Raw genomic sequence first — 57,671 nt, 5'->3', positions numbered from 1 at the left:
CGCCAGCGCGCGGATGACGCGGTACGTGTCGACGCGCTGGTGCTGAACGACCTCGCAGGCAAGGGCTTCAATTCGGTATCGATGAAGCTGGCAGCCGGGGAAGTCGTCGGCGTGGCAGCGCTCGAAGGGCAGGGGCAACGCGAACTCTTCCGCACGCTGGCCGGACTGATAGCGCCATCGAGTGGACAAATCGTGCTGCAGGGCCGTTCAGTGCGCTTCAACAATCCCGCCCAAGCGCTCGCGACGCAACGCGGCATTGCGTTCGTCGCCGAGGACCGAAAGAGCGAAGGGATATTCCCGAATCTCTCCACTGCGGCGAACATCACCCTGCCGGTGCTGCGGCGACTCAGCCGATGGGGCACGATCTCGGCAAGGCGAGAAGCGGCGTCGATCCGCACCGTCGCACCGCAAGTCGAATTGGAGCCGCGCTATTTGCGTTTCAGGATAGGCAATCTGTCCGGCGGCAACCAGCAAAAAGCCCTGATCGCGCGGGCGCTGCTGACCGGCGCTAGGACCTTGCTGCTTTTCGATCCCACCCGCGGCGTGGACGTTGGCACCAAGGAGATCATCTACCAGGCGATAGAAGATTTCGCGTCGAACGGCGGATCGGTCCTCGTCTACTCGACTGAGCTTGCCGAACTGATGCGGCTCGCGCACCGCTGCGTCGTCATGTATGGAGGCGCGGTCGCCGCGGACGTGTTGCGCGAGGACATGGACGAGCACCACCTCGTCGCGCTGATGACCGGAAACGCCGCGTAAAGCGATTCGATTTCCCATTATTTGAATGCCTGCGCGCAGATCGTACGGGGCGAGGCACGCTTGAGAGAACGCAATCCATGATAGAAGATTTGAGAGTTGCAGCGGTTCAGTTCGAACCGTCCATGTTCGCCAAAGATGCCAACCTGGACGCGTTGGCGGCGCTTGTGGAGGACGCCGCGCAAGGCGGCGCGCGCCTGATCACGGTGCCGGAAATGGCGACCACGGGGTACTGCTGGGTCGATCGCGAAGAAGTCGCGCCTTTTGTCGAAATAATTCCCGGACCCACGACGGACCGGTTCGCCGCGATAGCTAAGCAACACGACTGCCATGTGGTGATCGGCATGCCCGAGAGAGACGCCGGCACAGACCTGTTCTACAACAGCGCCGTGCTGATCGGGCCGGATGGCGTGGTGGGTGTCCATCGAAAGACTCATCCTTATATATCGGAGCCGCGATGGGCTGCGTCGGGCGATCACGGCCACCAGGTATTCGCCACGCCTCTTGGCCAAATCGCGTTGTTGATCTGCATGGACATTCACTTCGTGGAGACTGCACGGCTCGTCGCGCTGGACGGGGCGGAGATCATCTGCCATATCAGCAACTGGCTGGCCGAACGCACCCCGGCGCCTTACTGGATCAGCCGCGCGGCCGAGAATGGCTGTTTTCTGATCGAGAGCAACCGATGGGGACTCGAGCGCGGCGTGCAATTCAGCGGAGGGAGTTGCGTTATCGACCAGAACGGCAAGGTACTGGCATCGAGGGACGATGGCGACGGAATCGTGTTCGCCGAACTTGCTTCGTCTCCCATGACAGCGGACAGTCCGCGCGCGGCCTTCGCGCGACGCAGGCCCGATAAATATCTTCAGTTGATGACGAACCCGTTCACCTGGAATCCGCTCGAATTCTTCAAGTTGTACGGTATTTCGCCGCTATCTGCGGGACACAGCTCGAAAGTGATGGTGGCGCAGCTTCGGCGCGACGCAAGGACCTCAGTGAACCTCGACCGGATCGAGGCGGTGGTCACGAAGGCGATGGAGCATGACAGGCCTTCGCTTATTGTGTTCCCGGAATTATCGATGTCAGGATTCGAAGGCGGCGTACCTGTGACTGAGCCGGTGCCCGGCGCGGCCACGGATCGCCTGGTCAGGCTGGCGATGCGGTATGGCGTCTATCTGGTGGCGGGCATGGCTGAATCCGCCGGTGAAGCGCGCTTCAATTGCGCGGTTTTGGCGGGCCCAGAGGGCCTGATCGGGACGTACCGCAAAATTCATCTGCACGACGATGACCTGCCATGGGCGTCGATGGGAGACGCTTGGCGCACGTTCGACACCGCTGTTGGACGCATAGGAATATTGATCGGTTACGATGCATTATTTCCGGAGTCAGCGCGAGTGCTTGCACTGTCCGGTTGCGATGTCATCGCTTGTCCAAGCGCACTTGCAGGCAGGTTCACCGGAACACATCCAGGCTCGGCTATCCGCCAGAGCCATCCGATTCCTGTATCTGCTGATCCTTTTCACTGGCATCATTTTCGCGTGCGCGCGGGCGAGAACAACGTCTATCTCGCCTATGCAAACCGCTTCGATCCCGAAAGCGGGCGAATGGGGGAGTCGGGTGTGTTCGGCCCCGACACCTTCGCATTTCCGCGCCGCGAAGCGCTCGTTCATGACGACGAAGCCACCGCGACGCTTCTTGTCGATACCGGTAACCTCGACACAACTTATCCAACCAACGTAGTGCGCAACAAGGACTTGCTAAAGATGCGCCTGCCCCACCACTACGTGCCGTTGATCAAGCAATGATCCGGCGAGTCGTCCGGGTCGTATCGACCGGACACCGGCCATGAAGCGGAGGAGACCGAAATGTTGCAGGCATCGACCGAAGTGAGGTCGCCAGATTCCAGAGCGGCGGGGCGCGCAATCATCCCAGTCGGAATTTTGTACTCGCTGACGGGCACATACGGGGCGATCGGGCGCGAAATGCTCAACGGCGTGTTGATGGCCATTGAGCAAGCCAACGCGCACGAAGAAAGCGAGTTTTTCCTGGATCCAGTGATTCGCGACCCGGGCGGATCGCTCGACCAGTATTACGCGTTTTGCAGCGAGTTGCTGCATGGCGTGGGCGTGAGGCATGTGATCGGCTGCTACACGTCGGCATCGAGGAAACGTGTGTTGCCGTTGATCGAAGGTGCGAACGCGCTGCTTTGGCACTCGCCGCGTTACGAAGGTTTCGAAAGCAGCGACAACGTCATCTATCTGGGCGCGGCTCCCAATCAACACGTTATACCGTTAATCCGGCATGTCGTGAATCACTACGAATCGAAGATGTATAACGTCGGCTCGAACTACGTCTGGTCGTGGGAAATCAACCGGATTGCAAGAGAAGCCATGCACGACGTAGGCGGGCGGGTTGCGGGCGAGCGGCTCGTGCCGATAGGCGAGCGGGCCATCGAATCGATCATCGAGGACATTGTGGAGAAGCGTCCCGCGATCGTGCTCAACACGCTTGTGGGTGAGTCTGCTTACTGTTTTTATGACGCTTGGCAACGCGCGGAGCGGGCGCATCCGTTCCTTAGATCCGATAACGTCGCAAGACTGAGCCTGACCCTCTGCGAGCCCGAAGTCAAGCTGGTCGGCGCGAAAGCGGTCGAAGGTTATCTGGTCTCGTCAGTCTACTTTCAGTCAATTGACAGCCCCGAAAACATTCGGTTTCTACACGACTATCACGAACGCTTCGGGACCGAGAGCTCACCTTCTGTGGACACCGAGGCGGCTTATCTGATCGGCGCTTTTCTCAGCCGGTCGATCAACGCATGCGGGACTGACGAGACTATGGCCGTTCGCAACGCGGTTTATGCACAGACGGTCGCGGCACCCCAAGGCGAAGTTCGCATCGACGCGGACAACAATCACAGTTTCCTCACGCCACGCATCGCGCGCTGTGGCGCTGATGGACAGTTCGATATCTTTTGGCAATCTACGGAGCCGGTCAAGCCTGACCCGTACTTGGCCTGGGTGGATTTATCTGACCTGGCACCCCCCGCCCGCATCGCATCCACGCTGTATGACGGCGGGGAGATGTAATGTGAAGAAAACGACCCTGTCGCTGCGAGGCAAGCGAATCTGCGCACTTTATTGCGAGAGCAAAGATCAGGTCAACCTGGAGCAGCAACTTCGGCGCCAGGGGGCGGAGGTCGACTTCTTCAATTTCTTCCCAGAACCGCTCACTCTGATCGCTTTCGATTTCATCGTTTTCGATGGCGATCATGCGTCGCTGCAAAACCACGGCAAGGAGTTGCCCTGGCCGGACGTACCCCGGATCGCGATACTCGGGACCGAGACGCCGTCTCGGCTCCAGTGGATCATCGAGCAAGACGTTGCGGGCTATATGCGCAAGCCGATCCGTTATGACGGCGTGCTTTCCGCATGCGTGCTTGCCGAAAATTCCCACGTAGCCCGCCGATATCTTCAAACCCGCGTGGGTCAGTTGGAGGAGCGAGTGAAAGCACGACGCTTCGTCATCTCGGCGCAGTTGCAGCTGATGAAGGAACGGCAAATCAATGAGCAGGATGCTTACGCCGCACTGCGTACGCTGGCCATGAAGCGGCACATCAGTCTCGAGGAAATAAGTATAGATCTGCTTTCGCACGTTGATAAAAATGGATGCAATTCTGGAGCATCCCACGACCATGACAACATTTCGTTATCCACCCAGGCTGGTTCGGGTACGACAGCGAAACCGGGAACGTAAATGCGGGAGCTTAGCAAACGGACTTTGTCGGTCAGTGTTGGTGAATCTCATAATTAGAATCGCGGCCCAATGCCACGACCGGCGGCGTCCAGAGCGGGTTTTCAGGCTGCGAATAGCGAATTTGGATTACACAACGCAATACCCATATAAATGCTTTGCATTGGTAGAGAATAGATTTGACATAACTTTATTTATCAACGTCGAATATTATTTCTAATAACGCTATACTTTTGGTAATTGAATGCCGAAAAAGCAAGGAACTCGGCACGTAATTTGGCTTGATGCTACTTTCATGGAATTTTGCACAGATCGAAGCACTATGATAGTTACGGCTATCTACCCCTTCATTCGCGGATATTCGGCCAGTCGACCACAATTGGAGTGTAGATCACCCCATCAGCGAGCCCTACAGCGTGACCAGAGCGAAGACATAGACGGACACCTGAAAAACGCGGGACAATACATTCATGGACCAGCGACCTCTTACTCTCTCGCTTGAAGACGACTCACCTGGCTACGACATCAGCCCGGCGAGGGTTCCGCTCGCGACCTTGGCGAGCTTTGCCAGCGACGTGAGGGACTTTTTGAAGGGAAGTGGTCGTGACGCGGATGCCGACGCAGCCGAGGTGGCGGTTGTCCACGGCTCGCTCGCGGTTCAGGCTCGGGATTTCTCATCGCCTAGCCTGGTCCACGATCTGAGATTATTAGAATCAGGTACCGACATCAGCGGAATCGATCCAAAGCGTCGCACCATCATCCAGAAATGGCAGGCTGCAGCCGATAGAAAAGCATCGATGCGCTTTAAGATCTCAACTCCGAGCGGGGCGGTCGTTGCCATTACGCATCAAACTCGGTTTAAGGCCGAGCAGGCGAGGACGATTGTCAACGTCGAGCGTTACATTCGCGGGGAGGTCGTGGACTTGGGCGGATCAACTCAGGCGAATGCCCATATCAAGCTACCCGACGGCAAAACACTCGTTGTTCAGACGGACCGAGCCCTGATCCGCGCCGAGACCGAGAATCATCTCTACAAAGAGGTTCACGTGCGCATCCGGGCCTCGATGGACCTGGCAACTGGAGAGCTGATCGATGCTCAGTTGGTTGAATTCGTGCATTACGAGCCGAAGTTCGACCAGCAACAGTTTGCGCGGTTGACCGCGAATGGGGAGCAGGCGTGGTCGGATGTCGACGATCCCGCCACATGGGTGCGGCACATTCGGGGGGAGACCGATTGAACTCGGTTTTGGTCGACACCAGTTTTCTGATCTGCCTGAGCGGCACCAGCCGTGCGCATCATGAGTTGGCCAAGGAATATTTCCAACGGTTTATCGGCGCCGGCGTCATGATGCATCTGTCCACGATCGTGATCAGTGAGTTTGAAGTGCGCCAACGCATCACAGATCTGGGATTGAACAACTTTATGATCTTGCCCTTCAACATCGATCATGCTGTGGTCACCGCGCGGATCTTCGATGCGATGTTTGCAGCACGCCAGGAGGGCGACGCTCGCGTGGCGATCAAGGATGACGCCAAGCTAATCGGCCAGTGCGTTGCAGCCGGGATATCCCATTTCATCACTGACGATGCTTCGTGCGCCGGACGGCTAAACTCGCTTCGTTCGAAGGGATCGACCGCAGGCCTTCCGCATCCGATAGACCTCCATGACGGTTTTTGGGAAGGCTGGTTTAATGAGGATAATCAGGGGCGTCTGCTTTAACGTTTTGGCTTATCTTATCTGCCTGACGTCTACAGCATTGACCAACATTGATAAGCGACGCTGCCAACAAGCAGTAGCGGGCAGGTGAGATGCTGCCGGCTCCCCCTGTAGGACTGGTGAACGAAAAGTCAGCGCAACGCTGACAACTGCAATTGGCATCCCACACACACCCGACTTTTGGAGGACGTAAGCCGTGGCAGGAGCGCTGCTCCGATGCCGCAATTACCGCCACGAAAAAACGCCCGTCTCAATGGAGGTAGAGCGTCATCAGCGATCAAGCGACCTCCGCCACGTGCCTATACAGAAACTCCGGTATCCGGCATACCTCCGCAGCGCCGGAGGTGAAAGCGGATGAGCCGGGGGTAAATGCCCGAGGGCGGAATTTTGAAGACATGGAGCAGGGGATATCGCGATCTAGGGCTTAGAAAGCAGGTCTTTTGCTTCATAGAAAAAACGAAAGGCAGTTACAAGTGCGCGGGTACAAAAGCGTCATTCCCTCGGTTACCATTGTCTCAAGTTGACAAGCCAATCCCTCTGTCTGCATTAGGGTAGTCGCTTCGCTGACTCACGGGAGCCAATAGCAAGTCGTCCGAAATGCTCTGAGCGTAATCAAGGTTTTCATGTCAGAACGAGAAGATGAAAAGGCGCGCTCCAGCGCGGATATTCGTGCGCGACAAGAAGGGGCGCACCGAAGTGAGACGGGCGACGCATACGAAACGTCGCTTGTAGGACGTACCGGTCCGTTAAACGAAGCAGCGCTTCTCGGACGCAAGACCCCTCCGTGGCCAGATTCAGCGGCAGCTAACAAAGGTCGAGACACGGCAAGCCCGGCAGAGGCGGTGCGGGCACTTGCTGGCCTTCTCCTTGGCTATGCGCTGCTTATTGCAGGAAACGGCTTGTTCCAAACGCTGATTCCCCTCCGCTTGATTCAGTCGGACTACTCGACACTCGTTGTCGGTCTGATTCAGTCGTGCTATTACGCGGGCTACATACTTGGTGCAGTGATCAATCGGCGACTGATTGATCGCATCGGTCAGCACCGAACGTTCGTGGCCTTTTCGGCAGCGGCGGCAATTCTCGCGCTCGCATTCGGCGCCGCACACTCGCCATGGACACTGGCACTCATTCGCTTGCTCACGGGCGTGGCGTTCATGGGGCTTTACACCTCGATCGAGAGTTGGTTGAACGGTACCGTCGACAATAACAAGCGCGGACAAGTATTCGGCCTTTATGCGGCGCTCGGTTACCTCGCGATAGGAAGCGGGCAGTTCTTGCTGAACATCGGCGTAGATTCAGCTACGCAGCAGTTTTCAATCGCCGCTGCTTTATTTGCTGCGGCAGTTATGCCGGTCACGCTCATGGAAGGCTGGCCGGTAAAGGTAAAAGACGCAAACCTCGATCGTGTTCCCGCGCGAGCGTGGCGCGAGAGTCTGCGCGACATGACAAGGGCAACGCCGCTTGCTGTGCCTGGGTGTATTTTGGCGGGCTTCATTTACAGCAGCTTTTATTCGATGATGCCGGTCTATCTCGAGCGATCGGGTTTCTCAACTCACGAACTTGCAACCTTCATGGGCGTGGCTCTCATCGGGGCGTTAGTGCCTCAGTTCCCAATGGGACGTCTGTCTGACCGAATAGACCGTCGGCGTCTTGTTTTCTGGACAGCGTCGGTCTCGGCTGCGTTAAGCATCGTGCTGATATGTCTAGATGTTCGGGTGGTTGTTTGGTGCGCGACGCTGACCTACGTTGCGGCGACTTTCACACAATATGGGCTCATCGTTTCCCATGTGCAGGATCGTACGGAATCACAAAATCGCGTCGCCGTGTCTGTAATGCTTTTGGTCTTGTTCTCGCTTGGAGGTATGACCGGTCCGACGCTGGCGTCGGCGACAATGATGCTTGTGGGTCCACGCGGACTTTTCATCTTCGACGCAGTTTCATGCATGCTTTTGGCTTTGAGCGCTAGGCATGCGCTCTTTCTCGCTGGACGGACCGCGGTTCCCCACGAAAGTTGATATGAGCCTGGCGCGAGCGCGAGCGCGATCAACATGCACCTAAGATCTAGAGCCCGGGCGAACGCTGTGTGAAGAATTGAGCGTGAATCGCCCTTCAGTTCGCGAGGTACTGCGTCACCTCAAGACGGGAGGGCTCGGCGAGATCGCGGCCGGTCATGGTCCGATTGTCGCTCGGCTCGTCGGACGCGGGTAGGGGCGATTTATGAGTTGTCCGGTCTACTTGTGGCCAACACGGTGTGCGCCTTAGCTGAAAGGGCTACGCCGAAAACGATCTGGAAGTTTCGGTGCAGTCGGCGAAAACTCGGGAAGGATGCGCCCTATTCGTTTGAGAGTTTGTCGTTTCGCCCACGAGCCGCGATTGGCCAGCCAACTCGCTTTCAAACCGACCGATGCCAATTGCGAGATTGCGTTTATCCTTCGCCCAGTCGCCGTTGTCGTCGGCGGTGATGGGTTAGATTTGATGTGCTGGTAAAAGGCAACACATACGATCATGACGAAGAGCAGATTTGCGCAATCCATCAAATCAACGAGCTTTCGACACGCGTTAGCACGGAGTCGAGCGCACTTGTCAACGCGCGCGCCCCGCCTTGCTCCCGAAATACCCTATACATCTGTTCATTGAGACCGCCTGGCGTAGTATGTCCAAATCTCAGCGATTCGAATGATGTGGATTGCGATGTCATCATCGTCTGGGACAAACCGAACGCGAGATCTTTGAGGTACGCCATGGCCTCCTCTCGCAGGAGGCCTCTTTCTACTAGCCAGTGTTGACATATTTCGAGCATCCCGAAATATGTTTCCATCAGCGCGCTTGCTACTGCCAAGCAATCGTAATGGGCGCTGTCATTGCACTCGATCACCGGACCGAGAGGGGCGAAAAGATTTGCGATTTGGTTGTTAGGCGGATAGATAGGGGTGACGCCTCGAAGATCGGCGACGAGTGGGAGCGGAATGGCTCGAGTGATCGTCACCGGGGTCTCGATCCAACGGTGGAGTGTTTCGTGCGTCAGCGTGCCCACAATGTTCACGATGTGATGATTGGCTCGAAACCTCAGTGCGGTGACAACTTCCTTGCTGATTTGTGGCCGGACCGCAAGGAAAACAGTATCGCAGCTGTCTACCACGTCCTGATTGTCTCGGCCGACGCGAACCAACGAAGAGGAACGGGCGAGACGTGAGGAAACCTCAGCGTTTCGGGGAGAAACAGTGATCTCCGAGATGTCGGAGCGTGTCTTCAAAAGTCCGGTAATAACAGCTTCCGAGATTGCGCCGGTGCCGACAAATCCTATCTTCATTATGGTGTCTCTCTAAACTGCCCTGGTTCCAAAAGGCTCCCAATTAGCAGTTGCCACAGGAGCGCCCAACAAGTTTTCGACTCATGGTAACGACCACGCCAGTTCAAACAGCAACTCCTCGATATTACGCAAGCTCGATTGGAAGTGGTAATAGCTCCTTACAGCGCAACTGATGACATCGGCCGGAAAACGGTGGCCGTAGGCGAGCGACTTAGCATTCTTTACCTTGCTATGTTAAGAGATCGGTCCACTAACTCGAGCATGCCGGGCATACGCCCAGCGATACAGAGTTGCCGTCCGCGTACACGGCCTGAATTCTGCCTGACGTGAACAGGATTTATTGCTAGCGAGCTACGGAGTTCCAAAGAAGCTAGGAGGTCAATCGTATGCTCGCTCTGCTGCCATGAGCGTTTGCGTAACAAGAGTCGCGATCGTCATCGGTCCAACTCCACCCGGTACAGGTGTCAGCGCCATGGTACGGGTTGTCAAACCAAACGGTTCGACGTCACCAATGCCGCCTGGATGGTAACCAGCGTCGATCACGACGGCACCGTCTTTGATCCAAGAAGATCGTACAAAATGCGGCTTGCCTACAGCGGCGACAACGATATCCGCACGCCGCACCTCCTGCTCAAGATTGCTGGTCCGGGAGTGGCACAGCGTAACCGTTGCATTCGCATTGGAAAGCATAAAAGCCATCGGCTTGCCCAAAATTGGACTGCGACCGATCACGACAGCGTGCTTGCCTTCGACATCGAGGTCGTAATGGTCGAGCAAGCGCATGATGCCCGCGGGCGTCGCTGATCCGAAAGCAGGCTCACCCAACGCCATGAGGCCGAATCCGAGGCTTGTAACACCATCTACATCCTTTTGTATCGCGATTCGATCGAAACATTGTCGTTCATCGATCTGAGTCGGTACGGGATGCTGGAGCAAGATCCCGTGCACGTCTTCGTCAGCGTTGAGGTTATCTATGCATGAGAGAAGCTCCTCGGTGGTCGTCTCTTTTGGCAGGACAATCGCTCGCGAGTCCATGCCGATTCTACGACAGGCATTGCCTTTCATTTTCACGTAAGTAGCTGATGCGGGGTCATCACCGACCAGGATTGTTGCGAGGATTGGTGTGCGACCGCCGTTTTTTTCCTTCAGCGTTTGCGTACGTTTCGCAAGTTCGTCGATTAGGCTTGCTGCTACTGCTTTTCCATCAAGGATGATGCTTTGCATCTCAACTCCAGGAAGAACAAAAGACGTTACTTAAAAACGACTGTTTTGTTGCCGTCGAGGAACACGCGGCTTTCGATGTGATATCTGACGGCCCGTGCGAGCGCGAGTTTTTCAGAGTCGCGCCCCGCAGCGACAAGCTGCTCGGGGCGGAACTTATGATCAACACGTTCCACCACCTGCTCGATAATTGGACCTTCGTCCAGGTCGCCTGTGACGTAGTGCGCTGTCGCTCCTATCAGCTTAACGCCACGTTCAAACGCCTGATGGTATGGCTTCGCGCCTTTAAAGCCCGGCAGAAAGGAGTGATGGATGTTGATTGCTCTGCCCGAAAGGTCCCGACACAGTTCATTCGAGAGCACCTGCATATAGCGAGCTAAGACCACCAGTTCGCTGTTGGTGTCGGCGACGATCTTCAACAGCTTTTCCTCTTGAGCGCGTTTGTTCTCTGGGTCGACTGGGAGAACGTGGAAGGGGATGTCGTGCCGCTCGACCAGAGGTCGCAAATGCTCATGGTTTGATACGACTGCCGTAACAATCATCGGCATCTCGCCCATGCGCTGGCGGTACAAAAGGTCCTCTAAGCAGTGATCAAACTTTGAGACCATGATCAAAACGCGAGCGCGTTCGTCCGTGGCTCTCATTTCCCACTGCATCCCGAACGCCGAGGCGGTTGCCTTGAATGCACTGCGCAGCTCGTCCAGCGTCGGCGCCGGGTCCGTGTCTGCTCGAAATACAACTCGCGAAAAGTATTTTCCGTGGTTTTCGTCGTCGAACTGCGCCATCTCGAGGATGTTGCAACCACGGTCTGCAAGGAAATTTCCAATGGCTGCAACGATGCCGCGCTTACCACGGCATGTGACTTTGAGAACGTACGAACGTGCAGTTTGCGGGGGCGCCGCATTATTCAATTGGGACATCGGGTTAGTCCTGAGAGGGAAACAAGATAAAGCGCGGGGGCTAGACGCCGCCGAGTTTTGCACAAAGGAAAAAATACAACGACTATTTTTTTGTTGCAAGAATAATTTTGCGATAATATATTTTATCCCACAAACCGGCAGGTGTGACCCCAGCGGTTTTTTGCGAGAGCCTCTCCATCCCAACATCGGGCTACATCGAGGTCAGGGTCTGACCGTGACGGGGCGTTCATTCCATCCAGCGAGCCGCCGGTTGGGTGATTCCAAAGAAACGCACCTCAAAAAGGTCTATTGAAATGACGAACAAGGTTCCTGCTCACGCAGACGTAGTGATTGTTGGCGGCGGCATCGTCGGATGCTCGATTGCCTACCACTTGACCAAGCTGGGCATCACCGACGTCACTCTTCTGGAGCGGAAGCAACTGACGTGTGGGACGACGTGGCATGCAGCAGGATTGATTGGACAACTGCGTAATAGTCGACAAATGACGGAGCTAGCGAAGTACACCTCTGAGCTTTTGTATGAGCTTGAGCGAGAAACGGGACAAGCCACCGGGTTCAAACAAAACGGTTCCATCGGCCTCGCGCTCAACGAAGGCCGCTTTGAAGAGCTAAAGCGCGGTGCCTCGATGGCGAAAAACTTTGGTCTCGAAGTCCAAGTGATTGGTCCATCAGATATCAAGGGGCTCTGGCCGATGCTTAATCTGGACGGTGTCGTTGGCGGAGTTTTTCTGCCCAAGGACGGACAAGCTAATCCAACCGACATCACGCAAGCATTTGCGAAGGGCGCACGGATGCGCGGCGCCAAGGTGCTCGAGAACCAGAAGGTGGAAAAGCTGCTCGTGGAGAACGGACGTGCTGTTGGCGTGCAAACGGCAGAGGGTGTCATCAAGGCAAACACCGTGGTGATCGCTGCGGGCATGTGGTCGCGAGAACTTGCCGCACAAGTCGGCGTGTCGTTGCCTTTGCACGCGGCAGAGCATTTCTACATCGTCACGGAGTCGGTCTCAGGGTTGCCCGGTAATCTGCCGGTGCTGCGTGTACCCGACGAGTGCGCTTACTACAAGGAAGACGCGGGCAAGATCCTTCTGGGCGCGTTCGAGCCGGTTGCGAAGCCGTGGGGCATGAAAGGCATCTCGGAAGATTTCTACTTCGACTCTCTTCCCGACGATTTTGACCACTTCGAACCGATCCTTATAGACGCCGCCAACCGTGTTCCGATCCTCGAGACCACAGGTATTAAGACGTTTTTCAACGGCCCGGAAAGTTTTACGCCCGACGATCGGTATCTCTTGGGAGAAACGGCGGAGGTGAAAGACTTGTTCGTGGCATGCGGCTTCAACTCGATCGGAATTCAGAGTTCGGGCGGTGCAGGCAAGGCGCTCGCTGAATGGATCCGCGACCGTCGTCCGCCGCTGGATCTGTCCGACGTCGATGTGCGAAGAATGCATCCGTTCCAAGGTACGAAGACCTATTTGCATGACCGCACTGTAGAAAGCCTTGGTCTCCTGTATGCGCCGCATTGGCCGTTCCGCCAGTTTGAAACGGCCCGCGGTGCGCGCCGGTCTCCGCTTCATGATCGGCTTGTTGCCGCCGGCGCAGTGATGGGTGAAGTGTCGGGGTGGGAGCGCGCGAATTGGTACGCGAAGCCTGGTCAGGAACCGGAGTACGAATACGCCTGGGGCCGTCAAAACTGGTTTGAGAACTCAGCCGAGGAATGCCGCGCAGTCCGGGACTCGGTCGGGCTGTTCGATCAGACCTCGTTCGCCAAATTTCTTGTGCAAGGACCCGACGCTGCTCGTGCACTCAATTGGGTCTCCGTTTCGGATGTTGACGTTCCTGTTGGGAAGATGGTGTACACGCAGTGGCTCAATGAGACAGGCGGTATCGAAGCAGATCTGACGATCACGCGAATCGGCCCAAGTTCCTATCTTGTTGTCACGGCCGGCGCAACACAGACGCGTGATTTCTCTTGGCTCGAACGCAATATCCCGAGTGATGCGAATTGCATCGCTACGGACATTTCCTCCAGCCTCGCCGTATTCGGCGTTATGGGACCGAACTCCCGAGCATTGCTCGAGAAGGTTTCGGGCACCGATCTCTCGAATGAAAGCTTCCCGTTCGCAACTTCGCGCGAGCTTGAGATCGGCTACGCGCGAGTTCGTGCAAGCCGCATCACCTTCGTCGGTGAACTTGGCTGGGAACTGTATGTGCCGGTCGAGTTTGCGCTGCATGTCTATGAACTTCTGACCAAAGAAGGAGAGCAGTTCGGATTGCGTCTTGCTGGTTACCACGCGATGAACAGTTGCCGGACGGAGAAGGGCTATCGGCATTGGGGCCACGACCTGACTATTGAGGACAACCCTCTCGAAGCCGGACTCGGATTTTGTGTAGCCTGGGAAAAAGCGGGTGGTTTCATTGGGCTGGAGGCATTGAAAGAGGCCAAAGCAGCTAGTCCGCTAACTCGCCGCATGGTGCAGTTCCAGCTCGAGGATCCCACCAAGCTGCTGTATCACGAGGAACCAATCTGGTGCGACGGCAAGATCGTCGGTTCGATTACTTCTGGTATGTACGGTCATCGTGTTGACGCATCGCTTGGCATGGGTTACGTCAACAATCCCGATGGCGTGACGTCCGACTGGCTTGCACAGAGCAAGTTCGAGATTGAAGTTGCTTGGGAAAAAGTGCCAGCGAAAGCAAGCCTAGCAGGCTTCTACGATTCGAAGAATGTACGCATCAAGAGCTGACCGATCGAATAACGCTTGTAACGCGATGTATATGGAGAAGGACTCACGATGAAAATTTTGGTTGCGGTAAAGCGGGTGGTCGATCCGAACGTGAACGTTCGGGTGAATTCTGACCATTCAGGTGTTGACATCGCGAATCTCAAGATGGCGATCAACCCTTTCGATGAAGTTGCTGTCGAACAAGCGGTTCGGCTGAAGGAATGCGGTCAGGCAACTGAGGTAGTCGTCGTTTCCATCGGATCCGACAAGGTCGTCGAAACGCTTCGCACGGCTCTCGCTATCGGAGCCGACAGAGCCGTTCATATTCTCACTGATGTCAGCGTTGAGCCGCTCGCCGTAGCAAAATTACTGCAAGCCGTCGTGCGCAAAGAAGAGCCAACGTTGGTGCTCCTCGGCAAGCAAGCCATCGATGACGACAGCAATCAGACGGGCCAAATGCTCGCCGGATTGCTGGAGTGGCCGCAGGCAACCTTCGTCTCAAGCCTCGTGATAGAGGGAGAGGAACTGCACATCACACGCGAAGTCGATGCCGGCACCCAGGAACTTGTGCTGCAGATGCCAGCAGTCGCTACTGTCGATCTGCGCCTGAACGATCCACGGCACGCTTCGCTTCCAAACATTATGAAGGCAAAGAAAAAGCTGCTTGATGCGATCTCCGCTGAGTCGCTCGGTGTCGACGTGACTCCACGACTTACTATCATCGAGGTGCGGCCGCCGATTCAGCGACAGGCCGGCAAAAAAGTGGCAACGGTTCAGGAATTGAAGGCGGCAATGCAAAACGCAATGGAGGCACGCTGAAATGGCAGCACTGGTTCTGGCAGATCACGAAAATGGTGTACTCGGCGCAGCTACGCGAAATGCGGTTACGGCTGCGCTTGAGATGGCCGGTGCTGTCGATGTTCTTATTTGCGGGGAGAATTGCCGCAAAGTTGCGGAAGAGGCAGCGCGTCTCGACGGCGTAACAAAGGTTCTGGTTGCTCAGGCAGGCTCGCTTGCGCATCAGATTCCAGAAAACGTAGCACCTCTCGTAGCGTCGCTCGCTGCCGATTACCGTCACGTCGTCGCGCCAGCTACGACGACTGGAAAAAACGTCATGCCACGAGTCGCAGCGATGCTCGACGTCGCTCAGGTATCTGAGATTTCAGCAGTTGTGTCTGGCGACACGTTCGAACGTCCCATCTATGCCGGAAACGCAATCGCGGTTGTTCGGTCGAGCGACCCGATCAAGGTCATTACCGTACGAACGTCTAAATTTGCTCCGGTCGTTGATGGTGGTGAAGTCGCGCCCATCTTCGATCTGCAATATTCGGGCAATTTCACTAGGACCAAGTTTGTTCGGAACAACGTGACGACCACTGATCGGCCGGAACTGACCACTGCGTCCGTGGTTATCTCCGGTGGTCGAGGGCTGGGTTCGAAAGAAGCATTTGCATCGCTCACGACGCTCGCGGATCAGGTGAACGCGGCCGTTGGTGCTTCGCGCGCAGCAGTTGATGCGGGCTATGCACCAAGCGATTGGCAGGTGGGGCAAACAGGCAAAGTAGTCGCCCCAGACCTTTACGTCGCGGTTGGGATCTCCGGTGCGATCCAACATCTCGCCGGGATGAAGGATTCGAAAACGATTGTTGCGATCAACAAAGATCCGGACGCCCCGATCTTCCAAGTTGCTGATGTCGGTTTCGTGGGAGATCTTTTCGAAGTGGTGCCTGAACTGACTTCGGGACTTGGTTCCAAGTAGTTACGCCTGTTGTTGGCACGCCCTCGGTTCGCTGGTTGATCGGACACCGGGGTCGCTGGCTAGTTGCCCTTCGACTATTAAAGGTAAGCCGATACGGAAAAAATTGGCGTGGCAACTTCTGCTTCTTTGCTGCTGGGACGTTTGTCATCGATCGTAATGGATTGCCATTACGATCGCCGGAAAATGCGGAAAGAATTTTCCAACATCGAAAAACACCTCTATTTTTTTTTGTGGTAAATTTTCGGAATGTTTTTTTCCTTAATCCGGGGCGGGGATGGAAATGGTTCAGCTCGCACGTGACAACGTCGACTTTAGCGCGACGGACGACATCGCGTTTGATAGAACGGCGCTCGGCGCCGAAATTCGTAAGTTGCGCAAGGCTCGATCGAAAACACTGGCCGAGATAGCGCTCGCGACGGGGCGATCGATTAGCTTCATCAGCCAACTGGAGCGGGGCAACGCGGAAATGTCAATCTCTGACTTGCGACGGGTCGCGCAGACACTGGGCGTACCGTTGGGATGGTTCTTTGTATCGGAAACGAAGCCGACTGCTGAGGTTGGGCGCGTTGTTCGAGCTGCAGGTAGGCGCCGCTTAGGCAGTGCCACCGATGGGCTAGTCGAGGAGTTGCTGTCGCCAAACATTGGCGGAGCCTTTGAGACGTTCCTCAGTACGTTCGCTGCAGGAGCGTCACTTCCTGAGGCTGCGCTACGCGATACCGAGGAAGAAGGGTACGTGGTGAAGGGGGAACTCAACATCTGGATCGGTGGTAACCACTTCGAAGTCTCGACAGGCGATAGCTTTCGAATCGCTCGCGAAGAATTTCGGTGGGCTAACCGCGGTCACGTCGATGCAATCGTCGTTTGGGTGATATCGCCGCCGACGTATTAAACCATTTGATTCCGTAACCATCACCTAGTTGCGCCGCCCTTTCATGCCAACCGTCGAATATCGATGGTTGTGTAGAGATCGATTTTATTTGGAGAAGGGATGAGCAAGATTGTTGTGATTGGCGCGACAGGAACGATCGGGCAGGCTGCAGCGGCGGCGTTGCGCGATCGTCACGAAGTGATCGAAGTTGGATCGACGCGTGGTTCGCTTAGAGTCGACTCCAATGACATTACAAGCGTACGCGGTCTGTTTGAGCAGATTGGGAAGGTGGATGGTGTCGTTGCTACAACCGGCAGAGTTCATTTTGGTGCCTTACAAGACACGTCCGCGGAGCAATTCGGGTTGGGTTTGCGTGACAAATTGATGGGGCAAGTGAATGTGGTCCTTGCAGGCTTGGTCTGGATGAATGATGGCGGCTCGTTCACCCTCACCAGTGGAATCAGTGCACACGAACCCGTTCGAGAGGGCACAAACGCATCATGCGTGAACCTTGCGCTCGAGGGATTCGTGATGGGTGCTTCGGTCGACTTGCCCCGCGGCATTCGCATCAATCTAGTCAGTCCCACTATTCTCGAGGAATCTGTTCCGGTGTTTGGGTCCTATTTCTGCGGGTTCGAACCGGTCAGCTCGAAAAGCGTTGGTCTCGCGTATTTGCGGAGTATTGAAGGACCAGAGACGGGCCGAGTGTACAAAGTCGGCTACTAACGTCCGTGCCGGTCGTGCGTGGCGTCCTCAGGTAATACGAGTCGCCGTCTGCCAATTTGCGAAGACGCACAGGACCATCTACTTTCGCCTCAGTTGCGAAGGCGCGTACCACGCTACAGGTTTTTCTTCAGGTCAACTCACATGTCTACGTAGTCGCCATTGATTAGATCAATCGGCGGCTTCGACACGCCTGTCGTCTCCACTTCCGACTGCCAAAACCTCTTTGCGTCGAACCGACAAAAATCAATCTTCGGTTATCTGCACATCCAAAAAATCCTGACAACATATTTACTTAGAAAAAAACATAGGGTTAATTTTTATTGCAGGTATTTTTTGACATTCATATAGTGACGCTACTGACTCGTACAAGGACTGATTTTCCGCTCATTGGATGACGTCAGACGAATGTGTGGATGAGATCTACGTCTTCACGACCGACAAAGTGGAGCAAGTGTGTAGTTGTACTAAGGTCTGCATGCTGCAGTACCGAGTGCTCTGCGGACGCGCTATACGGCCCTGGCTTTGAGGGATCGCTCAGTCTTAGGCGCACAGGCACGAGCTAGCAGACAAGACCAACAACGGTGAATTGGAGAAAGTCGATGAAAAAGAATTGTATTGCCGCGTCGGTTCTGTTGATGTTCGCGGTCCCTGCGCTGGCTCAGAGTTCTGTGACGTTGTACGGTTTGATCGATGAGGGTATCGATTACACGAACAACGCGAAGGGTCAAAAGGCCTACCAATTGGAGAGCGGATACCTAGCCGGTAGCAGATGGGGCATTAAGGGCACGGAGGATCTCGGCGGTGGGTACAAGGCCACCTTCCAGCTTGAAAACGGCTTCGACGTGAATACGGGCAGGCTTGGGCAGGGGGGGCTTGGCTTTGGACGCCAGGCTTATGTCGGGATTGTCAATGACAACTTCGGCAGCGTGACGCTCGGTCGCCAATATGACTCCCTGGTCGACTACTTTGCGCAGACCACGGCCACGGGCAACTGGGGCGGATATATCTTTGCGCACCCGTATGACAACGACAACGCAACAAACACGTTTCGCGTCAACAATACTGTGAAATACACCAGTCCAACGATCGCTGGGCTGAAGTTTGGGGGCACGTACAGCTTCAGTAACGACACCAACTTCGCGAACAACCGCCAGTACAGCATCGGCGCCCAATATACACTCGGCGGCCTTTTGGTGACTGCGGCCTACCTGCAAGCGAATAACCCATCTGCAACGGCAACTGGCGCAATCAATAATGGAGGTGATGAGAATTTCGTTGCTCAGCGGCTCCGTATCATTGCCGCTGGCGTGAACTACACGGTCGGTGCTGCAACCCTCGGATTGGCATACACCAATACCTATGTTGGTCAGCCGCTCAGCTCGGGCTACGTTGGCGCAATTACGCCAACTGTCGGTACGCTGACGTCACTGCGCTTCCAGAACTTCGAAGTGAACGGAAAGTACAACTTCACGCCGTCATTCTCGCTCGGCGCGATGTACACCTACACGCGCGCGAACTTTGACACAACGGCGTCGAAGTCACATCCGGTGTATCACCAAGGCGGTCTAATGCTTGATTACTTCCTGTCCAAGCGTACAGACGTTTATTTGCAGGCGGCGTACCAGCATGCAGGCGGCGACAAGAACGGCTCGGTGCTTGACTTCGCCTACGTGCCAGGTGCGGCGGATGTTTCATCGAGCAGCAATCAGGTGCTCGTGCGCGCCGCGATCATGCATAAGTTCTAACCCGTCGGCGAGCGGTCTTACCGGAGCCACTTGTTTGTGGCTCCTCTTATGCGCTGTGCAAGCTTCCACCGGTTCCGCGAATAGCTGTTTGGCTCCTTAACCAGCCTCGATGATTCGCTATGAACGCGTTCGCTGCGGCGGAAGGTGAGCAAAACGAGCCGGGTCGATCTGCAAGCATGCTGAAAGTTACCCAAATCTTTTGACTCATGCAAAAAAATACGTGAAATTTTTTATTGAAACAATTTTTTGGTAATTCTATAGTCGCTATACGTTGGCGTCGGGCAAGGAAGTCCGCACCGGCAAAAAACAGGTTGAGGTCACGCGGTGCCTCCCTAGCCTCAGTTTTCAGTGGCGCACCGACCGCCCAATAAAGCCAAAGGGCTTCAGGACGCTCGTCGGGGTAATCAAAAGCGTCATTCAGGAGATGAAAGTTGGTCGCGAAAGTCTTGCATACGCGCGTCGAGATTGCTCCGCCGCAAGCGGAGCCCACTGTATCGGGGTGGTATCTCGCGTCCGGCCCAGAACTGCCAGTCAATCAACTGCCTGGTGACGTTACATGCGACTGTCTGGTTATTGGAGCAGGCTGGATGGGGTTGCATGCTGCACGTCGTTACGCCGAGGTGCGCCCTAATTCGAAGGTCGTCCTGGTCGACGCTGGCCGTATCGGCAACAACGCATCTGGACGTTGCATGGGCTTTGCGATCGACCTCGCGCATAACCCACGCAAGCACGACTTCGTCGAAGACGAGAAGGGTAACCGCGACGAACTCTATGTGAACCGCGAAGGCAATGCTTATTTGCAGAAGGCGGTGGAAGAGCTGGGGGTCGACTGTGACTGGGATCCCCAAGGCAAATACCATGGCGCTGCGACCGACCATGGCGTTGTCGACCTTGTCGAGTTTTCCAAAGCGTTGGACAAGATGGGGCAGAAATACCGTTGGGTCGAACGCGACGAGATGCGTGAATTGACCGGCAGCGAGCATTACGTCAAGGCCTTGCACCACCCGGGCACTATCCTTCTTCAGCCGGCTAAATACCTCAAGAACGCGGCCCGAGCGCTTCCGAAGAACGTTTCGGTTTACGAGAACTTGGCGATTTCTGCAGCACAGTTCGGCGCTTCGCAACATGTCTTCGAGACGGCGAGTGGTGTTATCAAAGCCGCGAAGGTGATTATCTGCGCGTCTGGCTATCTGACGAACTTCGGCTTCTATCAGAACACGGCCATTCCGGTGTACACGTTCGCGAGCATGACGCGTCCGCTTACCGAGGCTGAGCTCAAGCGGATTGGCGGGCCGAAGGTTTTTGGTCTGATTCCCGCTGATAGTTTTGGTACAACGGTTCGCCGGACCACGGATAACCGGATCTTTCTGCGCAACGTCTATTCGTACGCAAATCACTTCAAGACGACGGTCGACGACGTCATGAAAGCGAGAATTCAGCAGCAAGTCGCATTCGATCGTCGTTGGCCGGACCTCTCGGCGATGGGGTTCGAGGCGAGTTGGGGAGGGTTACTCACGCTCGCGCAAAACGGCGGCATGGTCTGGGCCGAGCTTGCACAAAACGTATATGGCGCAGCCTTCTGCAACGGAACAGGTGTTTCTCGAGGTACTGCGTTTGGCAAGGCGATCGCGGAGCTCGCGGCAGGGCTGAACTCGAAATCGATCGACATCTTGAAGACCAAGACGCCTCCGTCGCGCGCGTACCCCAGGATCATCACCTCGTTAGGCGTTAACTATGTAACGGGGAAGCGTTTCAAGGAAGCAGGGATTGAAGTCTAAGCACGGAATTTTTTAGGAGAGTTCGAGAATGTCTAAGCTGGCTGGTATCAACCTGGCAATGCAGACCCCGTTTAACGAAGACGGTTCAATCGCCTTCAACATGTTTGAAGAGCTCGTCGATAAGTACATCGACGCAGGCGTTCATGGCCTGGTCTTCGGCGCGGGTACGGGGCAGCATCCCTATCTCACCGAGGCGGAGTGCAACCAGCTTTATGAGCTCGGCGCCAAGCGAGTCAACGGCCGGTGCAACGTAATTTGCCAAACGTCGGCACTGAATGTAGACGAAGTGATTCGTCGATCGCGCCACGCGGAATCAATCGGCGCGGACGCGATCATGGTTCTTCCGCCGTATTTAGAAGGGCCGACTGATGACGACGGCATGTTCGAGTTCTACAAGGAAATCGACGCATCGGTGAATGTTGACATTGTGGGCTATAACATCCCCCAAGCAACGGGTTTCTCTGTGTCTGTTTCGTTGCTGAAGAGGTTGGGTGAGCTCCCGCACTTCGCGTACATCAAGGACAGTGGTGGCGATATGACGACCCACCAGCAGTACATTCAGACTTCTGTCGACGTGCTCAATGGAGCCGACACGATCGCGCTCTATGCCTTCATGGCAGGGACGAAAGGGGCGATCTGGGGCGCAGCGAATTACATGCCTAAAGAGGCAGTAGCGCTTTACAACCACATTCAAGCAAAAAACTACGCCGAAGCATTTACGCTTTGGCAGAAGATGCTGCCCTCGCTACTGTTCGTCTGGACGAATCCCTACATCGCTTCGGTCTTACGTGCATCGCAACTGCGCGGATTCGGGACTGGTCGCGTACGAAGGCCTGTTCAAGGTTTGAGCAACGAAACTGACAAGGCGCTGCAGGAAGTCCTCGCTCCGCTGTTCGAGTAAGCAATAAGAATCACAAACACGCTTTCTATATGAGGAGTAAGCATCATGCGTAAGTTTTGGAGATTTGCATCGCTTGTCGTTGCACTGTGTTTCGCGTGCTCGGCTGGAGCCGCCGAAAAAACGGTCGTCAAGCTTGGTACCATGGGCTGGGAGGATCTCATGCCGATGTCGCTCATCACTAAACGAGTACTGGAGAAGGAAGGTTATCAAGTCCAGGTCACCAGCTTTTCAGAGTGGGGAATCGCGTACAGCGCTCTCGTCCGAGGGGATGTTGATATCCTGATTTCTCAAATCAACTATACGGCGTCGGACTACTGGACAAAAAATAAAGAACGGCTCGAAAAGATCTCAGTAGTTTCTCATGGCCTTCGCCAAGGCATTGTGGTCCCAGCCTACATGCCTATTGACTCGCTTGACCAACTCAACTCTATTAAAGATCAAGTAGGTGGAAAAATCGTTGGCATCGAACCGGGCTCGGGGTTGATGCGCGAGACGGCAGAGGCCATCAAGCAATACGGCCTCGAGTACACGCTTGTCGATGGGAGTACAGCAGCGATGGTCGCGCAATTGCAATCGTCGATTGAGCGTAAGCAACCGCTGGTCACTATGCTCTGGACCCCCTCGTGGATGGATCAGAAGTTCAAGGTCAAGTACCTGAACGACCCCAAGCACGTTTTTGCGCCTCCGCAGACCTACTACTTCATCGCGAAAAAAGGATTCTCGGTGGCTAACCCGCGAGTGAGAGAGATCTTGGCGAGCGAATACATCCCGATTGATGACATTACCAAGATCAATGGGGCGGTGAAAGACGGCAAGACGATGGAACAAGCAGCGGATGACTGGGTCAAGCAGAACTCCGTACTCGTGGATAAATGGACGACGCTGTCGAGCAAGTGACAGAAGGGGCTGGGCGACCGAGGTGATCGCCTCGTAAGCCTGGCCCTTCTCGTCTGCATCCTCTCACTGTCGGATGGAAGTATGAACATGATGAACGAGCTCCCCCACGTCAATCGGACCGCTGTTGTTGAATGTCGCGAGGTCTGGAAAGTATTTGGAAGTCCCAATGCCGCAGCTCTTGATGCTGCGAAAAGCGGGAAATACGACAAAGAAGCACTGTTGAAGAAATTCGGCTGTGTCGCGGCTGTCAGTAACGCATCTTTCTCCGTCGGCGAGGGAGAGACGTTCTGCATCATCGGTCTTTCAGGAAGCGGAAAATCAACGTTGATTCGCCACTTCAACCGATTGATCGAGCCAACGAGTGGTGAAGTCATCGTTCGCGGGAAAAATATCTGCAAGCTTGGTTACGCTGAGCTGAGAAAGCTACGCTCTAGCAGCATCGGCATGGTTTTTCAGCAGGTTGCGCTGTTGCCATACCGGACCGTGCTCCAGAACGTCATGCTTCCACTCGAAGTCCAAGGATTGTCGGCGGCAGATTGTCGCCAAAAAAGTCAAGCTGCACTCGACACTGTGGGGCTGGGCAGTTGGGAAGAGCGCTATCCGCGTGAGCTGTCGGGTGGCATGCAACAACGAGTTGGCATTGCCAGGGCACTCGCAGCAAACCCTGATCTTCTTCTCATGGACGAGCCCTTTAGTGCGCTCGACCCTCTGACTCGCAAGCAGTTGCAGATCGAATTCAAACAGCTATCTACGAAGCTGAATAAAACAACCATCTTTATCACGCACGACATCGAAGAGGCGATCCGCATTGGCGACCGCATCGCGATCATGCACGAAGGAAAAATCGTACAGATCGGCACGCCGGAAGAGATCGCGCTCAGTCCCGTTGACGACTATGTTGCCAGTTTTATGGAGGGGATTTCTCGACTCAAATTGGTGAAGGCGCATTCAGTGATGCAGCCGCTAAGCGCGGGTTCGGCTTCTGACGCGACAGGTCTGGCGAGTATTGACATCAATGCAGATCTCGAGCAAATGATCGACCTGTCGCTTGCCAATGGCACAGAATCGGTTGCAATCACCGAGCATGGCAGCGTCATTGGAACCGTGACACGAGAAGCGATCTTGAAGGCTGTCCGTGGTATCGACGTAAGAACCGAGCGCCTGAGCGCCCTTGCAACCAATTGACTAAGGGTGGATGCGATGACAACCATGACGAGAGTTTTCGATGGGGCGGTGGATAACAGCCTCGGTTGGCTGACAGACAATGCCTCGGGGATCTTCAATGGCGTGAGCTTCGTCCTCAACGGGACTTTCAAGGGAATTAATGCAGGATTGATGTTTGTGCCTTGGTGCTTGCTGGTTTTGATCGCAGCCGTTTGCGGGTGGCGGTTTATCAGTCGCACTTTCGCGGTCACTGCGGCGGTGGGCTTGTGGCTCTGTCAGGCGATGGGGCTGTGGTCTGAAACGATGAGCACGCTCACCTTAGTATTCAGTTCGACATTGCTCGCGCTGGTGATTGCAATCCCGGCCGGCATTCTCCTCGGACTGACTTCGCGTACGATTAAAGGAGTAGAGGTCGTTCTCGACTTCATCCAGACGATGCCGCCGTATATTTACCTGTTGCCCGGAATCGCGCTGCTTGGTTACGGGCCAGCAACCGCAATGTGGGCTACCTGGATTGTGACTATTCCCCCAGCGCTTCGGCTTACGGCACACGGCGTACGGATGACGCCGATACAGTACCGCGAGCTCGGAACAGCGGTCGGGATGAATCTGTTTGATCACCTTTTCAAGATCCGCGTGCCCTTTGCACTTACGTCGATCTTCGCGGGTATCAATCAGAGCCTGATGTTGAGCTTTGGCATGGTCGTCATCGCAGGGATTGCAGGCTCGGGTGGTTTGGGTCAGTCTATTTATGACGCGGTACGCACGCTTGAAATTGCGAAAGCCGTGAACGCCGGGATCGCGGTTGTTGTCGTGACCATCGTGCTCGACCGCTTTTCGCAACGTCTAGGGAAGAGATAAGGAGCGCATCTGATGGAAAACTTTCAAGTCTCACCAGGATCGGTTGTCGCTCCCATCCTTTCATACCTGAACGTCAACCATCACGACGGTTTTGTCGCGATTGCGACTTTCCTCAATGGCCTCATCTCGGCCATTGTGCAATTGCTTTCGCTGGGACCTGCGGCGGTCGTGATTGGTGCGCTCACATTGATCTCTCTGTTTGTTGCCGGCTGGCGCGGCGCGGTGTTGTGCGCAGCCGGTCTCGGCCTGTGCCTGGGGCTAAGCATGTGGGATGCAACGATTCAAACGATCGCTGTTATTGTTTTGGCCGTAACCTTCTCCGTTCTGGCCGGGATCCCGATCGGCGTATTGCTTTCCCGAAGCCAAAGGTTGCAGACGGCCATTCGTCCGGTCCTCGACGTAATGCAGACACTCCCACCTTGGGTCTATCTTGTGCCTGCAGTTATTTTGTTTGGCCTCGGTGTTGTCCCTGCGCTCCTGTCGACGATTGTGTACGGTATCCCACCGATGATCCGGCTCACCATTCTGGCGATGAGCCAGATTCCTGAAAGCCGTGTTGAACTTGGCAATGCAATAGGGGCGAGCAAGCGGGAGATTTTCTGGAAGATTGAGTTGCCGTCTGCGATGCCGACCCTGTTGGTTGGCATAAACCAGTGTGTGCTTTTCTCGCTAGGCATGGTTGTGCTGGCTGGACTCGTAGGCGCGGGTGGTCTTGGCGCTGAAGTTACGCGTGGCCTTTCGCGTATGGAGTTTGGCCTTGGAATGCGAGCCAGTGTCGCGATAGTGGCTTTGGCAATTGTGCTTGATCGCGTGTTCCGGGGTGCGATTCCTCGGAAATATCTGACGCACGCGTGAGAGCATGCTTGATAAGTAATCCTCTCTAACAGACCACGCCGCGTGGTCACTGCTGCTTGCAGAGTTACGATTCGCGGCGTGACGTCCACCTTCGAGAATTGGGAACGAAATGCGAACTGGTTTGTTCATTGATGGTAAGTGGGTATCCCCGACTCTTGGTCGCAAGCTTGAAGTTGTCAACCCAGCGAGCGGAAGAGCTTTCCATGAAATTTCTGCGGCTACCGCCGAAGACGTCGATCTGGCCGTCGCTGCCGCTCGCCGTGCTTTTCATGGCGAATGGCCAAAGATGACCGGCGCTCAACGTGCGCAGTACCTTCGCCAAATCGCGTCGGCGATTCGCACCCGTCTGGATGAGATCTCCGAGCTTGAAGTGTTGGACAACGGCAAGCCTCTTCCGGAAGCAAAATGGGACGTTGGCGACGCTGCGGGTTGCTTCGACTTTTATGCAGGGCTCGCAGAGGAACACGACGAGAATCGTTACGAAGCGCTCACGCTGCCAGACCAACGGTTCGTGTCGAAAGTGGTGCACGAACCGCTAGGTGTAGTGGGTGCAATCATCCCTTGGAACTATCCGCTTCTGATGGCAGCGTGGAAGGTCGCGCCCGCTCTCGCTGCAGGTTGCACGGTGGTGTTGAAGCCGGCAGAGGCGACTTCGCTAACTGCGCTTGAGCTGGCAGCGATCGCTGAGGAGATCGGACTTCCTGCAGGCGTGTTGAACGTAGTCACTGGCATCGGTCCTGATGCGGGGCAACCCTTAGTGGAACATGCTGATGTCGACAAAATCGCTTTTACCGGTTCTGGCGCAATTGGCTCCAAGTTGATGGCGGTAGCAGCAAAGTCGATCAAGCGCGTGAGTTTGGAACTAGGCGGGAAGTCGCCATTCTTGGTTTTTGAAGACTCGGATATCGACAAAGCCGTCGAATGGGTGATGTTCGGGATTTTTTGGAACCAAGGCCAGGTGTGCTCCGCCACGTCGCGTGTTCTAGTTCAAGAAGGCATCTACGACAAGTTTGTTGCTCGATTGGTCGAGGAAGCGAAGAAGATCACGATCGGCGACGGCCTCGCCGATGGCGTACTGCTTGGGCCACTCGTTTCGAACGTTCAGCTGGATCGGGTTTTGAGCGCCATCGAAAAAGCGCGCGCAGACGGTGCCACGGTCCTCACTGGAGGCGGGCGACCCGCTCATCTTTCCGAAGGTTTCTTTGTTGAGCCCACCGTGCTAGTCAATGTTCCCCTTGAAAGTCAGGCGTGGAAAGAAGAAATCTTCGGGCCGGTCGTTTGTGTCCGCTCTTTCTCTTCGGAAGAAGAGGCGATCTCGCTTGCCAACGATACCCGTTTCGGGCTTGCAGCAGCTGTTATGACTAAGGATGCCGTGCGGGCAGACCGGGTCGCTAGCGCGCTGCGCGCTGGTATTGTCTGGATCAATTGCTCTCAACCGACCTTCACGGAAGCGCCGTGGGGCGGGTACAAGCAATCGGGAATCGGTAGAGAACTTGGTAAATGGGGCTTCGAGAATTATCTCGAGATCAAGCAGGTGACGTCGTATGTGAGTGAAGACCCCTGGGGTTGGTATATCAAGTGAATGACAGTGATCCCATTAAGCATCTGAGCGGTTGGCCGGGACATGAGAAATGTCGGAGCCAATGTAGGTTTCGACGCGCTAGACGGAATGGTCTAGGCTTACGTAACAGCTAGAGCTTAGAACCATTTGGTACATTTGTTGAATCTACTTTACGGCTCAGACTTAAGCAATGCGCAAAGCGCATTACCAAAATACATATCACGTCGTAGTTAGCTAGGTCGGAGAACTTGTGAGCGCAAATAAAACGGAAAGGAAAGTAATCGAGATTGTCGATGTACATGTCGGCGGAGATGTCCATCGAATTGTCCTTGGCGGAGTTCGAGAGTTGCCCGGTGCGACTGTGTTCGAAAAGATGCAGTACCTGAAGACCAGCGCTGACGGTCTGCGGCAGTTGCTTCTTTTGGAGCCGCGTGGGGGTCATCCGTCGCTTTATGCCGATCTGGTAGTGGCGCCGACCGACCCCGACGCGGTCGCCGGCTTCATCATCATGGAGGTCATGGGTTATCCAATGATCTCTGGCACGAACACGATGAGCACGGCAATCGCGCTATTTGAATCTGGACGTGTTCCGATGGTGGATGGAGTTAATCAGATCTCGTTGGAAGCGCCTGGTGGGCTGATCAAAATCGTTGCCGACTGCGAGGGAGGACGCGTTAAACGTGTTCGCTATCAAGCCAGTTCGCCTTCATTCGTGTATTCAAGCGGAAACATTGTTGAAGTCCCAGGGTGGGGTTCCGTAGAATACGACCTGGTCTGGACCGGAGCCTTTTACCCGATTGTCAACGCGCGCGCGCTTGGTTTCGCATTAACGAAAAACGAAGAAAAGAGGCTCGTGTCGTTTTCACAAGCATTCCTATCGGTTGCTCGTGAGCAGGCCAGGCCGATTCACCCCGAATTCGGAGACGAAGGTCCCTTGTCGTTCGTTATGTTTGCAGGCGACCCGATTGATGAACCATATGTTGGAAAAGCTGTTCGCACCAGCTGCTATGTTCATCCGTCGGACTACGTTTGCCGTGCACCCGCAGGGGTTCCTTCAACCGCGATCGCGGCGCAACTGGTCGGCAAAGGAATTTTAGGCAATGGCGACTCACTTCGAACCATATCAGTTTTTGATAGTGAACTAGATGTTATGGTGAACGAGGTTGGAACCTACTATGAGACCTACGCCGGCATTCGCGCGACCGTTCAAGGGTCAGGCTATGTCATTGCGAAAACCCAGCTTGTTGTGGACTTCGAAGATCCTTTCACACCGCAGGACGGCCTCGCCGGGATTCTCAATACCGACCTCCTAGGACCGCCGTCCGAAGGAGGGACTTTATGAGTTCTGAAATCACATCTCGTGTGGGTTCGAAGAACGTAGCACCAGATCGTCGGGTGGTGATCGTCACAGGGGCGGCAGGCGGTATCGGGGCAGCAATTTGCCTCCGGATGGCTCAAAACGGTTGGCGTATTGTCCTTGCTGCTAGGACGGAGGAGGTAGCGTTAAACGTACGCGAGACCTGTCGCGCGATTGGCACAGACGCAGAGATATTCGCTGGGGACGTGACAGAGGCCCAATACATAAGCGCCTTGGTCGATTTCGCCTCGTCTCATTTCGGTAGGCTTGATGGATTCGTAAGCAACGCTGGGATGGCGGGGCACTTGGAGCCTGTAACAACCTATCCTGACGACGTCTTTGATCGAGTCGTGGCAGTCAACGTTCGGGCAACGTTTCTAGCCTTGAAGCATTCGCTGCCAGCGCTCCGAATCAGCGGGGCAGGCAGTTTCGTTGCGACCGCATCGACCTCTGCAATTCGCGGCAGGGCCAACCTCAGTGCTTATGTGGCAAGCAAACATGCGGTGTTAGGTCTGGTCAGAAGCGCCGCGCTTGAATGCATAGGCACTGGGGCTCGGGTCAATGCTGTCCTGCCTGGACCAGTTCAAACACCATTGATCGACTCGTTGAACGAGTTGGCATCGAAACGCGGAAGCCCCATCGTACGCGCAACTCAAACACCCTATGCAATGCCCGACGATGTTGCGGACACCGTGGACTTCTTGCTCTCTGAGAAATCATCGCACATGAACGGAGCGTCCGTCGTTCTCGATGCGGGAGGTACTGTAGCCTAACCGGGGGCGGGTCATAAGTTTACGAATCGAAGAATAAATCGAACGCGAAGGAATATTCTGAGATGCTCTTAGTTGCATCGAATGTGATAAAAGGCACGAGACATCTTTCCATCAATCGTTGTTTGCTTCCGGTCGGAAGCAAGTTTGATGGTTTGATGCAGTTTTTGGCAGATCGTGACATATTCAGCTGGACCTCAGCTGTAGTAGAGCCTCCGGATTTCACGACCGCCTTGAAGATTCGGAGCAGCCTGAAATTGAAATCGCTGAGTTGCCTCTAAGCTCCCAAGCCGAATCTTTACAAGGGCACCGCCGCGTCCTCCAAGATGCCAATTTTCGCGGCCAGTTCCGAGTTCGGCAATCTCCGACTGTCACGACTATTATGACAGCCACCGTTCGGAGAGGCTTTCGCACTTGTCGGTTGCTTGAGTCATCGCTGCCACCGTGGATGGGATGTCTCACTACGACGATTCTGTCGTATCGCGGGGATGCCCTCGATGATGAGTGGGGTGCGAAGCATGCGCACTCGCGGATTCACGGGCGCGTCGGCGCGAAGTCGAAACTTGGCCATTAGCGTCGCAGATCGCGACAACCGCTGCCTGGACTCCTGGTATGGCGACCAATGCTTCTGCCGCTTTGGTGGCACCATCAACCGTCAATTGGGGGCCTACCGAGATCAGGGCGTCTCTCATGATGTTGTAGTCGATGACGTCCTCTAACTCATCTCGACTTGAGTCGGAGGCCCGAAGGTCGACCAGTAAGTCGACGTTGATCGATACCCCGGCCGGTAGGCAGGGCGCGCGGTATCCACGAAGGAACAGCTTACGATAGGCATTTTCATCGCCCAATTCCTCACGGCTGCTCTTCCGATTCATCGCTTGATTGATGTATGTCACTGTCTGCTCGCCGTTTGTTGCTCTTCTTTGCATATAAATATTCACGCACCGTGCCGACCTGGGCATAAGACGGTCGCATGTCGCCGTGGCGCTAGTACCCATCGCTGAACGACCTCGGCCACAAAAGCCGCCAGGCAACGGTTACAAGAATAATATCTCAACTATTTCTTGCTATAAAAATATTGGGCGTGTAATTTTTTGCAGCGGGAACACGGTGCGAATTCCCCTTGCCCCCAATCTTTCGTACTCTATTTACACTTCAAACATGACGCTTCTTGAGCAATACGGTCCGCGCGAGTCGATGGAATACGACGTTGTCATCGTGGGTGGCGGCCCGGCAGGGATATCTGCTGCGATAAGGCTGAAACAACGGGCTGGTGAGGATGGTGTTGATCTGAGCGTTTGCGTCTTAGAGAAAGGCTCGGAAATTGGTGCACACATCCTTTCTGGCGCCGTGATGGACCCGCGAGCGTTGACAGAGCTGATTCCGAATTGGAAGGAGCGCGGCGCCCCGCTGGATGTGGCGGTAACGGAGGACCGCTTCCTCTTTCTTTCAGAGACGAACGCACGGAAGATCCCGAACTGGGCGCTGCCGGCTAACTTCAAGAATCACGGGAATTTCGTCATCAGTCTCGGGAACGTGACGCGCTGGCTTGCCTTACAAGCGGAAGCCTTGGGCGTCGAGATATTCCCCGGCTTTCCCGCCGCCGAGGTCCTCTACCGTGACGATGGCTCAGTAAGAGGCGTCGTCACCGGCAATATGGGTATCGGCAAAGATGGACAGCCTACCGAGAATTTCCAGCTAGGCATGGAGCTCCTCGCGAAGTACACGCTATTTTGTGAAGGCGCGCGCGGGCATCTCGGACGTCAGTTGCAGGAGCGCTTCCAGCTGCGTGGAGGCGTCGATCCACAGGTCTATGGGCTTGGAATCAAGGAGTTATGGGAGATCGATCCTGCCAAGCATCAGGAGGGGCTCGTTATCCACACCGCCGGATGGCCGCTGGAGTCAGAAACCTATGGCGGATCATTCCTCTATCACTTCGGCAATAATCAGGTGATGGTTGGCTTCGTCGTTGGTCTGGGCTATACGAACCCCTACCTTGCTCCCTTCGAAGAGTTCCAGCGCTATAAGACGCATTCTGCGATTCGTGCCTTCCTTGAAGGAGGAAAGCGGCTCTCCTACGGTGCGCGAGCAATTACCGCTGGCGGCCTGCTTTCACTACCAAATCTTGTTTTCCCAGGAGGCGCGCTCGTCGGCGACGATGCGGGATTCCTTAACGCTTCGCGAATCAAGGGTTCTCATGCAGCAATCAAGACTGGGATGCTTGCTGCTGACGCTGCTTTCGATGCGATTCAGGCCGGGCGCGAGGCTGACGTATTAACCGCATATCCCAACGCTTTCAAAGATTCATGGCTCTACGAGGAGCTGTATCGTGCGCGGAATTTCAAACAGTGGATGAGCAAAGGCTTGTACTTGGGCACTTTAATGGTTGGCATCGAGCAGAAGTTTCTCGGCGGGAAGGTACCGTGGACGTTGCATCATCAATATTCGGATCATGAAAAGCTAAAGCCCACTGCGGATTGCAAGCCCGTCCTCTATCCAAAACCTGACGGAAAGTTGAGCTTCGATAGACTGTCTTCGGTGTTTTTGTCGAACACGAACCACGAGGAGAACCAGCCTGCTCATCTGACGCTCAAGGACCCGAATGTGCCGGTGCAAATCAATTTGCTCAAATTCGACGGCCCGGAAGCACGCTTCTGCCCTGCGGGAGTATATGAGTTCTTCAAAGACCAAGGCGAGGCGAGGCTGCAAATCAACGCACAAAATTGCGTACATTGCAAATCATGCGACATTAAGGATCCGACTCAGAATATAGTCTGGGTCACCCCTCAGGGAGGAGGGGGGCCAAACTATTCGAATATGTAAGACTTGCGAAACGGTCGAGAGCGATTGACAAATGCCAAGTTTGTTTGTGTCATTTCAGGGCTTCAGCTTCTTTAGGAAAGTCCACAGCTCCGGGGAGTCAGCTGTTGCCCGCATTGAAGAAAACCATCGGGAGGTCTGACCGCCTGGTTGAAAATAAGATCCAGGCGCTAAAAAAATGCCATTGCTGAGGGCATCGTTTGTAATCGCCATGGTCTCGCCAGGTAATGCCGGGAATTTTAAGGTCAAGGAGTGGCCGGGCGAAAAGACTTGCGCAAATATTCTGATCGCCTAGCGGCCTTCTACTTTAGGACGACCTTGTCAACTGTAACGTCGCGCCAGCAGACGGGCGCGAAGTTGCAGCAGCCGAAGTCAAGTAAGGCCCTGACATCTCGCCTCTTTTTCGTCAGTTATCGTGAGTGCTTTGTGGAAGTTCGCGCATCGATTTCACTCGCCGCATTGATACTAATACCCCCGCGATTACCTTTGATAATTACTGAACCAAGATGAATTAAGCGACTTCGCGCAATGCGCTCCCAACGGTCGCGAAGATCTGATCGATCTGCTTCGCATCAATGATAAGCGGCGGCGAGAATGCGAGAATGTCACCGGTATAGCGAATAAGTACGCCCGCATGGAAACATTTTAAAAATACTTCATAACCGCGTGCACCGACCGCGCCAGGCCGCGACTCGAGCTCAACCCCAGCGACCAACCCAAGATTGCGGATGTCCTTAACGTGAGGTGATCCACGCAACTCATGAACTGCATCCTCAAATACGCCTGACAACTCGCGCGCACGCTCAAACAGTCCATCTTGCCTGTAGATGTCGAGTGTCGCGATCGCGGCAGCGGCTGCAGCAGGATGAGCTGAATAGGTGTAGCCATGTGCGAACTCGATTCCGTTCTCGGTGCCTGCGTTCACGACCGCGTCATGTACCGGACGAGATGCTGCCACTGCGCCCATCGGGATTGCTGCGTTGTTAATCGCTTTAGCCATCGTAATCAAGTCGGGTACGACGCCGAAGTATTCACTCGCCGTGGGCGTCCCCAGACGTCCGAAACCCGTGATGACTTCATCAAAAATGAGCAGAATGCCGTGCTTCGTACATATTTCCCGCAAGCGTTGCAAATAGCCTTGTGGGGGAACGAGCACACCCGCGGACCCGGAAAGTGGCTCAACGATTACTGCTGCAATCGTTGATGGATCGTGCAGCGTAACCGGGCGCTCGAGATCGTCGGCAAGGTGCGCCCCCCATGCAGGTTGACCACGCGTAAACGCAGCTTCGGCAATGTTGAGCGTGTGGGGAAGGTGGTCTACGTACGGCAGTAAGGCTCCGGAGAACGCCTTCCGGTTAGCGAGTATGCCCCCGACCGAGATGCCACCAAAACCAACGCCGTGATACCCACGCTCGCGGCCGATAAAACGCGTGCGTTGGCCTTCTCCACGTGCCCTATGATATGCCAACGCCATCTTCAAAGCCGTATCAACCGACTCCGATCCCGAATTGGTGAAGAATATCCGGTCAAGCCCACTCGGCATAAACTCTGCGATCTTAGCGGCGGCCTCAAACGCGATCGGATGGCCCATCTGAAATGTTGGCGCATAGTCCATTGTGCTCAGCTGCTTGGATACGGCATCCGCAATCTCCGCCTGCGTATTCCGGTGATCGTGACCACTCATTCCGGCTGAACGTGACCGCTGCGCACAAGATGGTGTTACGCGATTAGATCGTAATATCTGCGGTCACGATGGGTCGATAGTTTGCTCCTTTTTGCTGGTTGTTGGTCGTTTCGTTCGCAGCGAGTCGCCGGTCAGCGTAAAGCGATGATGGCGCTGCATGATCCGGTCGAGAATGGCGTCGGCAATGGTGGCGTCGCCGATCCAGGCATGCCAATGCTCAACTGGTAATTGACTCGTAATGATCGTGGCTTTGTTGGCAGCGCGATCGTCAATGACTTCCAGGAGATCGGATCGGGTCGTGCTGTCGATTGCGCCCATGCCCCAGTCGTCCAGGACCAGCACATCAGTTTTGGCCAACTGGAGTAGCCATTTGCCGAAGGCCCCGCTACCGTGCCGAATGCGTAGTTCTTCCTGCAGGCGGGGTACACGCTGATAGACGGCGGAGTACCCTCGACGACAAGCGTGTTGCGCCAATGCGCAAGCGAGCCAGGATTTTCCGGCGCCAGTCGGACCGGTGACCAAGACACTGTGGCCGGCACTAACCCAGTCTCCCAATGCCAGGCTCATTACCTCGCGCCGGTCGATCCCGCGGCCCGAGCGAGCGTCGATGTCCTCGATGGCCGCCTGCGCATATTTCAGATGCGCGTTCTTCAGCAGACGCAGCAACTTGCGGTCGTTGCGGCAATGTACTTCGCGGTCAACTAGCAACGCCACGCGTTCCTCGAAGCTCATCGCAGCCATGCCGGGCTGGGTCCGTTGTTCTTCCAGGCCCGTCGCCAAGCCGTCCAGTTTCAATGTATCCGTCAGCGGAACCCGTTAGGGCGGTTTTGCGCGGCTAAATGTCGACGATCTTTCGCAGAAGAGAGTACGAAACGCGCCAGTGGCCATCGGTGTCATTAACGGCGACCGACGCGGTCTTGGCATTGAGCCTCACGACGACTCCGACGCGCTCGCTTAGGTGCTTGTCAGTGAAGCTAACTGTGTCACCGATGAAGAATTCTTCACGCTGCGTTCTCGGCGGCGGTGTCGGTTCGACGTGAGGCTGAGCACTTGAAGTTTCTGGGATGATCGCTGCGTAGAGCACGCCCCAACGGCGTCGAGTTCGCTGTCTTGAACCACGGCCTGTGTCTGGCGAAGTTCAACTATGGTGCCGCGCGCCGGCGGTCCAAGCGGGTTGTCGCCGATGTAGTTGACGGCCATCCCCAGGTGCAGGCGTTGACGTATTTCGAGAATACGTCGGGGGTCATCAAGCATTTTTCCGATAGCAAGATAGAGGCGATAGAGCTCGGCGCTAGGCGCCTGCCGAAGCGAGTCGAGAATGTCCATGGTTTGGAGGTGTTTTAACGGGCGAGCGGCAAGAGCTCGTGCACGCGATTGACGGGATACGACGGCAGTTTCTCAAGCGTTCGTTCGAGCCACGCATAGGGTTCGATACCGTTAAGGCGAGCAGTTCCGATGAGGGAATACATCGTTGCCGCCGCCCGGGCGCCTCGTGGAGAACCCGCGAACAACCAGTTCGATCTTCCGACGGCAATAGGCCTGATCTGGCGTTCTAGAGCATTGTTGTCTGGCAATAGGACGCCGTTCTCCGTGTACCGGATCAGCGCCTCCCAATGCCGTAACGCATAACCAAATGCCTTGGCAAGCGGCGCTCGTGGGAGCAAACCGATGCTGTTCGCCTCGAGCCACTGAAGAAACTGTGCAAGCACCGGCAAGGCTTCGGTTTGCCGTGCCGCCAGCTTGATGTCTGGTGCCTGGTCTTTGACCCGCGATTCAATCGCATATAGTTTGGCGATCCACTGAAGGGCTTGCGCCGCGAGCCCCGGCTCCTTCTGATCCTTAGCAATTTCGAAGAACCGTCGACGGCAATGCGCCCAACATCCAACCTCGATAATATCGCCTCGCGCGTATAGCGCACCATGGCCGCTATACGCGTCGGCCTGCAGATACCCTTTGTATTCGTTTAGGTACAGCAGCGGATGTGCTCCCGCACGCGACTCGGCGAACTCGAACACGACCGCTGGCGGGTGGTCGACCCAGACGCCGCTCTCGTTGCGCTGTCCCGCGCCAAGATAGCCCCATAATCGTGCTGTGCGCGTTGATGGGTGCCCTCGCTCAAGCAGAGGTAGCGTCGTGTCATCCACATGCATGCGCGGCGCCTTCAACTGGTGAGCGCGCAAGCTAGGCAGCAGTGCCGAGAGTAGCTCAGCCGATGCCAGTTTCCATTCGCACAGCGTTGCTCGCGGCAAATACACGCCCCGGCGCGCGTAGCGCATTTCCTGACGATTCAACGGCAAATGATCGACATAGGTGTTGACCAGGACATTGGCGAGCAGGCTGGCGCTCGCATTGCTCTTGGGCAACGGCGAGGGCTGAGCGCTTGCGGTCACGATGGTCGATTCGCCGTCCTTCTTCGCCACGTATTTGAAGCGGATGTGCTCAATGACGGTGAGCTTGGACGGCTCGTAATGCAGCGTCTCGCTGCGCTCTTCGCCGATCCGTTCAAGCGTATCGAACGCCATCTTCTGTTCGTCGCTCAGATCGTATTCGATGCGTGTGCGTGGCAGGTCCTTGGGCAGTGCAGGACGCCCTTTACGGGTGTGACTCTCTACAGGAACGGCGTCGACTGCTGGCGGTGCCGGGATATCTGTTGCGGCGTCGAACAGCTCGGCTTGGCCCGCCAGGCGCTCGGAGCTCACGCCAAAGCGCGCACGGTTCAACTGCGCAATCTGATGCTGGAGGATTTCCAACTGCTCCCACAACACCCGTGCAAGCCGGTTCTGTTCGAGCGCGAACGCTTGCAGCGCATCGGGCTCGACGGGAAGATCCGCGACAGTGACGGCGTTGGGTGGCATGTGCTCCATGATGCCTAACTCAAGCCACGTTTACAAGCTCGGGGCTGCGCTGGAGCACCTCACGTCACGCGCGTCACTGCCACGGTGCGGTGCGGCTCTCGCGCCGGGATCTCGATGCCTTCGAGCCATGCGTTGAGCTCCGCGAGCGTGAAGCCGCGCTGAGCGAGTAATGAGGGTGACGGGAAACGGCCTCTTTCGAGACGCTTATACCAAAGCGCGAAGCCGGTCCGGTCCCAATAAAGAATCTTCACTTTGGAGCGGTCGCGCGCCACGAAGACGAACAGGTTGCCCGATGCAGGCTTCTGAGCAAGTAACGGCTCGACGAGATAGGACAGCCCATCAATCGCCTTGCGCATGTCTACCGGGTCGCGACAAATGTAAGCGCGAACGTCCGAGGCAATCAGCACCGGCCACCTCCGAGCTGTCCAAGCACAAATCGCACGATGCGCTCGGCGTGAACGCCGCTCAGTTCGATACGAACGCCAGCGAGCGATAGCGTCACCCCGTCACGCGACGGCGACACATCAGCCGCTTGCGGTGCAACAGCCGGCCTTGAGGGAGCCAGTTCACCATCCAGATTGGAAACGATGAATGCCGCATCCGCAGTAACCGCGAGCGGCTGCTTAATCTCTTTGATGTGGGTCGAAAGCTTCTTGCGCCACAGGCTGAAGGTGCTTACCGCCAAACCCTGTTCCCGGCAAAATCGCCGAGCGCCGACACCACTCGCCTTCCAGGTGGTAACCATTTCGCCCCAGAACACTTCCCCTTGCCGTGGGCGACGTGTACCCATCGCCGTTGCAGCCTTAATGTTCTCGTCTTCCATCGCATTGCCTTCGTTCTCACGAAAGCACCACCTTCACATTCGGAATGCCCCGATTCAAGACGGGATCCGCTGACGCTTACGCTTCAAACGCAATACGTCTCTTATCTTACGCATATTGATCCTTGGTGCGGGCACGCTGTCTCCAGACGAAAAAGCTGGAAGCGTACCCACTCAGTTGCTCATATGCGTAACATCATTCCTGCGCCGTACAACGTCGTTCCGGCATCGTGACCGATGATTCCGGCATCGTGACCAGTGATTCCGGAAGTCCTCCGAAATCGGTCACGTTCGCCCGGAATGGGCGGTCACGATGAACCAGAATGGCCGGTCACGTTCGTCCGGAATCGTCGGTCACGATGCTCCGGAATACCCATCCGCCCGCCCGTGACCAGCGTTTACGCACCATAAGCCGGCCGTCGCGTCGAGAACCGCTCGGTCATCGTCGGTCGTGTAATACATGCCCTTGGCAGCCTTAAACAATCGAGGCGCCGCTTTGAACTGCCGGTTCGCCGTGAACGGCATCCAAAACTTTGACAGGTCCAGATCACTATTTGTAGTGCTCATTAAAAGTCTCCATGTTGATAGCTTTAAATGTAGCTACTATCCACGCTACAATCACTACACAGCAAAATCAATTCGTCCAAGCCGTACTGTTTTAATACGCGCGACTGTACTGAAATGTTCATACTGAATTTGTCGCGATCACGAAAGACCGAAGGCACGCTTGTCGATCAGCTTGTCTCGTCTATCGCACGCCAGCTTGAACAAGGGAGGCATCCGGCTGGCACGGCGCTGCCGTCAGTGAGAAATTTAGCCAAACTGCACAAGCTGAGCACTTTTACCGTCGCGGAGGCTTATCAGAGGCTCGTTTCCCGCGGGCTAATCATTTCGCGTGCAGGTGCTGACTATCAGGTGGCAACGCGATCTGCGGATTTGCCTTCGGCGCCGGTTTGGAACACCCCCAGCCTCAATGCGGGTTGGCTGCTCTCGGACGTGTTCGCAGATCGGTCAGTTCCGATCAAGGCGGGATGCGGATGGATTCCCAACGATTGGATTGACGAAAGCGGCATGCAGCACGCCTTGCGTAGTTTGAGCAGAGTGCCAAGTTCTCGCCTTGGTGGCTACGGCCATCCCTATGGACTAGCATCGCTACGCGAATATATAAGCGCCTCGCTTCGTCGGTACTCGTTGTCGGTGGATGCATCGAACATTCTTTTAACTCAAGGCGTTACCCAGGCGCTTGATCTTGTGGTGCGTACGCTGCTGCGTCCAGGCGACACTGTGGTTGTCGAAGATCCCTGCTATTGCAATCTTCTTCAAATTCTCAAGTTGGCCAATGTGAATATAGTTAGTGTCCCCCGCACGTCCGAAGGAATTGATCTCGAGAAATTAGAATGTGTTGTAAGAGAGCGAAATCCCAAAGCTGTCTTTATTAACACGGTGCTGCAAAATCCTTCCGGGGCTTCGTTGAACTTGCCTTCGGCGTTTCGCCTTTTGCAGTTAGCGGACCGACATGGTCTGTGGATCGTCGAGGACGATATCTCCCGTGAACTCGCCCCATCTGGAGCGCCCTGCCTCGCTGCGATGGAGGGATTGAAGAACGTGATCTACCTGTCCGGATTTTCAAAAACCATTACGCCTGCTGTACGGGTAGGCTATATTGCCGCCGACCGCGCATTACTTGCTCAGCTAGCGCTCACTAAAATGGCGGTTGGGTTGACCTCGTCGGAAGTTACAGAAAGAACCGTCGCTAACGTACTCATCGACGGGCACTACGACAGGCATGTCACGTACATTCGTGAGCGCCTGCTAAAAGCGCGTCGAAGTGTCGCACAGTCGATGAGCGATTCAGGCATGGATATCTTTCACAGACCGGACGCTGGTTTGTTTCTGTGGGCCAAGCTTCGTACGACTTCAGAAGACAGTCTCGCTGTTTCAACCAAGGCGTTAGCCCGAGGTATCTGGTTGGCGCCCGGGTCGTATTTTCGAGCTGGTGAGCCGAAAAGCGAGTGGTTCAGATTCAATGCGGCAACCTCTGATGTACCCGAGCTATGGGATTTTGTACGCTCGCTACGAACCAATAGGTAGGGCCGTTGCGCTCGACCAAAAACGAAACGTCCTGCGGACCGACTTGCCAGTCCATCTGCGAGAGATCGAGCGGTTGCTAATAAAGGTGGCTGTGTAACTGCTTGCCTCGAACTTTGCCGAGCGCTCTGCGTGTGCGTTAGCTGCGATACCTGCGTGGCAGACTTGCCGATCGTCACTCGCATTTTGTCTGTCAAGCACTGGGAAAACGCGCTCGAAAGCACATAGTTATTTTCGACATTGCTTCCCCAAGCAAACAGAGTTCTTCTGCGCTGGACGGCGTAGCTATGGGCAGTGCAATGTTTTATCGATCACCCTAGATCAATCAGGCTGTCGGTTACAGCGCCGATCGCGGCATCACCTTTGCTCTCGGCATGCGTCCACGCCGAGATAGTAAGGCCCAAAGGGACAGAAACATCAAAAGGAGCAACAAGCGCGCCGCTATCCAGATAACGTTGCACAAGGCTACGACGGCCGATGAGAACGCCCGCTCCGAGCAGGGCCTGCTGCACCGCGATCGCATAAAGCGAAAAGCCAGGCCCCCGGGCAGTGAATGATCGATGCGGCATGACGGCGCCTGCCCAAACAGCCCAGTCATCCCAACCGACGTCCGCGATACATCGAATGTTCTCGAGGTCTGCAGGATCTCGGAGCCTACCGGCGATCCTCGGGGTACATACGGGCAGCACCTCCTCGGACAGAACTTTCCTCTGCCCTCTACTCAGTTTCTCCGTATAAAAGAGACACACGTCGTATGGGCTTCGCTTGAGATTGGGTGGTTCATCGACAGCGGTGATCGAGATATCGATAGGATCTAGCAGCTCTGTGAGACGCGGCAGCCTCGGTCCGAGCCAAAGCTCGGCCAGTGCGGGTGAGGTCACGATGTGCACACGTTGAGGAGCGGAGAGGCGCCGTAGATTCCGCGCTGCCGCTTCAATGGCGTCAAACGCCACTGTGAACTCCATCCGCACGCTTTCGCCGAGGGCCGAAAGCGCGACGCCGTTTGCGTGACGCTCGAATAACGGAGCTCCATATTGGCCCTCAAGCGATTTAATTTGTGAAGCAATTGCGCCCGGTGTGACATGCAGTTCGCTGGCAGCTTGTACAAACCCGCCAAGGCGTGCTGCGGCTTCGAAGGCTCGAAGCGCATTCAAATGGAGCGAGTGCTTAATGGGTGGATCGATCCACATATCTAGCCCGATTTCTTCTAGGCCTAGTATTTCAGAAAAGTCGCTCTGTGGATAGGGCTTCAACGAAGTACTATCGTTCGAAGCAGTAGCACTTATCTCCCTCTCACCGTACCGCGAAAGAGAAGCAAATGAAGATCAGCGCAATCGAACTTTACGAATACAACCTCAATTATCTTCACGGCTCCTATGTCATGTCGAAAGGTCGCGCGGCGACGCAGCAACCGTCGAATCTTGTCCGAGTTCTGACTGACAACGGATTTGAAGGTTGGGGAGAGGCTGCCATTCTTTCTGGCAACTACTTGCCTCTCTTCGCAGGTGGGACCCGTGCTGCGCTGAGAGAGCTTGCTCCGCATTTGATCGGCCAAGATCCCCGGAGCAGTTCTCGAATTCAAATGATCATGAACAGCATCCTGACAGGACAGAACAATGCAAAGAGCGCATTTGACATTGCCTGCTGGGATGTCTTCGCTCGGTCGGTTGAATTACCTGTTTCGGCTCTTTTGGGTGGCGTACTTAGTACGGACCTTCCAATCTTCGAGGCTATCCCGCTAGCATCTACGGAAGAAAATATTGATTACGTGAAAAAGCGCAGCGCTGCCGGCATTCGACGCTATCAGATCAAGGTCGGAGATGATCCTCTTGCCGACGCGGCTCGTACTCGCGCGATCCTGGAAGCCGCCGACGACGATATCTTTTTCTTTATCGACGCGAACGCTGGCTGGACGTTTCTTGAAGCGTCCGTAGCAATGCGCGCTCTCGAGGACACCAACCTTTACGTAGAGCAGCCATGTCTGGACTTTGCAGATTGCGCAAGGTTACGCACAGTGAGCTCGCTACCGATGATTATGGATGAAGGTGTCGTGACTTTTGCCGACCTGCACCGAGCGAAGTACGAGGTGACCGCCGGAGCGATCAACATTAAGATCGGGCGTGTCGGTGGTATTACTCAGGCTGTAAATCTCCGGAACGCGGCTCAGAACCTCGGCCTGCACTTCTGTATCGAAGACATCTGGGGAGGCGACGTATGCGCGGCAGCAGTGTCCCATGTAGCGGCGAGCGCGCAACCCGGAAATCTTCTCCATACATCGTTCTTCAATGATTGGACCGATGGGCACATTGCAGGCTATCAGCCGCGGGTTCAAAACGGTCGCGGTGCCGCTCCTGCCGGTCCTGGCTTAGGCATAACAGTAGATCGCAGCATGATCGGCGCCCCTGTGGCGCAATTCCGATAGCCCAAACGATGGATAGACTTGGTTTCCGTGGCCTAACTCGAGGGTGAAGAAATCTTGTGGGAGGCCGGGCGATTTTGTATCCACGGCGCCCGCTTGGGCGGCTCATTCTACCGGAAAATGCAAGAGTATCTGCGTAAACCCACGTTGCGTCTTGGTGCTCGTCCGGGATTCGGCACGTGGGTTCGGGCGCATAAACTGTGACGTTGACGTTTAACTCTGCCTGTCGAGGAATGAAGTCAATGTCGCCTTCTTCTACTGCTCTCCCAAAGGTGCTAAGCCGTGCAATGCTTTGCTGCGAAAGTTCTCGTGGCCTGACGCTTCTCTGGACGTCCCGCTCGCTGCGCCTGTCATTGCTCCTGACCGAAAACTCCGGGTCTGCGACACGCTCGGCCCCGATGGACACGACCGCAGTTACTAAGCCGTCAACCGCACAATCTTATTCCTTTTGACGATGTTGAATGGCTCGCTTCGGTCGTTCAGGCAAGCCACAGTCTCAAGCCAGTTCATCATTCGGCATTACGCCGATCCCAACGACAACAACATCGGCTATCACCGTGCCCGCGGAAGTATCCGAAGTTGGCCTGCCGGACGAGGCGCGTGTAATGCGATTAGCTTTTGTGTTCGAAGGCACCTTCACGTTTTGCGCGACGTGAAGCCTACACATCCAATCGCTTAGCGCTCGGGAACTCGATTGTGCCAACAGATTTGCCTGCGCCTCCCGCACAGTTACGTTGCGGTTCGGGGAACGCGCTACGGCGGCAATCTCGAGACCGATGAAGCTGCCGCCGACAATTGCCACACCGGCGCCTTCGCGGAGCAGGGGGCGAAGCGATAAAGAATCTTGAAGCGTCCTCAGATAGTGCACCGGCGCCTGTATAACCTCGCCGTTTCGCACTTTTGATCCAGTCGCGACAATAAGTTTGTCGTACAACAACTCAATTCCTGTTTCGACACGATACGCGTCCTGCGTCTGTCAATCTTCACAACCAAGGTCGCAGCCATCGTCGTGACCTACGGATCAGCATAAATTCTGAGTCTGCGAAATAAATTGGCGCGGGGTTGTTGGCCGCCAGAAAGGCCTTTGACAAATCAGATCGATCGTATGCTAATTGGCGTTCGGCGCTTACGATCCAAGTGTGAACAACGAGATTGAAGTTGTGGATGCTTTTAGCCGTCCGCTGCGCAGCAGGGCCGCCGCCAACAAGCACAAGTTTTTGCATATTTGCACGCTCACGTAGTCCGTATCTCCGACGTTAGAGAATGCGCTCCTGTACTACAATACACAAAATTAAACGATTGATGTAGTACAGATCGGAGATTAAATGGAACGCTTCAGACAGGTTGCCGAGCTTGTTCAGACGCGCATCGATTCGGGACTGATTAGACCGGGCGACAAGCTTCCCTCGCTGCGCCGACTCGCTGGAGAAACTGGATTCAGCGTGGTCACCGTGTATAAAGCGTACGAGTTGCTCGAGACGCAGGGTGTTTGCAGTTCCCGAGATCGCTCAGGTTTTTATGCGCTAACAGGACCACAGAAAACCGTTCCGCGGCGATCACACTCCCTTTCAGTAATGCCGCCGGACGACGTGCGCTCACTTGCTGATGCATTTGCATCGCGAGCTCAATTCCATGGAACGGCGCCGGACATGATGCTCCCGGCCTTTGGAAACGTGGCTGACACCACACTTGCGCGGGGCTTTCGCCGCGCGCTGCTTCACACATACCCGCACGGTAACGGCTCGAATCGAGAAGATGAGGCCCTGCGGGTTGCAATCGCCAAGAGGGCGGCACAACGGGGCATTCAAGCGTCGCAGGACCAGGTTGTAGTCACGCGGTCTGCGATCGAGGGCTTCAACCTCTGTCTTGACAGCTTCACGGAAGGCGATCGGCCGGTGCTGGTCGAAAGCCCGTCCTCATATTCGGTTTTGGAAAGTCTTCGCCATCGACGGATCAAAGCGATCGAAATCTATTCGCATCCCGAGTTCGGCGTTGATCCGAGTCAGTTTGAACATATCCTGGAGACCACGGGCGTCAGGTTGTGCGTGATGGCGGGTACGAACCGCGTGCCGACTGGCAAAACTTATGACCGGGATACTCTGAAGCGGTTAGTGGAAGCAGCAGAGCGACACGGCGCCGTAATTATCGAGAATGGGGTGACCGGCGACCTGGGCTACAGCTCACTCGGCTCACCGACACTTGCCGGGATCGATAGGAACGACACAGTAGTTCAGTTCGGGGGAACGACATCCTATTTATCTTCGGACTTTGAAATCGGGTGGGTTGTGGGGGCAGAAAAACACGCGGCAAAGCTATTGGCTACTCGGCAACTCAGCGGGGTGAACATGCCTCACCGCGCGCTCCAAATGGCTTTGGCGCAGTATTTAAATAGCCGCCTTGCGGAACGGCAGCTGCGACACATTCGGCAGACCTTGGAGGAACGCATGCATGAAGGGATCGATCTCGTCCGGACAGGTTTTCCAGCTCAGACACTGGTCTCGGTGCCTACAGGAGGCTTCATGTGCTGGGTTCGAGGCCCACGACACCTCGACTCTATGCGACTGGCAATGACCGCTGAACTAGACACTTTCGACTTTATGCCCGGTCCATACTTTTCACCCGCAGGGGCATTTCGCAACTTCGTGGCGTTAAACTTTTCAGCCGAATGGACCTCGGGTCAGAAAGCGCGGCTACGTGCACTCGGCGAACGCATGCGCGCCCGTCACGACGTCAAGGATTAACCTATCATTTTCCAGCACTGACTCGAGAGGATGCAATTAAGATAACTTTAGGTTGAAATCCTTCGCCGTACAGATGTACGACTTAAAAAGTACCCTTTAATGGTTCACCCGGTAGCCGCGATGACGTAGCTCAAGAGTCACACGCCGGTAGTTATATTCGGGAAACTCGTTATGGATCTTGCCGATCAGATCAACTAGCCCGTTATCTGATAACGACGCTTCGTGCGCGGTGGAGCGTTAGTAGAAGGTACTACGTGCGAGGTCGATCGTTTTGCATCCTTGTCTGATCGAGTGGGGATGCGGGCCGCGCAAAAATTGATGATGATGCGCTGTCGCTCACGAGACGCAACCTCGGACCTTTTCAAGCAGATCGAGTTCCATCCTGGGCTGGCCAACCTCGCGTTCAAGCGCGGCGACCTTCGCTTCGTATTCAGCTACCAAACTGGCTGCAGCCTCTTCGTCGTTCAGATCGCCGCGGTCATACTGTGTCAATCATAGTTGTACAAGATTGGCCGAAAGTCCATGAGTTCGGCTGGCGTCACGACGACCAATCTTGCCGGCGCGGATTTCCGCGCAAAAGTGCGAGATTTCACTCATCGCTGTGACGCCGATCAGAACGTCTTGCTGCCATGATTTTCCCCTCAGTCAAGGCCCGACAAGCGTATCACTTTCTGAACCTTGCCTGGTCGAGTCCCCGCAGCTCGCTCGATTACCGCGTCAAGTGGGTCAAAATTTGATGCAATCAACACTTCCTCGAAAAAAGGCTTATGCAATGTGCCGTCGGGCTACTTTCCGTCTCCCGAAACGGACTGCAACGTCAGATTCTTTACCTTTGAGCCCCTGATTGTTCAACTTCATAGTCGGGCTCTTCTGTGTTTGTTAGGCGCTTGGCTGTCGGCTATCCGCCGATTGTCATGGACTGGTAAACACAGCGGGGTGAACCCATCTGGCAACGGTGCTGCTCCCAGCTGTGGAAACGAACTCCGTGCTTGTGAAAAAATGCGAAGCAGCCGGTTTGCTCAGAAAGTTGGCAGACAACGTGAAGCTATCACCTTCCGGGCTTATGCCGCTGGCACATTCCTGCCGATTCGGTCAGCCGGACGCTCAAAGCATGCGTGGCGCGAGCTGTCAGCTAAGATGCGGGCCTCGAACAGACCAGCCGCGCTCCCAACTCCAACGCCTCAACTATCGACTAGATACCATTTTTACAGAAAAAAAAGGTATGGAAAATTTTTATTGCAGAAATTTATTGGCAATCATATAGTTGGCTCACAAAATTATGCGCCCCGGCTTTGGCGCCATTGGGCAAGTTTTTTGTAGGCTGCAAGCTCCCCTTGCTGACCTTGCGTGGTTTCATTGCGAACCGACCTTTGGTTAGGGGGATGAATATCAAAACGTTTAATGGGGACCGGTGTGATGAGTTGGGAGCGGTTGCAACGGCGTTTGCGTGGTGAACAATCTGTCAAGGACGCCACGCATCTAAGTCGCACCGTCGAGTAGAGCCAAGCTCCCTCAAGTAGCAGTTGGCAGCCATGCAACATTGTCGTGAGTTCGCGAAGATATGTTTTCAAGTTCAGTTCGGGCTGGTCGATACACCTTGCCCACGATGGAGGAATGGAATGGACTGAACTCCCATGCGAAGCTAGCAGGGCGGCACTTCTGCTCCGGCATGGAGTGCCGCGCACTACATCCTTGGGTCGGTGCACCAGCGAATGTTATTCGCGAGTCCCGTGCGCCCTAAAAGATAAACCTTGGGGATCGCAGCAGAGAGGTGCCCGTGCTTTATTCGCGTGTGTTTCAACGAGAAGGAGTTAAGGAGGAACGATGGACTGGATAAATAAATTTCCACACATGCAGGATGACACGCTTGTTCTCCTTAAGCGTTCAATCGACGATGGATTCAGAGGATTCACCGGCGCGTACGGAGACTCAATCGACGAAGCCTTTCGACCATTGCAACAATTTATGCTAGGGGTTGAGCGCTTCATGACGCAAACGCCATGGCCGCTCGTCATGCTGATGATTTTAGCCATCGCTTGGGTTGCTAGCAGAAGTTGGAAGATTGTCGTTGGGTGCCTCGTGACACTCGCGATTATCGGCTATCTGGACATGTGGCTGGACACAATGAGAACGGTCTCAATGATTTTCGTATGCACTGTGCTGTCAATTGCATTTGGCTTGCCGATTGGTATCGTCATGGCGAAGTCTGACCGAGTCCGCAGGGTGGTTGACCCTATCCTCGATGTGATGCAAACGATGCCTAGCTTCGTGTATCTCATTCCGGTCGTGATGCTACTAGGAATCGGCCGCGTCCCTGGCCTAATCGCCGTTGTTATTTATGCTATACCGCCGATGATCCGCTTGACCAACCTTGGGATCCGCCTCGTCGATCGCGACATCCTTGAGGCGGCCGATGCTTTTGGGTCATCTCAATGGCAACGGTTAGTGAAGGTTCAGTTGCCTCTTGCGCTTCCGACCATCATGGCGGGGGTGAACCAGACCATAATGATGGCCTTGGCGATGGTCGTTGTAGCCGCAATGATCGGTGTGCAAGGACTTGGACAGCCTGTCCTGAAGGCCATTGCTAATCAATACTTCACGCTTGGCATTTTCAATGGACTGGCTATCGTGGGGATCGCAGTCATTTTCGACCGAGTCAGCCAAGCGTATGGCAAACGACTGCAGAAGTATCGGGAGGTTGTCCATGGCTGAAAAAGCAGATATGCGATCGGCTGGGATCCAAGTTAGAAATCTGTATAAAATCTTCGGGCCAAAAGCTGAGTCTCATGTTCAGTCAGTCAAGAGCGGTTTGTCAAAGGCCGAACTTTTGAAGAAAACCGGACACGTGCTTGGTTTGCAAGACATCAATTTAGACGTTCCGTCCGGATCCATCCAGGTCATTATGGGCCTCTCTGGGTCGGGTAAATCAACACTTATTCGGCACATCAATCGGCTGATCGATCCTACTGCCGGAGAAGTGCTCATTGGTGGGGTCGATGTTTGCAAGATGAAGTTCCGAGACTTGCGTGAATTTCGTCGAAGGCAAACCGCGATGGTCTTTCAGAAGTTCGCTCTACTCCCTCATCGAAATATTTTGGATAACGTCCTATATGGTCTTGAAGTCTGTGGGGTATCGCGCAAGGAGTCTGCTGAAACTGCCATGCGTTGGATCGATCGCGTGGGTCTTACGGGTTATGAGCAGCGGTACCCGAATCAGCTATCGGGCGGGATGCAGCAGCGAGTAGGGCTCGCACGTGCATTGGCGATGGACGCACCAGTTCTTCTTATGGATGAAGCGTATTCGGCGTTGGACCCGCTTATCCGCATGGATATGCAAACCGTATTACTCGACCTGCAGAAAGAGATCCGCAAGACCATCATTTTTATCACCCATGACCTCGATGAGGCTCTCCGCCTCGGTGATCAAATCGCCATCCTCCGAGATGGGTGCATCGTCCAGCAGGGAACGAAGCAGGACATCGTTTTACGTCCGGCTGACGAATATGTAATGAACTTCGTTCGGCAAGTAAACCGCGGGCGAGTAGTGACGGTCGAGTCGGTAATGTCTCCCTTGCGGCCTGGCGTGTCGTCGATTACGGGAAGCGTCAACGTCAACACGACCATTGAGGACGCAATGTCGGTACTGTCACTGAGCGGGGACATAGAAACCTTAACCGTTTTCAATGGTAATCAGGCTGTGGGAACCGTCACCCTCCGCCAGCTGGCGCGCGCGTTGACGACGTGGAATAGGCCATCCGCCCGAGATACGATTCAGACAGCTGATCAAATTATAGAAGAGGACGGTACCGTAAGTCTTCTAGCCCAAATGCGCAGTTAATATATTGGCGCCTCAATGTGTCGCCATGTCCTGCAATAAGTAGTTAAATCCAATGTGTACACCGGGAAGCCGGCGACTTTATAAGGAAACTTGACGTCATGCGAAAACATTTTGGGATGCTTATCGCATCTGGAATACTCTGCTGTATGTCCTCCGCCAACGCTGCGTGCGGAAATGTGACGATCGCGAGCATGAATTGGCAGAGCGCAGAACTCGAAGCGAGCATCGACAAGCTCATCCTCGGCGTGGGCTTTGGCTGCCAAGTAAGCACAACAGTTGGAGACACAGTTCCAACCTTAACCGCAATGGTCGATAAGGGAAAACCGGACCTTGTTTCTGAGGGAAACATTGACGAGCTACCTACAATCTTGAAGAAAGGGATGGAATCCGGCAAAATCTCTGTGGGCGCGAAGACAATTAAGGAAGGCACTACTATAGGATGGTACATCCCGAAATACATCGCTGATGCGCATCCCGACATCAAGACGATTGCTGATGCTTTGAAGCATCCTGAACTCTTTCCGGATCCCGAAAACCCGGGAAAGGGCGCTGTTTATAATGGCCCGCAAGGTTGGGGCGCGACGGTAAACACCGCGCAGATCTTTAAGGCGTACAAAGCGGATCGAGCAGGTTTCAGACTTATCGATTCCGGTTCGGCTGCAGGCTTAGACGGTTCCGTTGCAAAAGCCTACGAGCGAAAAAAAGGTTGGTTGGGGGTGTATTGGGAACCGAGCTCACTCCTCGGGAAATACAAAATGGTGCGACTCGGCGTTGACGAGCCGGTCGACGAAAATGAATGGAAAAGATGCACGACGGTTGCAGACTGTCCTGACCCAAAGCCGACCGGATGGCCGGTGATGGGCGTCTATGTGGTCATGTCTAAGTCCTTTGTGGACGCAGCACCTTCGGATGTTCTCAAATACCTGAAAACTCGGACGTTCACTGTGGCGGACGTTGAGCAGGTGATGGTTTGGATGACAGATAACCAAGCAACCGGCGATGACGGAGCAAAGCGCTTTCTCAAGGAGAAGCCGGAAGTATGGACTAAGTGGGTACCGTCGGACGTTGCTGCGAAAGTCAAGGCTTCTTTATAGACATTGCGCTAGACGACAACCTCGCTTCTTGTGGCTGAGGTATGAAATACAAATACTTTAGCCATAAGGAAAAATTGTGTCGCGATGTTCGAAATTGAATAGGACGGAGCTCCACTCTGGACAAACAGCGATCGTTCACGCTGTGTTGGATTCAGAGTTTCAATGGAACCCCTTAATACCCAAACTAATGGCTTGCATTCCAAGTGGCCAAGAATAACTAATCAGAGGTTAAACAATGAAAGGCTATTGGATTGTGCTCGGCTCAGAGATCGACGATCAGGAAGAGCAGTCGGAGTACGTCAAGCTTTGGGCTCCCATAGCGGAGAGGTACCGCGCAAAGCTGAAGTCTATAGACTTCGGTACGGTCTTGGTTGAGTGCAAATCGACGACTAGAATTGTGGCTGTGGAATTTCCGTCCTATGAGCAGGCGAAGGCCTGCTACGCAGACCCCGCATACGTAGAGGCTAAAACGCATGCACTCAAAGCATCGACGCGAGAATTCCTCATCCTTGAGGGCGACATCGCGTAAAGGATTTTCAACAAGCCGGCTTGGCCGGCACGGATCGCGCCATTCGGCTTGCTCAAACCTCCGGCCGAAAACGTCCCGCGAGTGAACCGGCTAGGGATTAATAGCAGCAAGATTTGGAGCGATCTTACGTCGATTGCAGTAGTCGATGAAGCAGACTAAGTCCGCCGTCAATGCGCTGATGTTTAGGAGTCCAATCGATTAAAAGGGCGGGAGTGCTCAGCCTTTAGGGTCGCAGAGAACCGAAGGCACGCCTTTACGGCTTTACCCGCACGGTTGCGATCGGTCACGGCGGTGAATGCAGCGGTTGCAACGCGGTCGTGTCAGGGTTGGCCGAAACTGATCTGAACACGGGCATCATCAAAGATTTGCCGAATAGCGAAGCCAATGCAAGAAATCGCTGGTATGCATCCGGTTGGGCGCCGGGAAAGCCACAAGAGATCGCCAATAGTGTGGCTCGGCTTGCCTCGAGGGAGTCGTCTTTTGTTTATAGTCAGGCATGGGCAATCGACGGCGGTCGAATGGCAAAGCTTAGATCGGCGCAATGAGGAATGCGCTTCGGACCGCACTGCAGTCTGAATGTTATTCTGGCTTGGCCGCTTTACCGGATATCGATTCGGTGAAACCTTCGACGAACGGGTCCGTTCGATCGAGGACGACGACTGGAATAATTACGGCATAACGGGATTCGAAAAGCTTTGCCCCTAAGACGTCAACAATGGAGAAATAATGAACGCTAACAACGCACTCAAACTGATTGGTGCTGGGTTGATCCTTGCTGCATCCTTGAATGCTTGGTCACAAAGCAGCGAGCCATCGCGCACACCCGCAGATTCTGCCACTTCGGCCACAACACAAGGATCATCTCGCTCTGCGACTAGAAAGGCGAATCGGGCGCTCAGCAAGAAGGTGCTTCGAGCACTCTCGAAAGGCGGCGTCGACACCCCGGGCATCAATGTACTTGCCAAAGGCCGTGCAATAACCCTTGTAGGACACGTCCCCGATGCGTCTCAGTCCGATACTGCTGGCTCGATAGCGAAGGGCGTTCCGGGCATAACAACGGTGAAGAATGCACTAACAATCAAAGAACCGGGCCGCTGAATTTGCGCTGTTTCACAGACCATGCCGATTCGCGCGCTAAGCAGGAGTTAGCACGTCGATTGCCTATCGTCTCACCTACGCCACGCTCAGTGCGTGGAGGCATGAGCGATGTGTTATCGCTTACTCTGCACAGCCGCTTTGCTGCGATCAGGCTTTTGTACGGGCTATGGGCAGTCGACGATCTTTAAAACCTATATGAGGCTGGACGTGACAGCCAATACAAAACACGTTTTTCGAACAATGCTTGTCGGCTACGGACCGGCTTTTTTATACGTTGCCTGACAACTAACAAGGGACGTGATGGTACGTGCTGATCAAATCGCAAGCATCGAAGCGTGGCGCATGCCCACAAGCTCAATCAAGGAAACATGGGATTCAGAAGACTCCCCCTGGCCAACGTCGCCGATCAATTTTCTTGTTAGGGTCACACTTCAATCTGGGATGTATGGCGTCGGCGAGATCTCGACCCAACTGTGGTACTTGAATGAGACACCTGAGCAAATATTGAGTATCATTGCTGCTTACGATCGTGTGCTCAAGTTAGCTGACCCGACGAATCTCGCACTTTGCCATTCGCTGATGTTGAACTGCTACGGCAGCGGCATACCTGGAGCGAGAGGCGCTCGATCGGGTGTTGACATGGCTTTGTTCGATGTCGTCGGAAGATTGTGGGAAGTTCCGTCATACAAGCTGATGGGTGGCGCCGCGAATGCATGTCAAATACCCCTGATGTTTTGCACGTACCAGAACACTGCTGACAAAGCGATCGCCGATTGCCGCGCCGCTATCGCTCGAGGTTTTAAGGCGCTTAAGATCAAAGTCGGCGACCGTTTGATCGCAAACGGATGGAATTTTCAAGACCTAACACTCGAAGCGGACAAGCTCGCAGCTACGCTAAAGTGTATCCCGGGTCACATCATGGTCGACGCGGATGCGAATCAAGCATGGTGGAATGAAGGCTCAACTATCTCGGTTCTCCGTTCACTCGCGCACCATCGCAACCTGTCGATGGAGCAGCCATTATCATACGACAACGTAAATGGGTCGGCCCACGTCCGCGCGGCAAGCGGCGTTCCGCAAATTCTCGACGAATCCGTCTGGTCGGCCGAGGCCATGATTCGTATTGTGCAAGCTAAAGCTTGCGACCGGATCGTTTTGAAACTAGCGCGTGTCGGAGGCATGTTCGAAGCTCGCAAGATTATCGCGATATGCGAAGCTGCGGCGATTGGCGTCAGCTTGGACACCGCTCCTTACACTGTGCTCGGTGATACTGCAGTTTTCCACACGGCGATCAGTTGCCGGCATGTCTTCCCCGTTGATGAAGGACATCAGTCGATGATTGCTTTGAACTGTAACTGGTTCTCAGGTGGCGTAACGATCAAAGACGGGTGCGCATCAGTGCCCGACGTCCCCGGTCTTGGAATCGAAGTGGACTGGTCCCTCGTGAAATAAGTTTGTAGGTGAAAGATAGTAAGGAGGACAGAGCGTAATCAGAAGACGGTTGTATGCCTATTCGATAAAACGTTTTTTGATCTTTGCCTGGATCGTCAAAATGGTTCGCGCAGGAGACGAAGGGCAAGGGCCTTACGTAAGCTGCCGCTGGCGATATACATTAGTGGGATGTGTCATCGCCGTGACAGCTACGGAGTAGCGGGATGCACGTAAGGCACTTAGATATGTCTAGGGCCGGCCGCGTCACTGGGCGCAATGTCCCAGAAATGTGTGGCGCGAGCTTCGTAAGATTGTCTGCATAGGGCCGTTTAAGCCTGCCGAAGCCGTAACGTCGCGTGGTTGTTAGCAGCTTTGCGGCACCTCCGTAATGTCACAATTTGCTTCGGACCTCCCAGAGGTTCTCTTGGATCGTCGGATTTGGGAGTAGGCAGCAGACTTGTCGGTGTGCCTGGTTACGAACATCGTATCCCCTAGCCGCCTGAGTTTATCTCGGCGAGATTAAGCACAGTCCGCCAATGAGTCAGCGCCCAAAAAGGCATCTTCCTCCGTATCTCCGCATGCCGAGAACATTATTGCAGGCGCGGTTGCGTTAATGGGCGCTCGCGATGCGAAGAGATCGTCCGGCGACTTAACCGGCATGGGGTGCGACCGCAGCTTAAGTACCTTCTGCGGCACCTTGGGCGTGAAAGTGCGATCGGTTCCGCAGATGCCTTGCGACTCGAGCACCTCGTAGGCCTGATACTGAGTGACGACGCTGAATACTGTTTTCGCCGCGAGCGGTTGAAGAGATGGGAGCTTTTCGCCGGGCTTGATCAAATCTAAATCCATGCGCTTCTGGGCTAGATCGGCAACCTGCCGGGAGCGTTCATAATCTCACCGATCTGTACTACATCAAATGATAGAAATGTGTGCATTGCAGTACAAGATTGAGCCCTCTAAAGTACGGGTAAGCACACCGGGAGCAAAAAAATGAAGCGTTTTGTGGTCGTAGGCGGTGGACTTGCCGCGCATCAAGCGGCCAGGAGCATCTTCGAGATGAGTGCCGACGCTTACGTGACCATTGTGGGGGCCGAGGAACAGCCTGCTTACGATCGACCGCACCTGTCGAAGGCGTTCCTTGCGGCGTCCGATGTGGAACCCTCGTATCTCCCAGTATCTTGGAACGAAAGTAATACGAGGGTGACCACCATGTTCGGAAGTTCGGTGGTAGAAATTAACCGACGAGATTCCCATGTTTTACTCATAAGCGGGCGCACCATTGCGTACGACAAGCTTATCGTTGCGACCGGGTCAAGGGTGCGCAAGTTAGGCGATGACGTCGTACAGGCACCGGTGCATTATTTGCGCACGCTAGACGATGCGACGGCAATTCGGAACCGGCTAGTTGATGGTGCCGATGTGGTCGTCGTCGGAGGAGGTTTCATTGGACTTGAAGTGGCGGCGGCCGCCCGCAAGCGCAACTGCAAAGTGACCGTTCTCGAGGCGCAGGCGACGCTGCTAGCACGGACCGGATCACCGGTCCTTAGCCAATGGATGCATGGACTTCACGTCTCGCAGGGCGTCACGATTCACCTAAACGCGAACGTCAGGCATATTTCGCACACATCCGCTGGCAAGATTGTGCTGGACACGTCAGCAGGCTTAGTTGTCGCCGATGTAGTGGTAATCGGCATTGGCGTGTTGCCGAACGATGAATTGGCTCGAGATTGCGGATTGCGCGTTGATAACGGGATTGTGGTCGATAGCCGATGCGCGACACTGGACCCCAACGTTTTCGCAGCTGGAGAGGTTACCAACTATCCCATTACGCATCTCGGAACGCGGGTACGGTCGGAGTCTTGGATGGCTGCAAGCGATCAGGGCGGTGTCGCTGGGCGCGCAGCAGCCGGAGACACAGCTGCGGAGTATGGTGAAATGCCATGGCTCTGGTCTGATCAGTTCAACAGCAACATTCAGTGCCTCGGCGTTCCTCAGTTGGCAGCGAAGCATTCTACCGTCGGCGATTGCGGCGCGGACAACTGGGTTCTCTTGGGCTGGGACGCAGACGACCGTTTGGTCAATGCGATTGCCGTTAATCGTGGGAAAGACGTCTCTGCGATCAGACGCGCGATCAAGCGAGGAACGCCATTACCGTCGCAATACACAGCACCGCGGGCCGTCGCGTAGGCATAGAAGACCGGCGAATGGTTTGCTTCGACTTGTTTTAAAACAAAGGGAATGAATTTCAATGAACGAAGTTTGGACTAGCATCTGTGATGTAAGCAGTCTGAAGCCCGATACCGTGCTCGCGGCCGAGGTGGACGGCAAACCCATCGCCGTCTACTTTGTAGACGACCGCTATTTTGCGACTGATAACGTGTGTCCTCACGCGTATGCCTTGCTTTCCGATGGATGGCTCGAGGGCAAGGAGATTGAGTGCCCACTTCACGGCGCGCGATTCGACATCGAAACAGGTGCAGTCATTGACGGTCCTGCGGAATGCGGGCTCAAGACTTACGAAGTTCGTGTCGAGTGCAACGAGGTCCAGTGCCGGGCACCGGAATCAAACTGAGTGTAGGAGATACCATGCATGTGATCGAAGCGCTGAGTTCCGACTTTTACGAGGTCGATTTTGGCGGAAAGCAAGCTTCCAGGTCTGACGTTTTTCCAGCTTGGAACGAGCACGACCGCTTCGCGATTATCGTTTATGAACCGCTTGGAGCTATCGGCGCGACACACCTGATTCAACTGGCATGCACGTGCTTCTATGACGTCAAGCCGATGCGACGAACTGAGCGAAAGATTTACCCTGAAATCTTCGCGATCCACGTTGGCGATTGGTGGGGTGCACTAGGGAACATGGATTTTTGGCCGGCGCGTCGCGAAGTTAAAGTTTCAAATGACCACACAGAAATCTTGGCCGCGATAAATGATCGGGGTATTACTCGCCTCGCCATACCAGAACGACCAATACGCGACATTCAACATCGCCGGAAGGAAGAGGACTGTGCGCTCGACGGACTGGTAAGCTCGATCATGTATAACCCGTCCGGTCGTGTCGGAGACGCGGAATTCACAATCAAGAGCAACGACCGTCGCACCGAGCGAGAGGTTGAAAAATGCCTGCAAGCGAAAGAACTGTCACAGCAGAGCATAGCTTCGTTGAACACATCTGGCGCGTTGGCCAAAGAGCGCGACACCGACTTCAACCCTCGGCAAGCAGAATTAAACGTGAATGTGACTGAAGAGAAGCGGGTACTTGTTAGAGCGCAGCGCAACGAACTTCGAAAACACGGCTCGATAACTGAGTCATATCGATTCAGTCTTCCTGCGGATGCATTGAAGCGTCTGTAGTTGTCGGGGTGTGTAAACAAAGACATTATTAGTTTGTCCGAGTGACGGTCGTTATCGCCATGTCCAAGTTTCTGCAGAAACGTTTCTTCCACGGCAAAGCTTTTCTTTCAAGGCCACCGGTCAACGACCGGTTGTCTTGAAAAGACGACATGTAAAATTCTCCACGCCTCGTAGATTAAATCTGCCTCGCCGACTGCTATCCATTTCGTTAGAGATCGAGCAAGACCATTTGTCAATTCTTATAATTTTGACGAGTGATGGGCGGGTTTTAGACTGACTGAGCCAGTAAGCCAGTCGATAAAGCGATTCTCTTCGGGAACGCTTGTGTCAGAAAGCACGGGCCGCACAGCCCCAATGGGTCCACGCGCAAAGAATGTCGCCTACCAGCGGTTGGCGAACTGGCACCCCTTCAGAGATCGCACATGCGATTCGGTTTCTTGCCTCGGACCGCGCTAGCTTTGTAACCGGTCATACCCTTGCGGTCGACGGCGGTTATCTGGCGCATTCGAGCGGCCCCACTGCTATAACTCGCCCTTGAGGCGCGCGCCGGTTTGAGGTCTTCAGCCCAAAGCATCCCCACAAAACGCCCAGAAACTCGATCTCTAAGCTACAGATATGAATGTGCAATGAAGTCTTGGCGTTATAGGAGTGCGCCGAATTCAGAGCTGCCGAGCCACCCCGTCCGACGTGTAGCCGCAACGACGATAGCATTTAAAATCTATCGTTGATAACATATGTGACTACCCATAGATACCAGCTTATGAAAATAATTTATTTAAATGATGATAAACGAAACAACAAATCGTTCGTTTCAACAAGCGCATCGATCGCCTGCGTGAAATGTCGGTAAAAGCTGGCTCGGTGCGACCGCGTCGGCGCGGTAAGCGGACGTTCCCTTTTGTGCAACGGCAGACCGCTTTGGGTCGGGAGCACGCATTCGCAGGCAATGAGGCCCAACTCTCGCGCTTCCATGGCGTGCGCCGGCAGAAAGCAATCTGCAGCCGCCTCACCGACGTCATCATCCCAATGGCGGCTCCAGCTGAACTCCCGTCTCCTTGTGCGAGTCGCTAGATGTCGACGATTTTTCGCAGCAAAGCGTAGGAAACACGCCAGTGACCCTCGCTGTCATTGACGGCGATGGATGCAGTTTTAGAATTCAGCCTGACGATGATACCAACGCGCTCGCTTAGTCTCACTGTGTCATAAAAAACGACAGTTTCTTTTATGTTTCATTCTATAATAAGGAATCCTTATTTACCAG

49 protein-coding genes and 6 pseudogenes (1 of these 55 only partly in view) are annotated in these 57,671 nt (G+C 54.9%); 38 read left to right on the top strand and 17 right to left on the bottom strand.

The annotated features are described in order from the left end of the window. From ACMX25_RS31075 to ACMX25_RS31045, 7 genes are all read left to right on the top strand, one after another. Positions 1-759, top strand: partial view of an ATP-binding cassette domain-containing protein gene (locus ACMX25_RS31075; RefSeq protein ID WP_414953764.1) — the 3' portion only. It extends 39 nt beyond the left edge of the window; the window shows 759 of its 798 coding nt (coding positions 40-798); its start codon lies off the left edge, out of view; it ends in the stop codon at positions 757-759. A 77-nt stretch (positions 760-836) separates the two neighbouring features. Then, the gene (locus ACMX25_RS31070) at positions 837-2,561 is read left to right on the top strand and encodes a nitrilase-related carbon-nitrogen hydrolase (protein ID WP_414953742.1); all 1,725 of its coding nucleotides are present in this window, start codon (positions 837-839) and stop codon (positions 2,559-2,561) included. A 60-nt stretch (positions 2,562-2,621) separates the two neighbouring features. After that, positions 2,622-3,842, top strand: a complete 1,221-nt coding sequence (locus tag ACMX25_RS31065) for a transporter substrate-binding domain-containing protein (protein WP_414953741.1) — start codon at positions 2,622-2,624, stop codon at positions 3,840-3,842. A 1-nt stretch (position 3,843) separates the two neighbouring features. Next, the gene (locus ACMX25_RS31060; protein WP_414953740.1) at positions 3,844-4,509 is read left to right on the top strand and encodes an ANTAR domain-containing response regulator; all 666 of its coding nucleotides are present in this window, start codon (positions 3,844-3,846) and stop codon (positions 4,507-4,509) included. Between the two features lie 467 nt (positions 4,510-4,976). After that, positions 4,977-5,744: a hypothetical protein gene (locus ACMX25_RS31055; RefSeq protein WP_414953739.1), complete on the top strand. Its 768-nt coding sequence runs from the start codon at positions 4,977-4,979 to the stop codon at positions 5,742-5,744. Next, the gene (locus ACMX25_RS31050) at positions 5,741-6,226 is read left to right on the top strand and encodes a type II toxin-antitoxin system VapC family toxin (RefSeq protein WP_414953738.1); all 486 of its coding nucleotides are present in this window, start codon (positions 5,741-5,743) and stop codon (positions 6,224-6,226) included. The genes ACMX25_RS31055 and ACMX25_RS31050 overlap by 4 nt, the downstream gene beginning before the upstream one ends. Before the next feature lie 620 nt (positions 6,227-6,846). Next, positions 6,847-8,238, top strand: a complete 1,392-nt coding sequence (locus ACMX25_RS31045; RefSeq protein WP_414953737.1) for an MFS transporter — start codon at positions 6,847-6,849, stop codon at positions 8,236-8,238. 518 nt (positions 8,239-8,756) lie between these two features. Here ACMX25_RS31045 and ACMX25_RS31040 read toward each other — a convergent pair. From ACMX25_RS31040 to purU, 4 genes and pseudogenes are all read right to left on the bottom strand, one after another. Beyond that, on the bottom strand, positions 8,757-9,533 hold the full coding sequence (locus ACMX25_RS31040) for a pyrroline-5-carboxylate reductase (RefSeq protein ID WP_414953736.1): 777 nt from the start codon (positions 9,531-9,533) through the stop codon (positions 8,757-8,759). A gap of 102 nt (positions 9,534-9,635) precedes the next feature. After that, positions 9,636-9,758: pseudogene (locus tag ACMX25_RS31035) on the bottom strand (IS6 family transposase); the annotation flags it as partial. Between the two features lie 153 nt (positions 9,759-9,911). Beyond that, positions 9,912-10,757 (bottom strand): tetrahydrofolate dehydrogenase/cyclohydrolase catalytic domain-containing protein, encoded by an 846-nt coding sequence (locus tag ACMX25_RS31030; RefSeq protein WP_414953735.1) that lies wholly within the window; start codon positions 10,755-10,757, stop codon positions 9,912-9,914. A gap of 26 nt (positions 10,758-10,783) precedes the next feature. Further along, positions 10,784-11,674: a formyltetrahydrofolate deformylase gene (purU, locus tag ACMX25_RS31025; protein ID WP_414953734.1), complete on the bottom strand. Its 891-nt coding sequence runs from the start codon at positions 11,672-11,674 to the stop codon at positions 10,784-10,786. A 254-nt stretch (positions 11,675-11,928) separates the two neighbouring features. On the opposite strand from purU, the gene ACMX25_RS31020 reads away from it, so the two are divergent. The 15 genes from ACMX25_RS31020 to ACMX25_RS30950 all read left to right on the top strand — a co-directional run bounded on the left by ACMX25_RS31020 (position 11,929) and on the right by ACMX25_RS30950 (position 29,642). After that, positions 11,929-14,418 carry a GcvT family protein gene (locus ACMX25_RS31020; protein ID WP_462686302.1) on the top strand — a complete coding sequence of 830 codons (2,490 nt, stop codon included), beginning with the start codon at positions 11,929-11,931 and terminating at the stop codon, positions 14,416-14,418. A gap of 48 nt (positions 14,419-14,466) precedes the next feature. Beyond that, positions 14,467-15,216, top strand: a complete 750-nt coding sequence (locus ACMX25_RS31015) for an electron transfer flavoprotein subunit beta/FixA family protein (RefSeq protein ID WP_414953733.1) — start codon at positions 14,467-14,469, stop codon at positions 15,214-15,216. 1 nt (position 15,217) lies between these two features. Next, positions 15,218-16,156, top strand: coding sequence for an electron transfer flavoprotein subunit alpha/FixB family protein (locus tag ACMX25_RS31010; RefSeq protein ID WP_414953732.1), 939 nt, complete (start codon positions 15,218-15,220; stop codon positions 16,154-16,156). A gap of 280 nt (positions 16,157-16,436) precedes the next feature. After that, entirely contained in the window at positions 16,437-17,045 is a 609-nt protein-coding gene (locus tag ACMX25_RS31005; RefSeq protein ID WP_414953731.1) for a helix-turn-helix domain-containing protein, read from the top strand. A gap of 99 nt (positions 17,046-17,144) precedes the next feature. Beyond that, positions 17,145-17,750: a short chain dehydrogenase gene (locus tag ACMX25_RS31000; RefSeq protein WP_414953730.1), complete on the top strand. Its 606-nt coding sequence runs from the start codon at positions 17,145-17,147 to the stop codon at positions 17,748-17,750. Between the two features lie 599 nt (positions 17,751-18,349). Beyond that, positions 18,350-19,495: a porin gene (locus ACMX25_RS30995; RefSeq protein ID WP_414953729.1), complete on the top strand. Its 1,146-nt coding sequence runs from the start codon at positions 18,350-18,352 to the stop codon at positions 19,493-19,495. 431 nt (positions 19,496-19,926) lie between these two features. Next, the gene (locus ACMX25_RS30990) at positions 19,927-21,273 is read left to right on the top strand and encodes an NAD(P)/FAD-dependent oxidoreductase (protein WP_414953728.1); all 1,347 of its coding nucleotides are present in this window, start codon (positions 19,927-19,929) and stop codon (positions 21,271-21,273) included. 28 nt (positions 21,274-21,301) lie between these two features. Beyond that, positions 21,302-22,174, top strand: a complete 873-nt coding sequence (locus ACMX25_RS30985; protein ID WP_414953727.1) for a dihydrodipicolinate synthase family protein — start codon at positions 21,302-21,304, stop codon at positions 22,172-22,174. 45 nt (positions 22,175-22,219) lie between these two features. After that, positions 22,220-23,071, top strand: a complete 852-nt coding sequence (locus ACMX25_RS30980; protein ID WP_414953726.1) for a glycine betaine ABC transporter substrate-binding protein — start codon at positions 22,220-22,222, stop codon at positions 23,069-23,071. A gap of 81 nt (positions 23,072-23,152) precedes the next feature. Further along, positions 23,153-24,256 carry a quaternary amine ABC transporter ATP-binding protein gene (locus ACMX25_RS30975; RefSeq protein ID WP_414953725.1) on the top strand — a complete coding sequence of 368 codons (1,104 nt, stop codon included), beginning with the start codon at positions 23,153-23,155 and terminating at the stop codon, positions 24,254-24,256. A 15-nt stretch (positions 24,257-24,271) separates the two neighbouring features. After that, positions 24,272-25,096: an ABC transporter permease gene (locus ACMX25_RS30970; protein ID WP_414953724.1), complete on the top strand. Its 825-nt coding sequence runs from the start codon at positions 24,272-24,274 to the stop codon at positions 25,094-25,096. A 12-nt stretch (positions 25,097-25,108) separates the two neighbouring features. Then, positions 25,109-25,951, top strand: coding sequence for an ABC transporter permease (locus tag ACMX25_RS30965; RefSeq protein WP_414953723.1), 843 nt, complete (start codon positions 25,109-25,111; stop codon positions 25,949-25,951). Between the two features lie 109 nt (positions 25,952-26,060). Further along, positions 26,061-27,533: an aldehyde dehydrogenase family protein gene (locus tag ACMX25_RS30960; protein WP_414953722.1), complete on the top strand. Its 1,473-nt coding sequence runs from the start codon at positions 26,061-26,063 to the stop codon at positions 27,531-27,533. A 229-nt stretch (positions 27,534-27,762) separates the two neighbouring features. Beyond that, the gene (locus tag ACMX25_RS30955) at positions 27,763-28,854 is read left to right on the top strand and encodes a proline racemase family protein (protein WP_414953721.1); all 1,092 of its coding nucleotides are present in this window, start codon (positions 27,763-27,765) and stop codon (positions 28,852-28,854) included. After that, positions 28,851-29,642, top strand: a complete 792-nt coding sequence (locus ACMX25_RS30950) for an SDR family NAD(P)-dependent oxidoreductase (RefSeq protein WP_414953720.1) — start codon at positions 28,851-28,853, stop codon at positions 29,640-29,642. Before ACMX25_RS30955 ends, ACMX25_RS30950 begins: the two co-directional genes overlap by 4 nt. A 458-nt stretch (positions 29,643-30,100) precedes the next feature. On the opposite strand, the gene ACMX25_RS30945 is transcribed toward ACMX25_RS30950, so the two are convergent. Then, a complete protein-coding gene (locus tag ACMX25_RS30945) occupies positions 30,101-30,580 on the bottom strand; it encodes a hypothetical protein (RefSeq protein WP_414953719.1) in 480 nt (159 codons plus the stop codon). Positions 30,581-30,800: 220 nt separating this feature from the next. Between ACMX25_RS30945 and ACMX25_RS30940 the strand changes: the two genes are divergently transcribed. After that, positions 30,801-32,462 carry an electron transfer flavoprotein-ubiquinone oxidoreductase gene (locus ACMX25_RS30940; RefSeq protein ID WP_414953762.1) on the top strand — a complete coding sequence of 554 codons (1,662 nt, stop codon included), beginning with the start codon at positions 30,801-30,803 and terminating at the stop codon, positions 32,460-32,462. A gap of 508 nt (positions 32,463-32,970) precedes the next feature. Here ACMX25_RS30940 and aptA read toward each other — a convergent pair. The 7 genes and pseudogenes from aptA to ACMX25_RS30905 all read right to left on the bottom strand — a co-directional run. Beyond that, positions 32,971-34,152, bottom strand: a pseudogene (gene aptA, locus ACMX25_RS30935) (omega-aminotransferase AptA); the annotation flags it as partial. 54 nt (positions 34,153-34,206) lie between these two features. Beyond that, positions 34,207-34,950 carry an IS21-like element helper ATPase IstB gene (gene istB / locus ACMX25_RS30930; RefSeq protein ID WP_414953761.1) on the bottom strand — a complete coding sequence of 248 codons (744 nt, stop codon included), beginning with the start codon at positions 34,948-34,950 and terminating at the stop codon, positions 34,207-34,209. 147 nt (positions 34,951-35,097) lie between these two features. Beyond that, on the bottom strand, positions 35,098-35,469 hold the full coding sequence (locus ACMX25_RS30925; protein WP_414953718.1) for a hypothetical protein: 372 nt from the start codon (positions 35,467-35,469) through the stop codon (positions 35,098-35,100). A 14-nt stretch (positions 35,470-35,483) separates the two neighbouring features. Next, positions 35,484-36,998: an IS66 family transposase gene (gene tnpC, locus ACMX25_RS30920; protein ID WP_414953717.1), complete on the bottom strand. Its 1,515-nt coding sequence runs from the start codon at positions 36,996-36,998 to the stop codon at positions 35,484-35,486. 59 nt (positions 36,999-37,057) lie between these two features. Further along, complete coding sequence (gene tnpB / locus ACMX25_RS30915) at positions 37,058-37,405, bottom strand: IS66 family insertion sequence element accessory protein TnpB (RefSeq protein ID WP_201085929.1); 348 nt, start codon at positions 37,403-37,405, stop codon at positions 37,058-37,060. Continuing rightward, positions 37,399-37,821, bottom strand: a complete 423-nt coding sequence (gene tnpA / locus ACMX25_RS30910) for an IS66 family insertion sequence element accessory protein TnpA (RefSeq protein WP_414953716.1) — start codon at positions 37,819-37,821, stop codon at positions 37,399-37,401. Before tnpA ends, tnpB begins: the two co-directional genes overlap by 7 nt. Before the next feature lie 378 nt (positions 37,822-38,199). Next, positions 38,200-38,385 (bottom strand): annotated as a pseudogene (locus tag ACMX25_RS30905) (omega-aminotransferase AptA); the annotation flags it as partial. Positions 38,386-38,499: 114 nt separating this feature from the next. On the opposite strand from ACMX25_RS30905, the gene ACMX25_RS30900 reads away from it, so the two are divergent. Continuing rightward, complete coding sequence (locus ACMX25_RS30900; protein WP_414953715.1) at positions 38,500-39,909, top strand: aminotransferase-like domain-containing protein; 1,410 nt, start codon at positions 38,500-38,502, stop codon at positions 39,907-39,909. Positions 39,910-40,217: 308 nt separating this feature from the next. Here the strand turns inward: ACMX25_RS30900 and ACMX25_RS30895 are convergent, their stop codons facing one another. Next, positions 40,218-41,159 carry a LysR family transcriptional regulator gene (locus ACMX25_RS30895; protein WP_414953714.1) on the bottom strand — a complete coding sequence of 314 codons (942 nt, stop codon included), beginning with the start codon at positions 41,157-41,159 and terminating at the stop codon, positions 40,218-40,220. Between the two features lie 65 nt (positions 41,160-41,224). Here ACMX25_RS30895 and ACMX25_RS30890 point away from each other — a divergent pair, with 65 nt between their 5' ends. Further along, the gene (locus ACMX25_RS30890) at positions 41,225-42,328 is read left to right on the top strand and encodes a mandelate racemase/muconate lactonizing enzyme family protein (protein ID WP_414953713.1); all 1,104 of its coding nucleotides are present in this window, start codon (positions 41,225-41,227) and stop codon (positions 42,326-42,328) included. A 493-nt stretch (positions 42,329-42,821) separates the two neighbouring features. Here ACMX25_RS30890 and ACMX25_RS30885 read toward each other — a convergent pair whose 3' ends face one another. Next, positions 42,822-43,268, bottom strand: coding sequence for an FAD-dependent oxidoreductase (locus ACMX25_RS30885; protein ID WP_414953760.1), 447 nt, complete (start codon positions 43,266-43,268; stop codon positions 42,822-42,824). A gap of 382 nt (positions 43,269-43,650) precedes the next feature. Here ACMX25_RS30885 and ACMX25_RS30880 point away from each other — a divergent pair, with 382 nt between their 5' ends. Beyond that, positions 43,651-45,066, top strand: a complete 1,416-nt coding sequence (locus ACMX25_RS30880) for an aminotransferase-like domain-containing protein (RefSeq protein WP_414953712.1) — start codon at positions 43,651-43,653, stop codon at positions 45,064-45,066. Between the two features lie 99 nt (positions 45,067-45,165). Here ACMX25_RS30880 and ACMX25_RS30875 read toward each other — a convergent pair. Then, positions 45,166-45,261, bottom strand: a pseudogene (locus ACMX25_RS30875) (hypothetical protein); the annotation flags it as partial. Positions 45,262-45,402: 141 nt separating this feature from the next. Next, a complete protein-coding gene (locus tag ACMX25_RS30870; RefSeq protein ID WP_414953711.1) occupies positions 45,403-45,558 on the bottom strand; it encodes a hypothetical protein in 156 nt (51 codons plus the stop codon). A 1,332-nt stretch (positions 45,559-46,890) separates the two neighbouring features. Here ACMX25_RS30870 and ACMX25_RS30865 point away from each other — a divergent pair. From ACMX25_RS30865 to ACMX25_RS30830, 8 genes and pseudogenes are all read left to right on the top strand, one after another. Further along, positions 46,891-47,778, top strand: a complete 888-nt coding sequence (locus ACMX25_RS30865) for an ABC transporter permease (RefSeq protein WP_414953710.1) — start codon at positions 46,891-46,893, stop codon at positions 47,776-47,778. Then, positions 47,771-48,904, top strand: coding sequence for a quaternary amine ABC transporter ATP-binding protein (locus ACMX25_RS30860; RefSeq protein ID WP_414953709.1), 1,134 nt, complete (start codon positions 47,771-47,773; stop codon positions 48,902-48,904). Before ACMX25_RS30865 ends, ACMX25_RS30860 begins: the two co-directional genes overlap by 8 nt. Positions 48,905-49,050: 146 nt before the next feature. After that, positions 49,051-49,998 carry a glycine betaine ABC transporter substrate-binding protein gene (locus ACMX25_RS30855; RefSeq protein ID WP_414953708.1) on the top strand — a complete coding sequence of 316 codons (948 nt, stop codon included), beginning with the start codon at positions 49,051-49,053 and terminating at the stop codon, positions 49,996-49,998. A gap of 235 nt (positions 49,999-50,233) precedes the next feature. Further along, positions 50,234-50,527, top strand: a complete 294-nt coding sequence (locus tag ACMX25_RS30850) for a DUF1330 domain-containing protein (RefSeq protein WP_414953707.1) — start codon at positions 50,234-50,236, stop codon at positions 50,525-50,527. Between the two features lie 254 nt (positions 50,528-50,781). Further along, positions 50,782-51,072, top strand: a pseudogene (locus tag ACMX25_RS30845) (SDR family oxidoreductase); the annotation flags it as partial. A 31-nt stretch (positions 51,073-51,103) separates the two neighbouring features. Beyond that, the gene (locus ACMX25_RS30840) at positions 51,104-51,232 is read left to right on the top strand and encodes a hypothetical protein (protein ID WP_414953706.1); all 129 of its coding nucleotides are present in this window, start codon (positions 51,104-51,106) and stop codon (positions 51,230-51,232) included. A 21-nt stretch (positions 51,233-51,253) separates the two neighbouring features. Continuing rightward, the gene (locus ACMX25_RS30835; protein WP_414953705.1) at positions 51,254-51,625 is read left to right on the top strand and encodes a BON domain-containing protein; all 372 of its coding nucleotides are present in this window, start codon (positions 51,254-51,256) and stop codon (positions 51,623-51,625) included. A gap of 342 nt (positions 51,626-51,967) precedes the next feature. Further along, entirely contained in the window at positions 51,968-53,077 is a 1,110-nt protein-coding gene (locus ACMX25_RS30830) for a mandelate racemase/muconate lactonizing enzyme family protein (RefSeq protein ID WP_414953704.1), read from the top strand. A 498-nt stretch (positions 53,078-53,575) separates the two neighbouring features. Here the strand turns inward: ACMX25_RS30830 and ACMX25_RS30825 are convergent, their stop codons facing one another. Beyond that, positions 53,576-53,905, bottom strand: a complete 330-nt coding sequence (locus tag ACMX25_RS30825) for a hypothetical protein (RefSeq protein ID WP_414953703.1) — start codon at positions 53,903-53,905, stop codon at positions 53,576-53,578. Positions 53,906-54,046: 141 nt separating this feature from the next. On the opposite strand from ACMX25_RS30825, the gene ACMX25_RS30820 reads away from it, so the two are divergent. The 4 genes and pseudogenes from ACMX25_RS30820 to ACMX25_RS30805 form a co-directional block, all read left to right on the top strand. After that, positions 54,047-55,243: an NAD(P)/FAD-dependent oxidoreductase gene (locus ACMX25_RS30820; RefSeq protein ID WP_414953702.1), complete on the top strand. Its 1,197-nt coding sequence runs from the start codon at positions 54,047-54,049 to the stop codon at positions 55,241-55,243. A 61-nt stretch (positions 55,244-55,304) separates the two neighbouring features. Continuing rightward, positions 55,305-55,628, top strand: a complete 324-nt coding sequence (locus tag ACMX25_RS30815) for a Rieske (2Fe-2S) protein (protein ID WP_414953701.1) — start codon at positions 55,305-55,307, stop codon at positions 55,626-55,628. Between the two features lie 14 nt (positions 55,629-55,642). Next, positions 55,643-56,410: a hypothetical protein gene (locus ACMX25_RS30810; protein WP_414953700.1), complete on the top strand. Its 768-nt coding sequence runs from the start codon at positions 55,643-55,645 to the stop codon at positions 56,408-56,410. A gap of 301 nt (positions 56,411-56,711) precedes the next feature. Continuing rightward, positions 56,712-56,948: pseudogene (locus tag ACMX25_RS30805) on the top strand (SDR family oxidoreductase); the annotation flags it as partial. Positions 56,949-57,671 lie beyond the last annotated feature (723 nt).

It is taken from the genome of Caballeronia eucalypticola (assembly GCF_047608185.1).
Taxonomy (GTDB): domain Bacteria; phylum Pseudomonadota; class Gammaproteobacteria; order Burkholderiales; family Burkholderiaceae; genus Caballeronia.
Note: the sequence above shows the minus strand (reverse complement) of the source record. Positions and strands in the feature narration are given on the sequence as shown.

Bases quoted from the DNA above. Each gene is read 5' to 3' on its own strand.
- ACMX25_RS31070 (WP_414953742.1), top strand. From the start codon at position 837: ATGATAGAAGATTTGAGAGTTGCAGCGGTTCAGTTCGAACCGTCCATG.
- ACMX25_RS31065 (WP_414953741.1), top strand. From the start codon at position 2,622: ATGTTGCAGGCATCGACCGAAGTGAGGTCGCCAGATTCCAGAGCGGCG.
- ACMX25_RS31055 (WP_414953739.1), top strand. From the start codon at position 4,977: ATGGACCAGCGACCTCTTACTCTCTCGCTTGAAGACGACTCACCTGGC.
- ACMX25_RS31045 (WP_414953737.1), top strand. From the start codon at position 6,847: ATGTCAGAACGAGAAGATGAAAAGGCGCGCTCCAGCGCGGATATTCGT.
- ACMX25_RS31040 (WP_414953736.1), bottom strand. From the start codon at position 9,533: ATGAAGATAGGATTTGTCGGCACCGGCGCAATCTCGGAAGCTGTTATT.
- ACMX25_RS31030 (WP_414953735.1), bottom strand. From the start codon at position 10,757: ATGCAAAGCATCATCCTTGATGGAAAAGCAGTAGCAGCAAGCCTAATC.
- purU (WP_414953734.1), bottom strand. From the start codon at position 11,674: ATGTCCCAATTGAATAATGCGGCGCCCCCGCAAACTGCACGTTCGTAC.
- ACMX25_RS31015 (WP_414953733.1), top strand. From the start codon at position 14,467: ATGAAAATTTTGGTTGCGGTAAAGCGGGTGGTCGATCCGAACGTGAAC.
- ACMX25_RS31010 (WP_414953732.1), top strand. From the start codon at position 15,218: ATGGCAGCACTGGTTCTGGCAGATCACGAAAATGGTGTACTCGGCGCA.
- ACMX25_RS31005 (WP_414953731.1), top strand. From the start codon at position 16,437: ATGGTTCAGCTCGCACGTGACAACGTCGACTTTAGCGCGACGGACGAC.
- ACMX25_RS31000 (WP_414953730.1), top strand. From the start codon at position 17,145: ATGAGCAAGATTGTTGTGATTGGCGCGACAGGAACGATCGGGCAGGCT.
- ACMX25_RS30995 (WP_414953729.1), top strand. From the start codon at position 18,350: ATGAAAAAGAATTGTATTGCCGCGTCGGTTCTGTTGATGTTCGCGGTC.
- ACMX25_RS30985 (WP_414953727.1), top strand. From the start codon at position 21,302: ATGTCTAAGCTGGCTGGTATCAACCTGGCAATGCAGACCCCGTTTAAC.
- ACMX25_RS30980 (WP_414953726.1), top strand. From the start codon at position 22,220: ATGCGTAAGTTTTGGAGATTTGCATCGCTTGTCGTTGCACTGTGTTTC.
- ACMX25_RS30975 (WP_414953725.1), top strand. From the start codon at position 23,153: ATGAACATGATGAACGAGCTCCCCCACGTCAATCGGACCGCTGTTGTT.
- ACMX25_RS30970 (WP_414953724.1), top strand. From the start codon at position 24,272: ATGACAACCATGACGAGAGTTTTCGATGGGGCGGTGGATAACAGCCTC.
- ACMX25_RS30965 (WP_414953723.1), top strand. From the start codon at position 25,109: ATGGAAAACTTTCAAGTCTCACCAGGATCGGTTGTCGCTCCCATCCTT.
- ACMX25_RS30960 (WP_414953722.1), top strand. From the start codon at position 26,061: ATGCGAACTGGTTTGTTCATTGATGGTAAGTGGGTATCCCCGACTCTT.
- ACMX25_RS30950 (WP_414953720.1), top strand. From the start codon at position 28,851: ATGAGTTCTGAAATCACATCTCGTGTGGGTTCGAAGAACGTAGCACCA.
- ACMX25_RS30940 (WP_414953762.1), top strand. From the start codon at position 30,801: ATGACGCTTCTTGAGCAATACGGTCCGCGCGAGTCGATGGAATACGAC.
- ACMX25_RS30925 (WP_414953718.1), bottom strand. From the start codon at position 35,469: ATGGACATTCTCGACTCGCTTCGGCAGGCGCCTAGCGCCGAGCTCTAT.
- tnpC (WP_414953717.1), bottom strand. From the start codon at position 36,998: ATGCCACCCAACGCCGTCACTGTCGCGGATCTTCCCGTCGAGCCCGAT.
- tnpA (WP_414953716.1), bottom strand. From the start codon at position 37,821: ATGGAAGACGAGAACATTAAGGCTGCAACGGCGATGGGTACACGTCGC.
- ACMX25_RS30900 (WP_414953715.1), top strand. From the start codon at position 38,500: ATGTTCATACTGAATTTGTCGCGATCACGAAAGACCGAAGGCACGCTT.
- ACMX25_RS30890 (WP_414953713.1), top strand. From the start codon at position 41,225: ATGAAGATCAGCGCAATCGAACTTTACGAATACAACCTCAATTATCTT.
- ACMX25_RS30880 (WP_414953712.1), top strand. From the start codon at position 43,651: ATGGAACGCTTCAGACAGGTTGCCGAGCTTGTTCAGACGCGCATCGAT.
- ACMX25_RS30865 (WP_414953710.1), top strand. From the start codon at position 46,891: ATGGACTGGATAAATAAATTTCCACACATGCAGGATGACACGCTTGTT.
- ACMX25_RS30860 (WP_414953709.1), top strand. From the start codon at position 47,771: ATGGCTGAAAAAGCAGATATGCGATCGGCTGGGATCCAAGTTAGAAAT.
- ACMX25_RS30855 (WP_414953708.1), top strand. From the start codon at position 49,051: ATGTCCTCCGCCAACGCTGCGTGCGGAAATGTGACGATCGCGAGCATG.
- ACMX25_RS30850 (WP_414953707.1), top strand. From the start codon at position 50,234: ATGAAAGGCTATTGGATTGTGCTCGGCTCAGAGATCGACGATCAGGAA.
- ACMX25_RS30840 (WP_414953706.1), top strand. From the start codon at position 51,104: ATGTTATTCTGGCTTGGCCGCTTTACCGGATATCGATTCGGTGAAACC.
- ACMX25_RS30835 (WP_414953705.1), top strand. From the start codon at position 51,254: ATGAACGCTAACAACGCACTCAAACTGATTGGTGCTGGGTTGATCCTT.
- ACMX25_RS30830 (WP_414953704.1), top strand. From the start codon at position 51,968: ATGCCCACAAGCTCAATCAAGGAAACATGGGATTCAGAAGACTCCCCC.
- ACMX25_RS30825 (WP_414953703.1), bottom strand. From the start codon at position 53,905: ATGGATTTAGATTTGATCAAGCCCGGCGAAAAGCTCCCATCTCTTCAA.
- ACMX25_RS30820 (WP_414953702.1), top strand. From the start codon at position 54,047: ATGAAGCGTTTTGTGGTCGTAGGCGGTGGACTTGCCGCGCATCAAGCG.
- ACMX25_RS30815 (WP_414953701.1), top strand. From the start codon at position 55,305: ATGAACGAAGTTTGGACTAGCATCTGTGATGTAAGCAGTCTGAAGCCC.
- ACMX25_RS30810 (WP_414953700.1), top strand. From the start codon at position 55,643: ATGCATGTGATCGAAGCGCTGAGTTCCGACTTTTACGAGGTCGATTTT.